The following is a 55,778-nucleotide window of genomic DNA, read 5'->3' as shown; positions in this document are numbered from 1 at the left end:
CAAGCATAAAGGTCCCGAACTTGAGGGTATCGGCGAGTCGCTCCAGCGTCAGGGCGAACAGGTCCGCCAGGCAAGGCAGGCTGAAATGCGCTTCCATGGTCGCCGACGCGTTCCAGTAGCCGGTCATGATCCAGACGTCATGGCGCGAAGAGCAGCGCGTCAGGCTGTACGAGGTGCAACCGGAGAGGTTCTGCAAGGTTTCAACCAATGCGTTCAGTCGAGCCTGCAGGGCTGTTGAACAACTGTCTCTTGCGTGGATTTCAACGGTGCTGATGGCAACGAGGTGCATGGGGGTTACCTAGGTCAAGGTGGATCGGCCCGTGTGTATCCAGACCCGCGGGAACTGTGTGGCATCGACCCGCATGTCCGTACTCCTGGGTACTCAATAGGATCACCCACACGATACCCAGCCCTCGACTGGACGTCATTGCACAATATGGTCACACTATTTTTCAAAACGGCCAAATGTTCCTTCAGACCCGAGGTTCAATTTCCTTGATGCAACGTTCATCCGACGATCTGGCGGGCTCACGGGATGTCGATAACATTCCCCGTCCCGTTTATGCCCTGAATGCTTCCCTGGTCTCCGAAGACTGGGAGCATGCCAAGCACCAGCACCGCAAGGCACAACTGCTGTATTCGGTACGCGGCATCCTCAATTGCGAGGTCGAGGACGGGGTCTGGATCGTGCCGCCGCAATGTGCGGTGTGGATCCCGGGCAGCATGCTGCATGTGGCTCGCAGTTCTGGCGAAACGGAGTGCTACTGCCTGTTTATCGAGCCTGAGGCCGTCGCCAATCTACCTCGATTCTGTTGCACCCTTGCGGTCTCGCCGCTATTGCGGGAACTGATCCTGCGGGCGGTGAGCCTGCCACATCTGTATGACGAGCAGGGGCGCGATGCCCGTCTGGTCGCGACGTTGCTCGACGAGTTATGCGAGGCTCCGGTGGAAGACCTGCACTTGCCCATGCCGCGAGACCGGCGGCTACGGCAACTGGCGCAGCGGCTGCTGGACGAGCCTTCGGCCAAGGTGCCGATGAGCGAATGGGCTACGCGTATCGGCATGAGCGAGCGGAGCATGAGCCGGCTGTTGTTGCAGGAAACCGGCGTGAGTTTCGGTCGCTGGCGCCGACAGTTGCATATCATCCTGTCACTGCGACGCCTGACCCGGGGTGACAGTGTGCAGGCGGTTGCCCTGGACCTGGGCTACGAAAGTTCCAGCGGGTTTGTCACCATGTTCCGCAAGGCGGTCGGCAAACCCCCGGCGCGCTATCTGCTGGAGCGCGTGGTCAACACCACGCGGGAGGGCGGCTTTGCCAATGTGCCCGGTGGTATTGTGCTGGCTGCGGATCAATGAAAAAGGCTCCGTATCTTTCGATACGGAGCCTTTTTCCATCTACGTCGGCAATCCTCGATCAAGCCTGCGGAATAGGCTGGAAGGGCGACTCCTTATCCGTACGCTCCTTGCTGCCCCAGGCCGCGACACCGACCTTGATGGCATAGAACAGGATGCTGAAGACCACGAACAGGAACAGTGCCGTCAGCGTGGCGTTGGTGTAGGCGTTGAAGATCACGTGCTGCATCTGGGTGATGTCCTTGGCCGGGGCGATCACCTGGCCGGCGTCCAGCGCGACGCTGTATTTCTTCGCCAGGGCGAGGAAGCCAATGGCCGGGTTGGCGTCGAACAGCTTGATAAAGCCGGCGCTGGTGGTGCAGATCAGCAACCAGGCGGCAGGCAGCAAGGTCACCCAGATATAGCGCTGGCGTTTCATCTTGATCAGCACCACGGTGCCGAGCATCAGCGCGATACCGGCCAGCATCTGGTTGGAGATGCCGAACAGCGGCCACAGGGTGTTGATGCCGCCCAACGGGTCGATCACGCCTTGATACAGCAAGTAACCCCACATGGCCACACAACCGGCGGTGGCGATCAGGTTGGCGGTCCAGGACTCGGTACGCTTGAGCGCCGGGACAAAGGAGCCGAGCAGGTCCTGCAGCATGAAACGTCCGGCACGGGTACCGGCATCCACCGCCGTAAGGATAAACAGTGCTTCGAACAGAATCGCGAAGTGGTACCAGAACGCCATGGTGTTTTCACCCGGCAGCACATGGTGGAGGATCTGCGCGATACCGACCGCCAGGGTCGGTGCACCGCCGGCACGGGCCAGCACGGTGGTTTCGCCGATGTCCTTGGCCACGGCCAGCAGGGCGTCTGGAGTAATCGCGAAGCCCCAGCTGCTGACGGTCTGCGCCACGCTCACTGCATCAGCGCCCACCACGGCCGCCGGGCTGTTCATGGCGAAGTAGACGCCCGGATCGATGACCGAGGCGGCGACCATCGCCATGATTGCGACGAAGGACTCCATCAGCATGCCGCCGTAACCGATGTAGCGGGCATGGCCTTCGCTGGCCAGCAGCTTGGGCGTGGTCCCGGAGGCGATCAGCGCGTGGAAACCGGACACCGCACCGCAGGCGATGGTGATGAACAGGAACGGGAACAGGCCGCCTTTCCAGACCGGGCCGGTGCCGTCGACAAACTGGGTCAGCGCCGGCATTTTCAGCACGGGCATGGTGATCAGGATACCGATGGCCAAGGCCATGATGGTACCGATCTTGAGGAAGGTCGACAGGTAGTCGCGGGGTGCCAGGATCAGCCACACCGGCAGTACCGCGGCGACAAAGCCGTAGCCGATCAGCATCCAGGTGATCTGGATCCCGGTAAAGGTGAAGGCTTTGGCCCAGACCGGGTCGGCGGCGATCTGCCCGCCGAGCCAGATCGAGCCGAGCAGCAGGAGCACGCCGACAACCGAGATTTCACCGATGCGGCCCGGGCGGATGTAGCGCATGTAGATGCCCATGAACATCGCGATCGGGATGGTCGCCATCACCGTGAAGATGCCCCATGGGCTCTCGGCCAGGGCCTTGACCACGATCAGCGCCAGCACCGCGAGGATGATGATCATGATCAGGAAGCAGCCGAACAGGGCGATGGTCCCCGGCACGCGGCCCATTTCCTCACGGACCATATCGCCCAGGGAGCGACCGTTGCGGCGGGTGGACATGAACAGGACCATGAAGTCCTGCACGGCACCGGCCAGCACCACGCCGGCGATCAGCCAGAGCGTACCGGGCAGGTAGCCCATCTGTGCCGCCAATACCGGACCGACCAACGGCCCCGCGCCGGCAATGGCGGCGAAGTGGTGACCGAAAAGAATGTGTTTGTTGGTCGGCACATAGTCCAGGCCATCATTGTTGAGGACGGCGGGGGTGGCGCGACTGGGGTCGAGCTGCATCACCTTGTTGGCGATAAACAGACTGTAGTAGCGGTATGCGACGAGGTAGATGGCGACTGCGGCGACTACGATCCAGAGGGCGTTGATGGCTTCGCCGCGGCGCAGGGCCACGACACTCAGCGCAAACGCTCCCAGGACAGCCACGGCAAACCAGACAAGGTGTTTAGCCAGACGGTTCATTGCGTGTCTCCTGCCAACAGTCGGTAGACTGCGGCGGTAATTTTTATAATTGTGTCCGCGGTGCGGAGCTGGCCCAATATCCGTGGATGCGGTCAACAAAAGTATCCGCACGACTACGTACGCAGCCTCTACGTAGTTCTACTGAGAGTCCCTGGAATTCGTCATGCAGCTCAAGCATAAAATCGTTGCCCTGGGGATCCTGCCCCTGGTCCTGGCTATCGCGGTCATCTGCGCGCTAGTGATCTCCCTGAACCGCCAACTGGGCGATCAGCAGGCGCAGCTGATCGAAGACAGCATTCTGGCGAGCAAGCGTGCGGAGCTGAAAAACTACGTCGCCATGGCGCAAAGCCTGATCGCGCCGCTCTATGACGACGGCAAGGGTGACGCCCATGCCCAGCAGCAGGTGCTGGAAGAACTGCGCAAACTGAGCTTCGGGATCAATGGCTACTTTTTCGTCTACGACCGCCAGGGCCGCAGCCTGATGCACTCGCGACAGTCGGAGCTGGTGGGCCAGTACCTCTGGGATATGAAGGACCCCCACGGCCTGCCGGTGATCCAGGCATTGCTGAAAAGTGCCGAATCCGGGGAGGGCTTTCAACGCTACGCCTGGAACAAGCCCTCGACAGGGCAGGTGACCGACAAGCTCGCCTATGTGGTGATGCTGGATAATTGGGGCTGGATGCTCGGGACCGGCATTTACCTTGAGGACGTCGAGCGCGCCACCCTGCAGGCCCGTGACGAGGTGGCCCAGGGCATCCGCAAGACCATGCTGGCGATTGCCGCGGTCGCCCTGGTGGCGGTGCTGTTGGTCTTCGCCAGCGGCATGACCCTGAACGTCAGCGAGCATCGCCTGGCGGACAAGAAGCTTCAGCGTTTGACCCAGCGCATCGTCAGTTTGCAGGAGGAAGAGCGTTCGCGGGTTTCCCGTGAGCTGCACGACGGTATCAGCCAGGTCCTGGTGTCCATCAAGTTTCAGTTCGAGCTGGCCAGTCATGTGCTGGAGAAAGGGCAGGACCGGGGCCTGGGGATCTTGCGAGAGGCCGTCGAGCGCCTGGGGGAGGCGATTGGCGAGGTGCGCAGTCTTTCCCATGACCTGCGCTCGTCCTTGCTCGATACCCTGGGCCTGGCGGCGGCGATCGGTCAGCTCGCCGCCGAGTTCGAGCAGCGCAGCGGGTTGCTGGTGACCTACGACAACAATGAATTCGATTGCCAACTGGCCGATGGGCTGCCGGTCTCGTTGTTTCGTATCGTGCAGGAAGGCCTGACCAATATCGAACGCCATGCCCAGGCGCACAACGTTTCGATTACCCTGCACGGGTCCGCCGAGTCCATCAGGCTGACGGTGATCGACGACGGTATCGGTTTTAACGTCGCCCAGGTCGAGCGGCGTCACGCGGGCATCGGCTTGCGTAATATCCGTGAACGGGTCGAGCATTTTGGCGGGCGCCTGGAGCTGGCGTCGACGCCGGGAAGAAGTGTGCTGGATGTGCTGCTGCCGCTTAAAATGCCCGCTACAAAGTACTGACAGCCCATAACAAGAGCGAACGCCCCTGATGAGCCTGGTTTACCCAATTCGCGTCGCCCTGGTCGACGATCACTCCCTGGTCCGGGATGGGATCAAGGCCTTGCTGGCGATCATGCCCGCCCTGGAAGTGGTGGGCGAAGCCGAGAGTGGCGCCGAGGCGCTTGAGATGGTCAAGCGCTGCCAGCCGGACCTGCTGCTGGTGGATATCGGCCTGAAGGACATGAACGGACTCGAGCTGACCCGGGTGTTGAGCAAAACCTACCCGTTGTTGAGGATCCTGGTCCTGAGCATGTACGACAACACGGAGTATGTCAGTGAGTCCGTGCGTTCCGGGGCCAGTGGTTATGTGCTGAAGAATTCCCCTTCACGGGAAATCATTGCCGCCATTGAAGCCATCGCCAGCGGCGGGACCTTCTACAGTGCCGCCATCGCCCAGCGGTTGATCGCCGACAAGCCCGCCGATAACGAGCTGACACCGCGCGAGAGCCAGGTGCTGCGCAAGATGGTCGAGGGCATGAACAACAAGGAAATGGCCCGAGAACTGGATATCAGCGTGCGCACGGTGGAAACCCATCGTTTGAGCATCCGCCGCAAGCTCAACATCGACAAGCCCGCGGCCCTGGTCAAATATGCGATTGACCATGGGATCATTTCGCACTGAGGCGGGTCTGGACTGCGTGACGGTCTTCCAGGCCAGCCATTGCGCGGCACGTTCCGCTCGCATTTGAAACGTTTGTGTCCATTGGAGCGACAGAGCATCGCTTTTTGGCCGGCTTATCTTTGCGCAAGGCATCGGCATAGTGGCGCCCTATGAGTCGACAGCACAGTGGCTGTTGATAGAGCGAAGGAAAGAGGACGCCACCATGTCTGATAACACTCGATTGAAGTCCTTTCGAATTGAGATTCCCCAGGCCGAACTTGATGATCTGGCGCGTCGCCTGGCGGGCACGCGTTGGCCGGAGCGAGAAACGGTAGCCGACTCGTCCCAGGGGGCACAATTGAGCCGGGTGCAGGCGCTGGTCGAGTACTGGCGCACCGAGTACGACTGGCGCCGTCTGGAGTCGCGTCTGAACGGCTACCCGCAGTTCAAAACCGAAATCGACGGCTTGGGTATTCACTTCCTGCACATCAAATCGCCCCATGCCAACGCTCTGCCGTTGATCATGACCCATGGCTGGCCGGGTTCGATTGTCGAGTTCCTGGAGAGTATCGAGCCACTGGTCAATCCGACGGCCCACGGCGGGGAAGCGAAAGATGCTTTCCATGTGGTGTTGCCATCGATTCCGGGATACGGCTTTAGCGACAAACCTACCGGCAAAGGCTGGAATCGCACGCGCATCGGTCATGCCTGGCATGAACTGATGAATCGCCTTGGTTATTCTCGCTATGTAGCCCAGGGCGGCGATTGGGGGAGTGTGGTGACGACTGAAATGGGCCGCCTGAAGTTTGAGGGGCTGGCGGCCATTCACGTCAACCTGCCTTTTGTCGTCCCCCAGGATCTGCCGGCGCGGTTGAGCGCCCAAGAGCAAGCCGCCCTTGACCAGTGCGTGCTGTTTGCTTCGGACGGCATCGCCTATCACGACCTGCAGACGACGCGTCCGCAAACCATCGGGTTTTCACTGGCTGACTCACCAGTGGGGCAGGCCGCCTGGATCTACGAAAAGCTCGCGTCCTGGAGCGACAGTGACGGTCAGGCCGAGAGCGTTTTCTCCAACGATCAGATGCTGGACAACATCATGTTGTATTGGCTGACCAACAGTGGCGCCTCGTCCGCGCGCATGTACGCCGAGCACCCGGGCCTCAACTTCGGCGCGGTCCCGCTGGAATTGCCCGTCGCGGTCTCGGTATTCCCGGGTGAAATCTACACGCCGCCCAAGGCGTGGGCGGAGCAGGCGTACAGCAACCTGATCTATTGGAACAAGGTGTCGAAAGGCGGTCATTTCGCGGCGTTCGAGCAGCCGGCACTGTTCGTCTCTGAAGTTCGCGCGGCGTTCTCCAGCCTTCGCTGATTGCCGAGCAGGTCCTGTTCAGCCACCCACCCAGGAGAGTTGATAATGCCCATTGCAGCGATCAATACCATCGAAATAGAAACCGTTCCCGGACGGGCGGGTGAGGTCGGCACGAAACTTTCTCATATCGTGCATGCACTGCTTAACAGTTCGGGGTGCATGGGCTATGGGGTCGCTGATAATCATGCGGTTGAAAACGCCTGGATTGTCAGTGGTTACTGGCATTCAGAAGTTCAAATGCTGGCGCATTTCAATCAGCCTGAGTTGATGAGTTTCATGGAGTTATTGAACAGTGGCCTGATCAGTCGAATCCACTTCAACAGCTTTGTCCTGGGACGATCTGAAGTTGAATGTCATGTCGGTGAATGAAGTGCCGTTCAGTGGCCTTGATTTGAACCTGATGCTGGTATTTGCCCTGGTTTTTCGCGAACGCAGTGTCAGTCGGGCCGCCCATTGTCTGCGGGTGACTCAGCCGGCCGTCAGCGGTTCATTGGTCCGTTTACGCCAGTATTTCGGTGATCCGCTGTTCGTGCGGGGAGGCCAGAGCATGCGCCCCACGGCCAAGGCTCAGGAAATTGCCGGCCTGCTGTTCCCGGCCATGGCGCAGATCGAACGGCTGCTGAGCCAGCACAAGGGGCTGAAGATCTGAGTGTCGAGTGCTGTCGCCAGCTTGCCAGGTGTGAAACCGGCGATTGTCTCTCTGATGGCGACTAACAGTATCACTCCGCGTTATTTATCCGGGTAGGGCATTCCTTCATTATTCAACTATCGGCAGCGAAGACTCAGAGGTTGACGGAGCATGCTGCTAAGTAACACTCACCGCAATAGATAGTGTCTCGGCATAACCCAAATTACGGGTGCGGGACGCTGTGTGCCCGAAATAAGTGTTTTCCGGTTTTTAAAGTGTTGCAGGAGAGCGAAATCATTTTTCAATCACTGCTTCCCACATCATTTAACAAGTAGGAGATAAAGAAATGATCGCCCATCATAAACGACTTTCCGTCGCGTTGAGTGCGCTCTTAGTGGTCGGCACTGCCGGGATCGCCGTGAAGTATGGCGGTCATTTTTCCCCCATCGGCGCAGCACAGGCGGCCGAGGTTGCCCAAGCGCCCAAAGCCGAAGTGGATGTCGCCACCGTGGTCTTCAAACCCGTCAGCGAATGGCAGAGCTATTCCGGCCGTCTCGAAGCCGTGGGCAAGGTGGACATTCGCCCGCTGGTGTCCGGCACCCTGGTTGCCGTGCATTTCAAGGACGGTGCCCTGGTCAGGAAGGGAGATCCCTTGTTCACCATCGATCCACGGACTTACCTGGCGGAAGTGGATCGTGCGGCAGGCCAACTGGCGGCTGCCGAGTCCCGGGCGCTTTACACCGCCACCGATGCCGGCCGCGCGGCACGACTGATGGATCAGAACGCCATTTCCAAGCGCGACTTCGATGAGAAGCAAAATGCCTCCCGTGAAGCCATCGCCAACGTCAAGATGGCCAAAGCGGCGCTGGATGCGGCCAGGGTCAACCTGTCCTACACCGAAATCAGCGCGCCCATCAGCGGTCGCGTCTCACGTGCGGAACTGACCGTCGGCAACGTCGTTTCGGCCGGTGCCGCCGCGCCGCTGCTGACCCGCCTGGTGTCGGTATCGCCCATCTATGCCTCGTTCGATGTCGATGAGCAAACCTACCTGCGCTACCTGAATCAGTCCTCGACCCAGTCCGCCCCGGTGTCCCTTGGCCTGGCCAATGAAGACAGCTTTTCGCGCCTGGGGGTCGTCGATTCCATCGATAACCAACTGGACACCCAGTCCGGAACCATCCGTGTACGTGCCCGTTTCGACAATGCCAACGGGGCGTTGCTGCCAGGCCTGTATGCACGCCTCAAGGTCGGCGGCGGCAAGCCGTCCGAGGTCGTGCTGGTGGACGACTCGGCGATCGGCACGGACCAGGCGAAGAAATTCGTGCTGCTGGTGGGGGCGGGCGACAAGGTCGAGTACCGCGAAGTCACCCTGGGCAACCTGCATGAAGGCTTGCGCATCATCACCTCCGGTTTGAAAGCCGGTGATCGCGTGGTCGTCAGCGGTGTGCAGCGTGTGCGTCCGAACGACAGTGTCCACGCCAACAGCGTTGACATGGCGAATATCAGCCGTGCTGCGAAGCCTGCGGCTTAACGCGAGAACATCCTCATGAATATCTCCAAATTCTTTATCGACCGGCCGATTTTTGCCGGCGTGCTCTCGGTGCTGGTCGTGCTGGCGGGGCTGATTGCCCTGACCAAGCTGCCCACCGCCGAATACCCGGAAGTGGTGCCGCCCTCGGTCGTGGTGCGCGCCGAGTACCCGGGCGCCAACCCGAAAGTCATCGCTGAAACCGTGGCATCGCCGATTGAGGAGCAGATCAACGGCGTCGAAGACATGCTGTACATGCAGTCGCTGGCCAACAGTGACGGCAAGCTGACCACCACCGTGACCTTCAAGCTCGGCACCGACCCGGACAAGGCCCAGCAGTTCGTGCAGAACCGCGTGGCCCAGGCCCTGCCGCGCCTGCCCCCGGATGTGCAGCGCCTGGGTGTGACAACGATCAAATCGTCGCCGACCCTGACCATGGGCGTGAGCATTACCTCGCCCAACCAGCGCTACGACCTGACCTACCTGCGCAACTACGCCCTGATCAACGTCAAGGATCGCCTGGCGCGGATTCCGGGGGTGGGTGAAGTGGTGATGTGGGGCGCCGGTGACTACTCGATGCGGATCTGGCTCGACCCACAGAAAGTGGCGCGCCTGAACCTGACGGCCACCGATGTGGTCAATGCCATCCGCGAGCAGAACGTGCAGGTGGCGGCCGGTATCGTCGGCGGTGCGCCGATGCTGACCAATGTGCCGATGCAACTGAGCGTCAACGCCCAGGGTCGTTTGAAAACCGAGCAGGAATTTCGCGACATCATCCTCAAGGCCGGCGGCGGGGCGGTGACCCATCTGTCCGATGTGGCGCGCGTCGAGCTGGCGGCTTCCGAGTACACCCTGCGGGCGATGCTGGACAACAAACCGGCCGTGCAGATGATCATCTTCCAGCAGCCCAACGCCAACTCGCTGCAGATTTCCGATGACGTGCGCAAGGTCATGGAGGAGATCAAGCAGGACATGCCGGACGGTGTCGACTACGGCATCAAGTACGACCCGACCCAGTTCGTGCGCGACAGTATCCATGCGGTGATCCAGACCCTGCTCGAAGCCATCGCCCTGGTGGTGCTGGTGGTGATCGTGTTCCTGCAAACCTGGCGTGCCTCGCTGATTCCGTTGCTGGCGGTGCCGGTGTCGATCATCGGCACCTTTGCGTTGCTGCTGGGCTTTGGCTACACCATCAACGCCTTGTCGCTGTTCGGCATGGTGTTGGCCATCGGCATCGTAGTGGACGACGCCATCGTCGTGGTGGAGAACGTCGAGCGCAACATTGCCGACGGTCTCTCGCCGCGGGATGCGACCTATAAAGCCATGCAGGAAGTCAGCGGGCCGATCATTGCCATCGCCCTGACGCTGGTCGCGGTATTCGTGCCGTTGGCGTTCATGTCCGGGCTGACCGGGCAGTTCTACCAGCAGTTCGCGATGACCATCGCCATCTCCACCGTGATCTCGGCGTTCAACTCGCTGACCCTGTCGCCCGCGCTGTCGGCCATTCTGCTCAAGGGGCACGACGCACCGAAAGACCGGTTGACGCGGGTCATGGACGCGCTGTTCGGGCGCTTCTTCACGCTTTTCAACCGGCTCTTCAACCGTGGCTCGCAAAGCTATGGCCACGGCGTGCGCCGGGTGATCAACCGCAAGCTGGTGATGCTGCTGATCTACGGCATCCTGCTGGGCGGCGCAGTGTGGATGGGGCAGATCGTGCCCGGCGGTTTCGTTCCCGCACAAGACAAGGACTATGTGGTCGCTATTGCGCAACTGCCTAGCGGCGCCACCCTTGACCGTACCGAGAAAGTCGTTCGTGAAATGGGTGATATTGCCCTCGCTATTCCAGGGATCAAGAACCTGCCGCAGTTCCCGGGGTTGTCGGTCAGCCTGGCCAACTCCCCCAGCAGCGCGCTGGTGTTCCCTGTGCTTGAACCGTCCAAGTACCGCTCCAAGGAACAATCCGCCTCGGCCATCGTGGCGCAGTTGAATGCGAAGTATGCCGGGATCAAGGGCGCAGCGATTGCCGTGTTCCCACCACCGCCAGTGGCGGGCCTGGGAACGGTCGGCGGCTTCAAACTGATGGTCGAAGACCGTGGCGCGCTGGGTTATGAGGCGCTGAACAAGGCAACCCAGGATTTCCTCGCCGCTGCTGCGAAAGCCCCTGAGTTGGGCCCGGCGTTCTCGATGTTCCAGATCAACATGCCGCAACTGAACGTTGAGCTGGATCGAGTCAAAGCCAAGCAACTGGGCGTGTCGGTGACGGATGTATTCGACACCCTGCAGATCTACCTGGGTTCGATGTACGTCAATGACTTCAACGCCTTCGGTCGCGTGTACCAGGTGCGGGCCCAGGCGGATGCACCGTTTCGTGCCACTGCTGAAAACATCGGTTTGCTGAAAGCCCGCAACGCCGCCGGGGAAATGGTACCGCTGTCGTCCCTGATCAAGGTCACCACCACTTACGGCCCGGAAATGGTCGTGCGCTACAACGGCTACACCGCGGCGGACATCAACGGCGGCCCGGCGCCGGGTTATTCGTCCGGCCAGGCCCAGGCGGCGGTCGATCGCATTGCCAAGGAAGTGTTTCCGCGCGGCATCAAGTACGAGTGGACGGACCTGACCTATCAACAGGTCCTGACGGGCAACGCGGCGATGTGGGTGTTCCCCATCAGCGTGCTGCTGGTGTTCCTGGTGCTGGCTGCCCTCTACGAAAGCCTGACCTTGCCGCTGGCAATCATCCTGATCGTGCCGATGAGCATTCTCTCTGCCTTGCTCGGCGTGTGGCTGACCCATGGCGACAACAACATCTTCACCCAGATCGGCTTGATGGTGCTGGTGGGACTGTCGGCGAAGAACGCGATCCTGATTGTCGAGTTCGCCCGGGAACTGGAGATGCAGGGGCGCACCATCGTCCAGGCGGCGGTGGAAGCCAGTCGGTTGCGGCTGCGTCCGATCCTGATGACCTCCATCGCTTTCATCATGGGCGTGGTGCCGCTGGTGTTTTCCTCCGGCGCGGGTTCCGAGATGCGCCAGGCCATGGGCGTCGCGGTGTTCTTCGGCATGCTCGGGGTGACCTTGTTCGGCCTGATGCTGACGCCGGTGTTCTACGTGCTGTTGCGCAAGCTGTCGGGGGTGGAGCACCTGGTGGACAAGCACGGCAAGCACCCGCACCTGGGCGCTGAGCTCGGCGGCCATGAAGCTGCGGAGCACCCTATTCCTTCCACACAGTCTTCGGTTCGCGCGCCTGAAATCGCGTAACAGAAGTAAGGAGAACGACATGAAAGTATTGACCTTGAATCGCATGTTTTTCGGGACGGTGTGGTTGGCAACCCTGCTGGCGACTGCCGGTTGCTCATTGGCCCCGAGCTACCTCAAACCACAGGTATCGATGCCGCCGGCGTACAAGGAGGAAAAGACCCAGCCGCTTTTAAAGCCTGCTGAGGCGGGCAGCTGGAAAACCGCCGAGCCGTCGGAGTCCATCCCACGGGGCGAGTGGTGGCGGGTGTTCAACGACACCGCGCTGAATCAGCTCGAAAGCCAGGCCCACGACGCCAACCAGAACCTGGTGGCGGCGGCGGCCCGGCTGAAGGAGGCGCGGGCGCTGAACCAATCGGCCCGTTCCGCGCTGTTCCCGACCCTGGACGCGGGCTTCGGCCCGACCCGGGAGAAAGTCTCGCCCGCCTCGCAGTTCCAGTCGGACAGCGGCCAGGGCGCGAGCCAGACGATGTGGCGGGCCCAGGCCGGGGTGTCTTACGAAGTCGACATGTTCGGTCGGGTGTCCTCGACGGTGGATGCCGCCGACGCCCAAACCCAGCGCAGTGAAGCCTTGTTCCATTCGGTGTTGCTGGCGTTGCAGGCGGATGTCGCGCAGAACTATTTCGCCTTGCGTGAACTGGACGCGGAAGTCGAGGTGTACAACCGGGCGATCGAGTTGCGCGAGCAGGCCTTGAAATTGCTCCAGCAGCGCTACGCAACGGGTGACATCGCCGATCTGGATGTTGCCCGGGCCGAGTCCGAACTGGCGACGGCACGTTCCGATGCCATGACCGTGCAGCGCCTTCGCGCGACCTCGGAGCACAGTCTCGCGGTATTGCTGGGCAAGACGCCGGCGGAGTTCTCCATGGCCGCCAATCCCCTGCAAGCGGTGAACCTGCGGGTGCCCGCCGGCCTACCGTCATCGCTGCTGGAACGGCGCCCGGACATCACCGCGGCCGAGCGTTCCATGGCAGCCGCCAATGCACGGATCGGTGTGGCGAAGGCGGCGTTTTTCCCGTCGCTGACCCTGACCGGTTCGGCGGGTTTCGAGTCGGGTTCGTTGAGCAATCTCTTCAAGTGGAGCAGCCGTACGTTTCTGTTGGGGCCTCTGGCCGGAACCGCGCTGAACCTGCCGATCTTCGATGGCGGCCTGCGCAAGGGCAATCTGGCCAATGCCCGGGCGGTCTACGAAGAAGAGGTCGCCAACTACCGGCAACAGGTGCTGGTGGCCTTCCGCGAAGTGGAAGACAACCTCTCCGACCTGAGGCTGCTGGAGGACCAGACCCGCACTCAATCGCAAGCGGTGGACGCGTCCCAGCGCGCGGCCAAACTGGCCAGGGCTCGGTACACCGAGGGTGATGCCAGCTATTTCGCGGTCATCGATGCCGAGCGTGTGGCCTTGCAATCACGCCGGGCGGCGGTGCAGCTGGAAGGCGTTCAGGCGGCCGCAACGGTCAACCTGATTCGCGCCCTGGGCGGCGGTTGGGGCGATGCCGTACCGACCAAGGTGGGCGTGGCGGTTTCGCAAAATTGATTTTGGCGGGCAGCGCGATGTTCAAAGGCTGCCCGCGCAACTTTCCATCCTTCTAACGGTGAAATCATGACCTCGATTGACCACGACACCCAGTCGCGGGACAAACTGCTGATTCTGGCGGCGATTTGTCTTTCCGCCTTGGTGCTGCCCCTGAGTTTTACCGGCGGGGCGGTTGCCACGCCCGCGATTGGCCGGGATCTGGGCGGCAGCCCGGTGGCCCTGACCTGGATCACCAACGCGTTCATGCTGTCCTTCGGCAGTTTGCTGATGGCGGCCGGCGCATTGGCCGATGTCTATGGGCGCAAGCGCCTGTTCACCCTTGGCATGCTGCTGTTCACCGCCGCTTCCGTGGCGCAGAGCCTGGCACCCTCGGTGTTCTGGCTGGATGTCCTGCGCGCCGTCCAAGGCGTTGCCGGTGCGGCGGCGCTGGCCAGTGGTTCGGCCGCATTGGCGCAGGAGTTCGAGGGGCATGCCCGTACCCGGGCGTTCAGCATGCTGGGAACGACCTTCGGTATCGGCCTGGCGTTTGGCCCTCTGGTGGCGGGTGTACTGATTGACGCCTTCAGCTGGCGGGCGATCTTTGTCTTTACCGCCCTGATTGGTGTGATCGCCATGGTCTTTGGCCTTCCGCGCATGCGTGAAACCCGCGACCCGGACGCCACGGGGCTGGACTGGCCCGGCACGATCACCTTCAGCGCGATGCTGGCCCTGTTCACTTTTGGCGTGATCCAGGCGCCGGACAGCGGCTGGGGCAGCCCGTTGGTGGTCTGCCTGCTGGCGGCTTCGGCAGTCTTGCTGATGGCGTTCGTGATGATCGAAATGCGCGTCAAGCGCCCGATGCTTGACCTGACCTTGTTCCGGTTCCCACGGTTCGTCGGCGTGCAGATGCTGCCGATCGGTACCTGCTACTGCTATATCGTCCTGGTGGTCATGCTGCCGTTGCGCTTTATCGGTGTCGAAGGCCTGAGTGAAATCGACGCCGGCCTGTTGTTGCTGGCGCTGTCCGCGCCGATGCTCGTCGTGCCCATGCTGGCCGCCTCGCTGACCCGTTTTCTCTCGGCGGGGATCCTCTCGGGCGTGGGCTTTCTGATTGCTGCCGTGGGCTTGCACTGGTTGAGTTTGTACAACGTCGGCGAGCCGAAATTCGGCCTCGTGGGCCCGATGCTGTTGATCGGTATCGGTGCCGGCTTGCCATGGGGCTTGATGGATGGCCTGTCGGTCAGCGTCGTGCCGAAAGAGCGCGCCGGCATGGCCGCCGGGATTTTCAACACCGTGCGGGTGGCGGGTGAGGGCATTGCCCTGGCCAGCGTTGCCGCGATGCTTGCCTCCTTGCTGCACAGCCACTTGTCCGACGCCGTCCAGGTGGTTGCCGGTAGTGCCGATGCGGCGCTGATCGCCGAAACCGCGCATCGGGTCACCACGGGCGATATGGCCCATGCGATCAACACGATACCGGGCCTGGCCAACGAGCGCCTGGTGGCGGGTTATGCGGCCGCGTTCCAGTACCTGTTGCACATCCTGACCCTGATCACCCTGGCCTCCGCCGCGGTGGTGCTGGGCCTGTTGAGTAAAAACCTCACGGTGTCCGAGGAAGGGGTCAGCGACGCGTTTTGATTGTCGCCCAATGATCTACAGAGCATCGCTTTGCCGGTTGTTTATCAAAAAAACTTGAAAGCACACACTTTATCCATCGCGCCCAACCTGGGTACGACTCACCGAACTGACTTCAGGTATCGCTATCATGAACAAACTCTATATCGCCAATCAGACCTGTTCCCAAACCGTCCAGATCATTGCCAATGAACTGGGCCTGACTCCGGAGTTGATCCATTTCGACGTGTTCGGCAAGAGCACTTCCAATGGCGATGACTTCAATGAAATCAATCCATTGGGTTATGTACCGGTTCTGCTTCTCGGCAATGCTCAGAACGATCAACTGTCTGAAACCGTCATTATCTCTTCCTACCTGGCCGACCAGTTTCCGGAATCGCAACTTGCACCGCCATCCGGCACTCTGGAACGAGCCAAGTTTGATCAACTGTTGAACTTCCTGGCGACCGAAATCGCCCAGAAACACATCCCCCTGATGCGCAAGCTGATGACCGAGGAAGGGATCAAATGGAGCCACGCCAAGTTGGTCAGCGCCTACGGTGTGCTTGATGCGCGTCTGGCCGATGGCCGTGCCTATCTCACTGGCGATACCTTCACCGTTGCCGACGCCTATGTGTTCGGTACCTGGTGGCATGAGCGTTCCGGCGCGCCGATTACTCATCTGAAAAACCTGATGGCCTACAAGGCCCGTATCGATTCGCGGGCTTCTGTACAAAAAGCACTGAAAGACGAAGCCGAAATCGTGGCGCTTCACGAAGAGCGCAAGTCGGCCTGAGGTTGATGTCGTTGCGCAGGAAAGGCCGCTTTGCGGCCTTTCCTATTGGCAACTTTCTGCCGGAGGAGATGGTCTAGCGCAGGCGGTCCGCCAGGTAGTTCAGCACGGCGCGGATTTTCGCCGGCATCCGGTGGCCCAGGGGAATCAGCGCGTGAACCGGCGGGCCGGGTGCATCCACCACCGGCAACACACGCACCAGCCTGCCGCAATCCACGTAGGGTTGGGCGACCTTGTCGAAGAGTTGGGCAATGCCGAGTCCGACAACGGCCGCGTCGATCACCGCCTGGCCATCCGAGACCACCAGCACCGGAGTGGGGGAGAACTCGCGGATCTGGCCATTTTCAGCCAGTGACCAGGGCCGTAACCGACCGGTGAACCCACGAAAGATAATCGCTTCATGGTTGACCAGATCAGCCGCGGACTCTATCGGTGCGTGGCGCGCGAGGTAATCGGGGGCGGCGTACAGGGCGAGTGTGGTGTTGCATAAGCGGCGCACGGTCATCTCGCTGTCCTGGGGCAGTTCGCCGGCCCTGACCACGATGTCCCAGCCTTCGCCCACGGCATCGGACATGCGATCGGTCATGGACAGCTCCAGTGTCACCTGCGGATAGCGCTGACGAAGCTCGGAAATGGTCGGCAGGAACAGTTGGCGAAAGCCCGAGGGGATATCCAGCCTCACGCGGCCAATGGGTTCTTCCTTGCGGGCCGCCAACGCCTGCGCGGCATCGCGAAGCCCATCGAGGGCGGCGATGGCCGCCTCCAGATAGGTTTCACCGTCTTCGGTCAGGCGTACGGCACGGGTAGTGCGCTGGAACAACTTGGTGCCGAGCCTCGCCTCCAGGCGCTGGACGGCCTTGCCGACATTGGATTTGCTGGTCGAGAGGTTCTCGGCGGCGCGGGTAAAACTGCCGGTCTGTGCGACGCCGACAAAGGCGGCAATGTCCGGAAATGAAGCATCGATGCGTTCCATTATTGTCTCTCGTTGAGCGCCTCAGCCTGTCAGTGGGTTTCGGCAGGCGAACTATAGACGTTATTTTCCGAGTGATTGACGCCTTTGGGGCGACACATTGTCTCTCGAAGAGAGGCAATGGCATAAGCCAGCACGTTTGATTATTGGACAGAAAAAGCCCTCCCGGTCGATGCTCGGGAATCTTCTTTGACGATGGAGTTCTTCATGAGTGCACGACGTCAACTCAAACTGGGCGCCTTTATGCGTCCGGTCAGCATCCACACCGGCGCCTGGCGTTACCCTGGCGCTTATCCCGATGCCAACTTCAATTTCGCCCACCTCAAGCGTTTCGCCCAAAGCCTGGAGCGTGCCCGGTTCGATGCGTTTTTCATGGCCGATCACCTGGCCTTGCTGAACATGCCCATCGAGGCCTTGAAGCGCAGTCATACCGCCACTTCATTCGAACCCTTCACATTGTTGTCCGCCCTCAGCCAGGCCACCGAACATATCGGCCTGGTGGCGACCGCATCGACCACCTATGACGAGCCGTTTCATATCGCCCGTCGGTTCGCTTCCCTCGATCATTTGAGCAACGGTCGCGCCGGCTGGAATATCGTCACCACCGCCAACCCCGATGCGGCCCTGAACTTTGGCCTGGAGCAGGCCTTTTCCCATGATGAGCGTTACGCCCGGGCACGGGAGTTCTACGATGTGGTGACCGGGTTGTGGGACAGTTGGGCGGATGACGCCTTTGTGCGCGATGCCGACAGCGGCGTGTACTTCGATCCGGACAAATTGCACACCCTGGACCACAAAGGCCGTTATCTGAGCGTGCGCGGCCCCTTGCATATCGCCCGTCCCGTGCAGGGGTGGCCGGTGATTGTCCAGGCCGGCTCATCCGAGCCGGGACGCCAGTTGGCGGCTGAAACGGCCGAGGTGATTTTTGTCGCGCCCGGCACCCTGGAGGAGGGCCGGGCGTTTTATGCCGACATCAAGCGCCGCATGCAGCTGATCGGTCGCAACCCGGAACACCTGAAGATTCTTCCCGGGGCCTTTGTGGTGGTGGGCGATACGCAAGAGGAGGCCCGGCGAATCCGCGCGCACCTCGACAGCCTGGTGCATGAGCAGAGTGCGATGGCCTCGCTGTCGGTGGCCCTGGGGGTCGACGCCACGAAGTTTGATCCGGACGGGTTTCTCCCGCCAATCCCCGAAACCAATGGCAGCCAGAGTTCCCGTGAGCGGGTGCTGGCCCTGGCTGATCGCGAGCAACTGACGGTCCGTCAACTGGCCCAGCGCCTGGGCGGTTATGCTGGGTTGTCGTTCGTGGGGACGGCCCGGAGCATTGCCGATGAGATGCAGCAGTGGCTGGAGACCGAAGGCAGTGACGGCTTCAACATCATGTTTTCCTGGTTGCCGGGCGGACTGGATGATTTTGTCGACAAGGTGGTTCCCGAGTTGCAGGCACGGAGCATTTTCCGGCGTGAATATGAGGGGACGACCCTGCGGGAAAATCTCGGATTACCACGCCCGGAGAATCGATTCTTTTCCTAGGTGCCGGGTGGCAGGCTGGTCACGGTCATCGACTGGCGGTTACTGATAGTATGTCGCCATGACGATGGAGATTGGTTATGCCCTATGAGCTGGATAATCGCTTGGTGATTGGCGTGGCATCGAGCGCTGTGTTTGACCTCAGTGCTTCGGATGCGGTCTTCAAGAGTCAGGGGGAGGAGGAGTATCGGAAATTCCAGGAGCGCAAGCTGGACGAGCCGTTGCCCAAGGGTATCGCCTTTCCTTTTATCAAGCGCCTGCTCTCTCTGAATGATTTGAGCGCCGATCCGGAAGATCCCCTGGTGGAAGTGGTGCTGTTGTCCAAGAACGATCCGGACACGGGGCTGCGGGTGATGAGAACCATCGATCACTATGGGCTGGGGATGACGCGGGCGATCTTCATGCAGGGCAAGTCGCCTTACGAGTACATCCCGGCCTTGAATATTGCGCTCTTTCTTTCGGCCGACAAGACCGATGTGGATGCCGCCATCAAGGCCGGGTATCCGGCGGGTCAGGTGATGGACTCGAAATCCGATGATGACGAGGACGACGATACCCTCAGGATCGCCTTCGACTTTGATGGCGTCCTCGCGGGGGATGAGTCCGAGTCGGTGATGCAGGCGTCCGGGTTGGTGGGTTTTCACGCCCATGAAGTGAAGAATGTCGCGCAGCCCCACAATCCGGGACCTCTCAAGGAGTTCTTTGTGCGTATTGCGAAGATCCAGTCGGAGGAAGAGAAATACAAGGCGCAGAACGCCGAGTACAAGAACCGTCTGCGGGTTTCCATCGTGACCGCCCGTAGTGCGCCGTCCCACGAACGGGCGCTGAATACGCTGAAGAGTTGGGGCGTCATGGCCAACGACGCTTTTTTCCTCGGCGGCATCGAGAAAGGTCGGGTGCTGGCGGTGCTGAAACCGCACATCTTCTTCGACGACCAGTCGGGGCACCTGAAGTCGGCCAGCGCGGTCGTGCCTTCCGTGCATATTCCGTTCGGTGTGACGAATCAGCCGAAAAGCTGACTCATCCTGGTCATCTGCCGGAAAATGCTAGCGGGTGCGATTCGGCTTGCGATCTTCAGTACGTTGCTGAGACCTGGGCGGATTTCGGGCTTTCCGGCCTCTATCCCTTTGATTGCAAGTCGTACCAGAAGCGCCACCTCCATGCCTTTTGTACCCTTCATTTCCTGAGCAAACTCGTCTCGGTATAACGGGGTTTCAGTGCCCGGCGGAGCAACCTCGACAACCGAGACGCTGGACTGCTTCAGTTGCGCCCGTAAGCATCGGGTATACGCATGGAGTGCGGATTTTGCTGCGCTATAGATAGGCGCGGCGGGGAAGGGAACAAACGCGAGACCGGAGGATATATTGACGATCATGCTCTCCGGCTGTTTGAGTAACAGCGGAAGAAACTGCTGGATCATCCATATCGGGCCATTCAGGTTGATGTCTATTTCCTGGGTCAGGTTGACGAGCTCGAACTCGTTCTTCAGCCGGATATTACGCATCACACCTGCATTGTTGATCAGTATGTCGAGATTGGCGAATTGTTCGCTGACGTTCAGAAATAATGAGCGAATACTCTCCGGGTCACTCACGTCGCTTTGAAAAGTGTGTATGCCAGGCAGTAACGCTTGGACTGAGTTGAGCTTCTCCCTATCGCGCCCGGTAATAATTACGGTATTCCCTAGCGCCATCAATTGACGGGCCAGTTCGAGTCCGATCCCACTGCTTGCGCCCGTAATCAGGACAACACGGTTATTCATTTTCATCAGGTTAGCCCTCGTTTTTTGATACGAGCGGCCAGCATGGGCGATACACTATCCAAATGAAAGAAGGCACCCAAACGTTAGATACTTACCCGGCGGAGAGTGTAAAAGATGAGGGACATTCCGAACTTTACCGAGGAGCAGATTGCGGCGGCGCGGTTCTATTCCAGCTTGACTCCCCCGGTAGACATAGATCCGCGTATTTCATCGTTGGTGACGGACCTTATCGGTCGTGTCGCGGACAAATGGACGATGTTGATCCTTGAGGCCTTGATTGATAAAAAACCTTTGCGCTTCACTCGTTTGAGCGAGCGGGTAGAGGGCATCAGCCAGAAAATGCTGACTCAGACCTTGCGCGCGATGGAGCGTGATGGATTGGTGCAACGTACGGTGTACGCCGTGGTTCCTCCGAAAGTCGAGTACACCCTCACTTCTTTAGGCGTGACCTTGAGCGCGGCGTTTTGTGGCGTTTGGGTTTGGGCCGCCAATAACCTGGATGAGATCGAGAAGTCGCGTCGAGATTTCGATGAGAATAAAAAATAAAGCCGCCCATTGTCGGGAGGCTATATCTTGCAGGTCGGCAAGTCCGCAGCCAGCGTCGTCGTCAAGGCTTCTGCCGTATAGGCCGCCGGCTCGCGAAAGCCGGCAAAACCATCACGGATCGACCTGGCCCATCAATTCAGCCACCGACTCCTGCCGTTTGGCATAACGCTGCGCCAGCACCGCACAGACCATCAGCTGAATCTGATGGAACAGCATCAGCGGCAGGATCAATACGCCGATGGTGCTGCCGGCGAACAGCACCTGGGCCATCGGCACGCCGGTGGCCAGGCTTTTCTTCGAGCCGCAGAAGAGGATGGTGATGCGGTCTTCCTGGTCGAAGCCAAAGGCCTTGCCCAGCACGGTAGACGCCAGCAGCACCAGCCCGAGTATCACGCCGCAGACCACCACCAGACCGGCCAGGTCCCAGAGCGGGATCTGATGCCAGATGCCTTCGTTCACCGCTTCGCTGAAGGCGCTGTAGACCACCAGCAGGATCGAGCCCTGGTCAACGAACTTCAGCCAGGCCTTGTTACGTCCCACCCAGGCACCGATCCAGCGTCGGGCGATCTGCCCGGCAATGAACGGCAGCAGCAGTTGCACGCTGATCTTCAGGATCGCATCGAGGGTCGAGCCACCGCTGCCGTGTACATCCAGCAGCAAGGTCACCAGCAAGGGCGTGAGGAAGATGCCGAACAGGCTCGACGCCGCCGCGCTGCAAATCGCCGCCGGCACATTGCCCCGGGCCAGGGAGGTGAAGGCAATCGCCGACTGCACCGTGGCCGGTAGGGCGCAGAGGTAGAGCATGCCCATATACAGCTTGTCGCCGATCAGCGGCGACAGCAGCGGCTTGAGCGCGACGCCCAGCAGTGGGAACAGGACAAAGGTCAGGCTGAACACCAGCAGGTGCAGGCGCCAGTGGCCGGCACCGGCGATGATCGATTCGCGCGACAGTTTGGCGCCATGCAGGAAGAACAGCAGGGCAATGGCGATATTGGTCAACCAGCTGAAACCGACGGCGACCTGGCCACTGGCGGGCAGGAAGCTGGCGATAAGCACCACGCTGACCAGGGTCAGGGTGAAATTGTCGGGCAGGAAACGAGGGCGGGTCATCAGGCGGGTCATCCAGAAGCCAGAAACAGTAGAGGGACTTTAGCCTGTCTACGGATTGCCGACTAACGCCAATAAGTCCATGAATGTCGCCTAACGGACATAACGTCGCGCCCGGCCGTCCGTCTCCCTTGATCAGATACGGCCGGCAGTGACGCCACCATCGACGGGCAATACCGTGCCGGTAATCCACGACGCCTGTTCCGAAGCCATGAACAGGATGGCCTCGGCCACATCGCCAGGCTGACCGTTGCGACCCAGCGGGTGGAAGGCGTTGAAGGTCGGCAACACGGCCTTGACTTGTTCGCTGTCCATGAAGGTGTTGTACACCGGCGTTTCGACCACGGCGGGGGCGACGGTGTTGATGCGGATATTCGACGACGCCAGCTCGATGGCCAGGTTGCGGGTCAGGGCATGGACGCCGGCATTGGCTGCCGAGTAGGCCGCCGACGGCGTCGCGCCAATGGCTTGCAGGGCCCACAGGGAACCGGTCTGCACGATGGCGCCGCCGCCGCGTTGCTGCATGGCTTTGGCGGCCGCCTGGGCCATGAAGAATTTGCCCTTGAGGATGATATCGACGAAGCCGTCGTATTCCTGCTCGTCCAGCTCGAGGAAAGGTTTGGGGTTAAACACACCCGCGTTATTGATCAGAATATCCACGCCGCCGAACTCGGCGCTGGCCAGCTCGACCAGGGCCTGGGCCGTGGCGGGCTTGGCGATATCGGCCGCGAGGAAACGTACCTGCTTGCCGGTGGGGTCGATCTGCACGGCGGCTTTTTCCAGTTTCGCCGCGTCACGGCCGCTGATCACCACGCTGGCGCCTTCGGCCACCAGGCGTTGCGCCACTTCCTTGCCGATGCCTGAACCGCCGCCGGTGACGATGGCGACCTTGGAAGAAAATCTTTTCATGTTTTTGCCCTGTGCTGGGTGGATGAAATAACCTGAACCGTTCTACGCTTGGGTCTTAATTGCTGTAGTGCTTCGGCTTGGGTGCTATTCTTCGCCTTGCCAGCAGGGCTAACAAATCAGAAGTTTTTTTCATTTATTAAAGAAAATCTTTAGCAGATGACCACGCCAACCTATCTCAACGCGCTTCGCGCATTCGAAGCGGCTGCCCGGCACCAGAGCTTTTCGGCCGCGGCCGCAGAGCTTCATGTCACCTCCGCGGCCGTGGGCCAGCAGGTGCGCACGCTGGAGGCGTGGCTGGGGATTGCCCTGTTCAATCGTGCTTCGAGTGGTTCGACGCGGCTGGTGCTGACCGATGTCGCGCGCAAGGCGCTGCCGGATATTCGTGACGGCTTTGAGCGCCTGAGCGTTGGGCTGGCGCGCTTGAAGGAGGGGGGGCTCAGCACCGGGCTGACCGTAACGGTGAGCCCGGCGTTTGCCGCCAAGTGGCTGTTGCCACGGATCGAGCGTTTCCAACTGGCCTATCCGCAGACCGATGTGCTGTTGGACACCAATCTCAGGCCCGTGGATTTCATTGCCGAAGGCATGGATATCGGCGTGCGTTATGGTGCGGGACGTTGGCCGGGATTGACCGCGATCAAATTGATGGACGAGGAAATGTACCCGGTGTGCGCGCCCAGCTATCCATTGCTCAAGGCCGGGCGATTACCGGGCAAGCACCTGGCCGAGGCCACGCTGATCCATGATTTGTCGATGGCCAGCGATCCGGCCTACCCGACATGGCGGACCTGGCTCGATGCCTCAGGATACGGCGAGATCAACGCGGAACACGGACTGCGCATCAACAATTCGGCGGCCGTGCTGCAAGCGGCCATTGATGGCCAGGGCCTGGCCCTGGGGCGCAGCGTGATGTTACGCGATGACCTGGCGGCGGGGCGGTTGATCCGCCCCTTTGGCGAAGCCAGTCATCCATTGGTGTTTGCCTACTACATCGTCTATCGACCCGAGATGGAGGGGTTGGCAAAGATCCAGGCGTTCCGTGACTGGCTGCTTGAGCAGGCGTCCCCCAGCGTTGGAGGCTGAGTTCCTCTCTTTCCTTGAAGAAAATATTACCCGTGCCTATTTCAGGTAACAGGCCCCGATCCAGTCCTGAGGGTTTGGTGACAGTTGCCGGGCCAGGGGCAAGTAACGGGCATCCAGTTGCGCGGCGAGCCAGTAGAGTTTGTTGCTGCTTTTCGGCTCCCAGGTGCCGCTGTACCCGGTCTCTCCGACGTTGGCACGGTCGCGGTCAAACTTCACGCGGGTATGCACGAACTCCTGATGGCTGCGTTGACCGTTGGCATAGGGCACCAGCCAATCGAGCGAACGGACCAGGGAAGAACCGGTGGGGGCGGTGTAAGTCAGCCAGTTGCCACCGTAGGGCTTGGCCGCCAGGGCCGCCTGAACCAGCGGCTCCAGGTCATAGACGACGTAGTGCAGTGCATCGCGCTCCCTGAAGTCGAACACCGAACCATCCGGCAGGAGATTGTCCGCCACCTGTTGCTGGAACAGCTGGAAGGCCTGTTCGAGCATGGCGTGATCAGCCAGTGCGGCGGCGGCCATTGTCACCAGCTTGACGCGATGGCTCTGCCAGTTGTTGATCTCCTTACCGCCCTTCGAACCGTGGAACTGCCGGATTTGCGCGATGTAGCCGTTTCCGAGTTTGCGCAGGAAAGCCTGGCTGGCGGCCCGCGTTTGCGGGCTGAGTGCGTTGGCGGTGAGGGTATAGGTATCGATCAGTTGATCGAGATTGGTCTCGTCAATCGGGTTGAAGTCCGGCTGATAGGTGCGGGTCCAGGCGGCAAGCCCCTCGTCGACCTGTTGCAGATAGCGCGGATCGGCGCCCAGGCGCCAGGCCAGGGCGGCTTGGCGCAATACTGGCCAATCCTTTTCCGCCGCGATGCTCTGCTCGCGAATGCCCTGGTTCGGCAGGGTACCTTCCGTATGCAGATGGGGCAGGGCGTGGATGCCATCGCCGAGATGTCCTTGTGCGGTAGCCAGCAGATGTTTGGTGGACGGGCTGGTGGCGACGGGTTGGCAGAGGCTCATGATTTGAGGTGAGGTGGTGGCACTCGAGAGCGTGCTGACCAGTGCTGCGACGATACCGAAGGCCCATGCTGCAGTGCCGGGAAAAACTCGTGACATGCTCTATCTCAACGCTTGATAAGTGAAACCAGTGCGGCTGGCAAGTGTTGGAAAAACTAGCACAGCGTGGTTTCTTTCTTGATGAAACCGGCGAGCGGTAACCGCCACGAAGGGGACGACAACGGCCATGGTGCTCAACACTTCGGCGGCTTGCAGCAAGTAGACCCGGTCAAAGCCGCCGTCAGCGTGAGGGCCGGCTGAATTCCGGAATTTTTTGAGCCGAATGCTGGTTACCCACTACTAGAGCCAGTATCGCCAGGCCCTGGATTCCGGCCGCCAGCCCCAGCAGCAGGAGTTCGCCATGGGACCCGCCGACCAGTGATTTAACGGCGCCAAAGAGCGCCGGCGCAAAGGCATAGCAGCCTTGGGCGGTAGCGACGATCAGCGTCACCACGCGCTGTGTTTGCTGGCGCGGGAATTCCGCTTGGGCAATCAGCGGCGGCAAGGAGGTGGCGTTGCCGATCCCCGCGCCAAACAGGATGACCCCCAGCCACAGCAGATCGGGGAAGCTGCCTAATCCGGTCATGACCAGGCAGCCGAGCAACTGGCAGCCATAGCTCAGGCAGGCAACGGTGCGCCGGTTGGCATTGGGTGGCATCAGCCAACCGACCAGAAACCGGCCGGCGATGGCGCTTGCCGTTGCCAGGCCCATTGCCAGGCCGGCCTTTGCCTCTGTGACGTGATCGACCAACAGCAGGAACAAGTGGGTAATCAGCCCGATCTGGGCGAACAATCCCAGGGACATGGCGGCCGCCAATGTCACGAATCGACGATTGCACCATAGCGAGGTTGCCTTGCTACCCGGGGAGACGGTCGGCTGCTCAGGTGGCTGATCCGCCCCATCGGCATATTGCCCGAGGTCTTCAGGCCGAACCTTGAAGACCTTGATCGACAGCACGGCAATCGTCGTTATCGACACCAGGCCAACCCCTAGCGCGGCCTGGGTGAAGCCGATCCGGTCGATCAGGAACACCCACGCGGATGAAAAGATCACCCCGCCGATACTGGCGCCGTTGCAGGCCATTGCCAGGGCCGCCGGACGCTTGGCCACAAACCATGGGGCGATCAGCGCGTTGACGGCGGCGGCGCCCATGGTCACCCAGCCCAATCCACTGAGCAGTGCGGCCAGGAACAATTGGTAGGGTTGATCGGCTACCGACCATCCATAAACGCCGATGCCGAGCAGGATCGATCCGAGCACAGTGGTGCGGGGCAGGCCCAGGCGCTTGTACAAGACGGGCAGGTTCACCACCACCAGGGTGCCCGCGAGAAAGTGCAGGGTGACGGCGGCCGAGCACAAGGGCAGCGACCAGCCGGTTCGCTGAATCACCGCGTAGAGAAAGATCGGCGGACCGTAGAAGCCGATCCCCCAGCCGAACACCGCCATCACAAAGGTCGCCGCCACGACCTTTCGGCCAAAAAAATTCGATTGCTGCATGGGTGAATCCCTTCAAGTGGTTTGGCATCAGTATGATGATGAAAAAACCGCGATACTTCGCAAAGGAGTGAACTATGGATGTCGAAGCGGCTGATCTTTCCCTGGCGGCGGTGGCCGGTGCGATTGCTGATCCGGCCCGCTCGCGAATGCTTTGCAGCCTGCTGGATGGGCACGCGCGCACGGCCACGGAATTGGCCGCCGTGGCCGATATCGGCGCGTCCACCGCCAGCGGCCATTTTTTACGTTTGCGTGAGCAGGGGCTGGTGGAGATGCTGGTCCAGGGTCGGCATCGCTATTACCGATTGGCCAATCCCCAGGTGGCGCATGCGCTGGAGGCCTTGTTATCGCTGACTGATCGCCGCATGACGCCGTTTCAGCCCAGCACGCCTTCGGCCTTGAAGCAGGCCAGGACCTGTTATGACCATATCGCCGGGGAAGTCGCGGTCAAACTGCATGACGCCTTGTTGCAGGCGAGCTGGATCGAAGAGCAGGGCAAGGACTATGTCCTCACGGAAACGGGCGCCGCGTCGTTGGTGCGTCTGGGCATCGATATCGAGGCCGTGTCGCGCCAACGCCGACGCCTGGCCTATCCCTGCATGGACTGGAGCGAGCGCTCACCGCATATCGGCGGTGCGTTGGGCGCAGCCCTTCTGGACCTGCTGCTCAAGCGCGGCTGGGTGAACCGCCATCTCGACTCCAGGGCCCTGAATCTGACGCCGAAAGGCGCGAAGAGCCTGGCAACCGCGTTTGGCCTACAGGCTCGTTAAAGGCGTCACTGCGCCGTTTCCGCGCCTGCCGCGTCGCGCTCACTGACCAGCGCCAGCAGCGTCAGGCGATTCTGTGACAGCATCACGTTGCGCACGGTTTCCATGCGTTGCTGGTCGATGGTGTCCCAGCCCAGCGCCCGCAGGACGGGCGCGCGCTTCACGCGAAACACGATGCTCTGGCTGTTGAGGGCCATCGTCCGGATGATCGTGGCTTCGTCATCGGCGGGCCGTCCGGTCAGGCGCCCGACGATGCTGCGGGTGACGTGGGACAACCGCTGATTGAGGCCTTGCTCCATCAGCTTGGCGGCCGATGGCGGACCCAGGCCGGCTTGCTCGCAGGCCATGAAGCGACGCCAGTCGGCGGATTCCGGCGTCTCGAGAATGAACGACAGGAAGACGCCAAGAATATCCAGGTAACGCTCGATCAATGTCCGGTCATCGGCGTGGGGATCTTCCAGCGCCGCTTCGGCGGCCGAGACCTCGTCGGTCAGCTGTGCCCAGAGCTGCGCGAGGATGTGCTCGACGCAGGCCAGGTAAACCCCTTCCTTGTTGTCGAAATAGTATTGCAGCGCCGGCGCATTGACCCCGGCAGCGGTTGCGATCTGGCGCGTCGAGGCGCTTTCGAAACCATGGGTGGCGAACTGGTCCACGGCGGCTTCGATAATCCGCAGGCGCGTTTCTTCCCCGCGCTGGTAGCCGCCTTCATTTGCTGGTCGATGTCGTGCCATGGGTAAGCCTGGAAAAAGAATGCCCGGACAAATTATATCACTTGACATAAATTCGCCATCGCCGCATTTTTTACCAACTGGAATATTTTGGAGTGCGGCATGTCCGTCGATCAGCCTATCGGTCAACACGGTCGCCTTGAGCCCGTGGCTGACAGCAATCTTTCCGAGCGTCGCAACAAGCCGCCACGAGCCTTGATCGGGGTCGGCGTTGTCGCGCTGCTGGCGCTGACCGGCTGGGGCGCGCACTGGTGGTTCAGCGGGTGTTTTATTGAAAGCACCGATGACGCTTACCTGCAGGCCGACAGCATGACCGTGGCGCCCAAGGTCGGTGGGTATGTCGCGCAAGTGCTGGTCAGTGACAACGAAACCGTGAGTATCGGCCAGCCGCTGGTGCGCCTGGACCCGCGCAAGTATCAGGCGGCGCTCGACGAAGCCCAGGCCACCGTGATCTCGCACCAGGCCGATGTGGCCCGGGCCGAAGCCGAGTTGGTGGAGCAGGGGGCCAGCATTGCCCAGGTTCGCGCCCAACTGGACGGCGCCAACGCCGACTTGCGACACGCCCAGACCCAGGTCAAACGTTACGCGCCACTGGCCCGTTCCGGTGCCGAGACGGAAGAACATCTGGCCGACCTCAACAATCAACTGGCCCAGGCCAGCACCGGCCTGACCGCGCATCAAGCCTCGTTGCGCGCGGCCGAAACCCGCATCGGCACACTCAAGGCACAATTGCAGCAGGCCCAGGCGCAACTGGCGGTGGCCCAGGCCAGTGCCCGGCAGTCGCAGCTGGACCTGGACGACACCACGGTGATCAGCACGCTGGCCGGCCGGGTGGCCGACCGCAGTGTGCGGGTCGGTCAGTTCACCCAGCCCGGTACACGCCTGCTGACCGTGGTGCCGGTGCAGGCGCTGTACCTGACGGCCAACTTCAAGGAAACCCAGATTCACCATATGCAACCTGGCCAGGCAGTCACGGTGCACGTTGACGCGTTGGGCAGTGAAGATCTGAGCGGGCATATCGACAGCCTCTCGCCCGGCACCGGTTCGCAGTTCGCGCTGTTGCCGGCGCAGAACGCCACCGGCAACTTCACCAAGATCGTCCAACGGGTCCCCGTGCGTATCCAGCTGGATGTGCCGGAGTCGGCGCGCGCGGTGCTGATGCCGGGCCTGTCGGTGACCGTCGACGTGGACACCCGCCACCATGGCTAACGCCGCGACGGTCGCCACCACACAGGGCGCGCCGCGGGAGGACAATGCCTCGGTGACCGACTGGATCGCGGTCGCGGCCGGTTCCCTCGGTGCCTTGCTGGCCACGCTGGACATCTCCATCACCAACTCGGCCTTGCCGCAGATCCAGGGGCAGATCGGCGCCTCGGGCACGGAAGGCACCTGGATCGCCACCGGCTACCTGATGTCGGAGATCGTCATGATCCCGCTGGCGGCCTGGCTGACCCGGGTCTTCGGCTTGCGCCGGTTCCTGATGGGCACGGCAATGGCCTTCACGCTGTTTTCGTTTTTCTGCGGCATGTCCAGCAGCCTCACGGGCATGATCCTGGCGCGCGTCGGCCAGGGCTTTGCCGGTGGCGCGATGATCCCCACGGCACAGACCATCATCGGCACCCGCTTGCCCCGGCACCAGATGGCAATCGGCATGTCGATGTTCGGCCTGACCGTTCTGCTCGGGCCCTTGATGGGGCCGGTACTGGGCGGCTGGTTGACCGAGAACGCCAGTTGGCGCTGGTGCTTTTTTCTCAACCTGCCCATCAGCCTGGCACTGATCGCCTTGCTCTGGACCGGCATCCGCCCGGAAAAAGCCGACCTTCAACAGTTCATCAAGGCGGACTGGACCGGCATCCTTGGCCTGGCCCTGGGTTTGAGCTCGCTGACGGTGATCCTGGAAGAGGGCCAGCGTGAACACTGGTTCGAGTCCTCGCTGATTGTCGGTCTGAGCCTGCTGATGTTGCTGGGTTTTATCCTGATCGCCATCGGTCAATTCACGGCCCGCCAGCCCATCATCAAGCTCAGCCTGATGCGTAACCCGCGCTACGCCAGCGTGATCCTGATCGTGTCGACGGTGGGGGCGGCCATCTATGGGATTTCCTACCTGCTGCCGCAGTTTCTCAACAGCATTGCCGGTTACAACGCCCAGCAATCCGGGGCAATCATGCTGCTCTCCGGCGTACCGGCGTTCATGATGATGCCGATCCTGCCGCGGCTGATGCAGCGCTATGACAGCCGCTGGCTGGTGGGCACCGGACTGGTGCTGTTCGTGATCAGTTGCATGATGAGCCTGAACCTGACGGTCGATAGTGTCGGCCATGATTTCGACGCCTCGCAGCTGGTGCGCGGGTTCGCCCAGATCCTGGCGATGATGCCGCTCAACCAGATCACCATGGCGGCTGTCCTGCCCCACGAAAAAGGCGAGGCGGCAGGGCTCTACAACATGTCGCGCAATATCGGCGGCTCCATCGGGCTGGCCCTGACCGGGGTGCTGATCGATCGGCGCAGCAGCTATCACGACGCTATGATTCGCGAATCGCTGACGGCCAACAGCACCTTGGGCCAGGACCATATGGCGGCGCAGACGGCGTCCTTCATGAGCCAGGGCGGTGACCAGGCCCTGGCGCAATTGCAGACGGTCGGCCAGTTGAGTCGCGACATCGCCTTGCAGGCGTCGGTCATGACCTTCACCGATTGTTTCTACCTGCTGGGTATTGCCTTGGCCCTGTGTATTCCCCTGGCCCTCTTACTCAAGAAACCGACCCTTGCGCTGAGCCCTGCACGATGATCGATAGAACCCTGATTTCGGCCCTGATCGTGGGCCTGCTCGCCGGTTGCACCGTCGGCCCCGATTACCACGGCGCGCCCGCGGTTGCCGAGAAAACCGTGGCCGCGGGACGTTTCGCCCACGCGGACCCGGTTGCCGTCAGCACCCCGGCGGTTGCCCACTGGTGGCGTGAGCTGGGGGATGCACAACTCGACAGCCTGGTGGAAACCGCCCTCAACGACAGCTCGGATATTCGCGTGGCCCAGGCGCGCTTGCGCCAGGCGCGGGCCGGGCTGCACGGCCGGCAGGCCGCCGAGCTGCCCAAGATGAGTGCCAATGCCACGGCGATTCGTATGCGCTCTCCCGACCTTTCCAGCCTGACGGGGCAGCAGAGCAGTGGTGGTCGCGGGCCGCTGTCGCTGTATCTGGCGGACTTCGATGCCAGCTGGGAAGTCGATCTGTTTGGCGGTACACGTCGCGCCATCGAGGCGGCTTCTGCCAGCGCCGATGCCTCGGCCGAGAGCCTGGCCGATGCCCAGGTGCAACTGGCTGCCGAAGTCGTGCAGGCCTATGTCGGTTTGCGTGACCAACAAACCCGCCTGGCCCTGGTCGATGCCTCGGCGGGCCTGGAAGCCCAGGTGGTCGATCTGACCCGGCAACGCCGCAGCCGTGGCGTGGCTTCGCAATTACAGTTGGAACAAGTCACCACCCAATGGCAGACCACCCGTGCGCAGCGCCTGCCGTTGCAGGCGCAGATTATCGAGTCGCTGGATCAACTGGCGGTGCTCTGTGATCTGGAGCCGGGCGAACTGGACGGCCGGCTCGGTCAACCGGGTGCGTTGCCGAGCGTCCCCGCCAGTGTGCCGATCGCCGACCCGGCGGCGCTGATCAAATCCCGCCCGGACATTCGTGCCGCCGAACGTCAACTGGCCTCCAGCACCGCGCAGGTCGGCGAGAAAAAGGCCGACTGGTTTCCCAAATTGTCCCTGACGGGTGACCTCAGCTTCAGTGCCGCGGCGCCTTCGCATCTGGTGCGTACGGACAACGCCACCTGGTTGCTGGTCCCGCGCCTGACCTGGAACGCCCTGGACTTCGGTCGTGTAGCAGCCGATGTCGACAGCGCCGAAGGCGGCGTCGACGAAGCCCGGGCCCATTACCGTGGCGTGGTCCTCGGCGCGTTGCGCGACGCGGATACCGCCCTGGCGCGCTACGGCCACCAGCGTGAAAACGTGGTCCTGCTCCGTGATATCGAAGCCTCATCGGCCCGCGCGGCGAGCTTGACCCGAGAACGCTACGACGCCGGTACCGCCAGCACCCTGGACTGGCTGAATGCCGAGCGCACGCGCTTTGATGCCGAGCAGAATCGAGTGAGCGGGGACAGTGAATTGCTGAAGAATTTTGCTTCGTTGCACAAGGCCTTGGGGTTGGGCTGGCAGGGCTGAGTCAAGCTGCAGTGCTGGCAGCGTGCCGCCGATGGAGCCCATCAGGCCAGGGCGCTGGACAGATTGTTGGAAATGACCGTCCGGTTTCGGCCATTGGATTTTGCGACGTACAGGGCTTTGTCAGCGATATCGATCAACTGCTCGGGGGTGTCGGCCTTTGATCCGGACAAGGCACTGATGCCAATGCTGATGGTGACGACCTTGGCCGGTGATTCACAGTGTTGAATGGCACTGCGCTCCACGTCTGTTCGGATTTTCTCGGCGATGATAAAAGCGCCGACATAATCGGTACCAGGGAGGACGATGGCAAATTCCTCTCCGCCATACCTGGCCGCAAGATCATGTTCCCGAGTGATATTTTTCTTGATCAGGGTGCTCACGGATTTCAGGCATTCATCGCCTTGTACGTGGCCGTAATGGTCGTTGTACTTCTTGAACAGATCGATATCGATCAGGATGAGGGCGAGGTCATCGGGTTTGCGCTTGGCTTTACTTATTTCCGAGTCGATAAACAGGTCGAACTTGCGGCGATTCGAGAGCCCGGTCAAGCCATCTTCGAGTGCCAGTTGGCCGAGCGCCTTGTTCGCCTCGATGTAGGCTCTTTCGGAAAATTGCAGTTCTTTTTGTGCTTGAATCTGCTGGCTCATGATTTTTATCAGGCGATAGCCCAGCAGGCCGAGAATAAGCAGCAATATGGACGATATGATAAAACTGGCAAGGGACTCTCGACGCCAGTCCGTCAATATTTCATCTCTTTCAAAAGCCGCGATGACCACAAGCGGATAGCCATCGACGCGGTGAAAACTGATGATGCGGACGACATTGTCAATAAATGACCTTATTGTTGCGGTGCCCGAGGCGACACCCGGCGTCAATAAGGCGAATACCTCCCCGCTTGAAATGTCCGTACCCACCTCAGTGTCGTGAAAGGGGTGACGCACGATGATCTGCCCTGCCGAGGAGGTGAGATTGATGATGCCATTCTTGCCCATGTCGATGCTGTCGTAGAGGCTGAGGAAGTATTTAAGATAGACAGTGGCTATTGCCACGCCTGCAAAGCTGCCGTCAGGATGATCGATCCTGCGCGATAGGGTGATGACCCATTCGTTTGTCAGGCGGCTGCGGATCGGAGGGCCCAGGAATGGAGTGGAACCGGCATGGTCGCGATGGTAGATGAAATAGTCGCGGTCCGAGTTGTTCAAGTTGGATTGGTTTCTATCGTTTGAGTTTAATAACCAACGTCCTTGTTCGTCGTAAATGGAAAAGCCATAGATTTGTGGTAGGCGTTTTTGTTGAGCTTTTAATATGATCTCCAGATTTTTCAGCTCCTCCGGCCCAGTGCCTTCAACGTTGATCCGTTCCTGAACACCGAGTATCGCGGTATCGGCTTGGGTGAGGGTGGCGGCTATGCTGGACGACAAGGCCTTCGAGAGGTTTGACATCTCGATCTCTTTTTCATGCAGGTGATACCCCAGGGAGTTGGAGATTCCCCAGAGGCTGATGCCGATCAATGAGATACAGACCGCCGCCACAAAGAGAATCACATGACTGATCTTGAGCTTGGTATCCGCCCACTTGGCGCTGAAAGCTGAAGTTGTTTTTGTGAGCATGAACAACACATCCATGTGGTTGAAATGGCTTTGTGTAGTTTAGGTTTATTTTATTAAAGTGAAATCATCTTTTTGGGTGTTTTTGTTGTGTTGGTTAATCTTTTTGAGTGTGATGCAAGGGCGTTTTGTCTTGCCGAGAAGTGTAGCGGACAGGCGCTGATATCACAGCGCGAGGGCTCGATCCTGAATGACTTGCTTCATCACGAGAGTTGAGCTGAGACGCTGCACATTGGGCAGCACGGACAGTCGCTCATCGCGCTGGTATTGCTGGTTGAATAGCGCCTTGCTTGAATCCTTATGCCTGATGCCGCTGCGCATACTGCTGCGCCAGCGTTATAAAGTCCTGTGATTCGGGGAACGCCTCGAAACCATGCACGGCCCCGGTGGTGACCCAAGGCAGCTTTTCACGAGTCCAGGTTTCAATGAACGGAGCGAATTGTCGTGGGTTATCCAGCAGACTGGAGCGGACACCGACGATCGCTTCGTTGTCCGCTGGGCGGGTAAACAACCAGCTCAGGCAATGAGGGCAGAAGTAGTGTCGCGTTGTCCCGTGCAAGCCGCCGATCACCGGCTCGCCTTGGGTGATCACGAACTGCTCGTTCGGCACTAGCGCACTGAGGGAGAACGCACTGGCCGACATTTTCTGGCAGCCGGTGCAATGGCAGGCCGTGGTGATGATCGGTGGGGCGCGCAGTTCAAAAACGACCTGGCCACAGCGACAACTGCCGTAGGCGAATACTGGGTGACTCATCACTACCTCCTTTCCTCTTGACGATTTAGCGAACGCTACTGGCGTCTGGCCCTGTGGCCAGGTGGGCAGCCCGTTCGGCAGGATCAGCCTGGGTGTAGCTCGTGGCGCGACAGCGGCATTGGCCAGTGAGTGGCATGGGTAAAACTCCTTCAAGGGTAGAGGTGGCGGACGAAGCGGGGTGTCCGTGGGATATGCTTGACCAGCATGAGGCCGCGCCTCACGAAAGAAAATTAGCCAAAATTGCCCAGCGGCTCACAGGAAATGTATGAACGCGCCTCAGCTACAGTGGGAAACCCAGCGTGCCTTTCTGGCGGTATTGCGCACCGGCAGTCTATCGGGGGCGGCCCGTTTGCTGGGCATCGCGCAGGCCACCGCGCGTAGGCGGATCGAGGCGTTGGAGCAGAGCGTGGGCGTCAGCCTGTTTATCCGCTCACCAGCGGGTCTGCTGCCGACGGAGATGGCCAAGGACCTGATCAGCCATGTCGAAGCCATGGCCATGGCGGCTAACGCGTTCAATCGAGCGGCGTCGGCGGATGCGCAATTGCCGGGGGGCACGGTGCGCCTGACCAGCAGCAAACTGCTCGGGGTCGAGGTATTGCCGCCCATGTTGCGCACGCTACGCCAGACCTACCCGCAGCTGGCTGTCGAGCTCAGTGTGTCGAACCGTCTGCAGGCGCTGGCCCGGCAGGAGGCCGATGTGGCGGTGCGTATCCGTCGGCCGACCGAAGCGGCGGTGGTCACGCGCAAGGTCGGTGATCTGCAAGTCGGCCTGTATGCCACCCCTGAACTCCTGGCGGAGCAGGGCGCGCCGGATACCGTTGCGCAGTTGGATGACTATCCGCTGATCGGGCCTGACCGCAATCTGGTGGAACTGCAGTTTCTGCGTGAGCGCGGCTTCGACTGCACGGCGCAGCGCACGCTGATTCGTACCGATGATCACCTCGCACAACTGGCGGCGTTGCGCGCGGGGTTGGGGATCGGCGTCTGTTCCAGCCAACTGGCCCGACGTCACGGACTGATACGCGTACTGCCCGGACAGGTGGAATTTTCCGTGGATGTCTGGATCGCCATGCACCAGGACATGCGACGGGTTCAGCGTATTGCCTTGGTGTTCGATGCGCTGGGAGCATCGCTGACGCAGTTTCTGGGGACTGACTAAGTCCCCGGGTTGCCTGATCAAGCGTGCTTCACCGTCTGCTTTCTGCTCGCGAAATTGGCCAGCAAGTCGAGACTGGAGCAGAACACAAAGTAGACCAGCGCCACGAACAGGAAGATCTCCGTAGGGTGGACCATCACCCGGTTGCTGACCTGGGTCGCCACGAAGGACAGTTCGCCGACACCGATCACATAGGCCAGGGAGGTGTCCTTGATCAGCGAGATCCACTGGTTGAGGAACGACGGCAGCATGATCGGCAAGGCTTGTGGCAGGATGATCAGGCGCATGACCTGGACGGGTCGCATGCCCAGCGCGCGGGCCGCTGCCCATTGGCCGTCCGGCAGGCTCTGGATACCGGCATGGACCGAGTACGCCAGGTAGGCGCCGCCGATCAGCGACAGGGCGCAGACCACGGTGAACAGCGCCGGGATATCCACGTGGAAGATGATCGGCAGCAGGAAGTAGCTCCAGAAGATCAACATCAGTACCGGGATCGCCCGCAGGAAACCCAGCACCGCGATCAATATTCCCCGTGGCCAGCCCTTCAGGCCGCTCAAGGCTATGCCCAGCACCAGGCCCAGGAGGGCGGCGGATACTCCGGACAGTACGCTCAGCACCAGGGTCAGGGCCGCGCCGCCCAAGGGACCGTCGGGGTAGGCGCCGATCAGGAAGTACTCGAGGTTGTCACTGATAACGGAAAGGTCCATGTCATGCGGCTCCCTGGCGATAACGTTTGGTCTGGCGGATCCATTGGCCGGCCGCTTCGAGCAGCGCAATGCTGAAGATGTAGAGCAGGGTGGCGAAGCCGAAGGCCTGGAAGGTCTTGAAGGTTTCGGTCTCCACCTGGCGTGAGGCGTAGGACAGCTCGGCGAGGCCGATGGCCATGGTCAGCGAGGAGTTCTTCAACGCATTCATGTATTGCCCCAGCAGCGGCCCGAGGGCGGTGCGCAAGGCTTGGGGCAGGACGATATAACGCCACACCTGTGCCGGCCGAAAGCCCATGGCCACGCCGGCCTCGCGTTGCTGCGGGCGCACCGAGGCGACGCCGGCGCGAAATTCTTCGGCGATAAAGGCCGAGGTATACAGCGTCAGCCCCCAGAAACCGGCGATGAATTCAAAGGACGGCCAGCTGATTTCAATGCCGGCCACGCTCACTTCATGGGGCGTGTTCAGCCAGCTCACCAGTCCTTCGGGCAGCAGGGCACTGAGGCCGAAATACCAGAAGAACAATTGCACCAGCAGCGGCGTGTTACGAAACAACGCCAGGTAGGCCCGTGCCGGCCAGGACGCCAGGCGCGAGCTGCCCAGGCGCGCGAGGCAGACCAGGAAGCCGAGCCCGGTGGCCACCAGGCAGACCACGGCGGACAGGGCCAGGGTGAGGAGAAAGCCATCGAACAGCCATTTCAGGTAATGCGGGCCCAGCAATTCACCAAACATCAATCACGGTGTCCATCCAGAATACAAAGAGCCCGCGCGGAAAACCGCGCGGGCTGTGGGTGTACGACGGGGAGGGCGATCAGCTCTTGTCGCCGATCTTGTACAGGCGGGCCAGCGGTGTCTTGGTGTCCGGGCCGAACCAGGTGTCGTAGATCTTCTGCGCCTGGCCTTTGCTTTCCAGCTCGACCAGCGTCTGGTTGACCAGGTCGGTCAGGGCGGTCTCGCCCTTGGGCAGGCCGACGCCGATCAGGTCATTGGAAATGGTGAAGGGCGGCACTTCGTACTTGTCCTTGTCCGGGACGTTGGCCAGCAGGCCGATCAGCTTCGGACCGTCCTGGGTAATGGCCTGGACATTGCCGTTGCGCAAGGCGGTGAAGGCGAACGGGGTGTCGTCATAGGCGATGACTTTGGCGCCGGGGAATTTCTCGCGCAGCACGCCTTCGTTGACCGTGCCCTTGTCCACGCCGACACGCCATTTGTTCAGGTCCTCCTGGGACTTGAGGGTGCCTTTCTTGACGATGAACTGCTGGCCGGAACTGAAGTAGGGAATGCTGAAATTGACCTGCTCGGCGCGCTCCGGGGTGATGGTGAAGTTGGCCAGGACCAGGTCGACCTTGTTGGCGACCAGCAGCGGCACGCGGTTGGCCGGGTTGGTCGGTTGCAGTTGCAGCTTGACGCCCAGCTTGTCGGCGATGGCCTTGGCGTAGTCCACGTCCAGGCCTTCGATCTGTTTGCTCTTGGCATCGATAAAGCCGAAAGGCGGGTTGCTGTCGAACGAGGCGACGCGCAGAACGCCGGATTTCTTGATGTCCTCCAGGCGGTCGGCATGGGCCAATCCCGAGAGGACGGCGAGGGTGAGGGCAGTGAGGGCAGTTAATTTCTTCATGGTGATCTCAACACTTGGTGGATGATTCTGGTACCGAGTCTTGCAGTCCATGGATAAACAATAAAAGAATATAAAAGAATTTGTTGATGCTTTTATGGAATAAGTCGGTTTTCCGGGGACCTCGTGTAAACCGCGGGCTAGAGCGTTGCCGATCACTGGCTCGGACGAATGCTTCTACACTGAAAGCATCAGGTTTATCCCGTCGAGGGCAATATGAAAATCTCACTTCGCTTGGCGTTTTTCAGCGTGACGGCGACGCTGGGCTATCTCGGGCTGGCGGTGTGGGGATTCGGTGGCTGGTCGGCCTTTGCTGCCCAACCCGCATTGCTCGCGATCGCCGTGGTGACCCTGTTGTTGGCGGGCTCGGCGCTGTTTACCGAAGCTAACCTCAGCTCCGGCGTGCGCGAGGATCGCGGCAATCGCTGGGTGATTCCGGTCATCGGCGCCCTCGGCTTGCTGCTGGTGGGGTTGGTGCCCTGGACGGCTCGCCTGGGCTGGTGGACCTTTGGCGGTGAGGGCGTGCGTTGGCTCGGCGTGCTGCTGTTTACCGTTGGCGGTGTGCTGCGGATGTGGCCGGTGTTTGTGCTGGGCAAGCGCTTCAGCGGGCTGGTGGCGATTCAGCCGGGGCATCGGCTGGTGACCACCGGGCTCTATCGGGTTTTGCGCAACCCGAGCTACCTCGGGCTGCTGGTCAACTCGCTGGGCTGGGCACTGGCTTTTCGCTCCGGTGTCGGGGTGTTGCTGACGGCGTTGACGCTGATCCCGCTGATTGCGCGCATGCACTCGGAGGAGGCCTTGCTCAAGGCCGAATTTGGCGAAGAGTACGAGGCTTATCGTGCGCGCACCTGGCGCCTGCTGCCCTGGGTTTATTGAGCCGTTGCGTCACGCGTTCTGATTGCCCGAGCGGGTAAACGAATAGCGGTCGATATCCTGCCGGAGCTGCCAACCCTGGCTTTGCCAATAACGGGCCGCGTCCTCATTGGTCTTGAACACGTCGAGATGACACTTGAGGATGCCGTGGGTTTCCAGGATCGACAGGCAGCGTTCGACCAGTGCATTGGCGATGCCCTGGCGCCGATAACGGGGCAGCACGAGCAAGTGCTGCAAGTAGCCCCGACGACCGTCATGCCCGGACATGATGCAACCGCCGAGTTCGCCGTCGACTTCAGCCACGAAGCTCATCCCCGGGTTTCGCTCCAGGTAGCGGGCGGTCGACTCACGGGAGTCGGCGTCACGCAGGGAAATGCCGGGTGTATTGCGCATAAGGTCGATGACCGCCTGGTAATCGTCCATCGTCATGACACGGATATTGATCATGGGGCTGAGCCTGGCTGTGTGGATTGTCCGGCCTGGCAGCCTATCAGAAGCCACTCAAGCGTTGGCATGCCGATCCGCCAAGGCACCTTGCTGGCGGATGCCTGTTCTGTTTTTATGACTCGACCGGTCGCGCGGAGACTGGTTTCGCCAACCCTGTTCCGGAGAAGTGTTGATGTTCCTGATCCTTGCCCTGATCGTCCTCCTCGTCGTATGGGGATGGTGGACCTATCCACGTGTAGGAGGTCTGCTGTTTGACCTGATCACGAGTCTGGAAGCACGGCTCTCCCGGGTGAAGGAAGTCCCGGTGGCGATTGAGCGGATGACCTTGTCGACCTTCCAGGGCGGGACTCAAAGCAACACGCCGCCGCTGTTGCTGATCCACGGTTTCAGTGCCGACAAGAACCTCTGGCTGCGCTTTGCGCGATCCTTCGTTGCTGACCACCGGGTGATCATTCCCGACCTGGCCGGGCACGGCAAAAGTGGTTTCGAAACGGGGGGCGACTACAGTATCGCGACCCAGGCGCAACGCATGGTCGAACTGCTGGACGCCAGCGGGATCGACAAGGTGCATGTGGTCGGCAGCTCCATGGGCGCTTACGTCGGCACCTGGCTGGCGGCGCATTTTCCGGAGCGGGTGTTGTCCCTGGCGTTGATGGGACCGGTGGGGGTCAACCTGCCGCAACCCAATGAAGTGGAAGAGTTGGTCAAGCAAGGCAGGAACCCTTTTCTGATCCACTCGCGGGCGGAGTTCGATCGGTTTTTCTCCATGACCATGGCCTCGCCCCCCTGGATACCTGGCGTGTTGCTGGCGGCGGAGTCGCAGACCTATATCGATCGGCGTCCTGAACTGGCGGAAATCTTCGACGACTTCCATGACAGCCCGCGCATGGAGCCCTGGCTGAACAATATCCGTGTCCCGACCCTGCTGCTGTGGGGGCGTGAAGACCGCATGGTCCCCCTGGCCAGTGCAAAAACCTGGATCGCCGGCATCCCCCATGCGCGCCTGGAGTGCTGGGACGGCGTGGGCCATCTGCCGATGGTCGAGCGCCCGGAGCAGACGGCGGCGCAGTATCGTGAGTTTCTGACTGCGCAATAAGCGATGGACGCGCCACCGCTCTTTTCGCCAAGAGCGACGCCAGGGGTCAGGCTCGGGAGGAGGGCGCACGAACCTTGCCGAAGTGCACGGACAGGTAAGTCCCGATCGCCAGGGCTCCGACCATCAGTGCGATGAACTCCGAATTTAAGCCGACAGTCACGGGCTGTCTCGACAGCAGGGCAAGGCCCACCAGCAGATTGAAGGCACCCCAGAGAAAATTCACCAAGGGTGACGAGGGGCCTTTTCCTCGTGGTTTTGCAAAGGGTGTGGGAAAGACTTGACCGCACAATCCGGCAGCGATGTGCGGAAGGGCATTGCAAAGAAAAACACCGGCAAAAAACGCTGTGATGGACATGGATCACCTTCAGGCTGGGCATGGATAAAGGTTGCTGGTTTCAGCTATCGGTAGCGCGGCTTGTCGGGGCGACGCGCCGGGAGATGAAGGCCGCGATTGCCGGTCCGGCCAGCAGCACCACGCCGAAGCGCGCCATCTGCATGGTCATGACGAAGGGCACGTCGACGTGGCTGGAAGCGGCGATGATCGCGACGGAATCCGCGCCGCCCGGGCTGGTTGCCAGGTAAGCGGTGAGCGGGTCGATGCCGGCGGCAAAGACGAACACCAGGGCCAGGCAGCCACAGATCGCGATCAGCGCCAGGGTGCTGGCGAGGATCGCCGGAAAGGCTTTCAGGGCGTACCTCACCAGTGGTCGGGTGAAGGGCAGGCCGATCCGCCAGCCAATAACCGCATAACCGAGTGCCAGCAACCAATGGGGGATCTCGATGCTGATCAAGCCCTGATGCGTGAGGAAGATCCCGCCGATCATCGGCACCAGCAGGGAGGCCACCGGTATTTTTGCCAGACGTGCGACCAGCGGGCCGGCGACCACAAGGGCCAGGGTCTGGGCCAGCGGTAGCCAGTCAATGCTCGGAAACCAGATGACCGAATGCACCTCATGCACCACGCCGGCACCGGTGAAGTGGGTAATCAGCGTGGCGATGACCGCCACCAGAATCACGCGGGTGTACTGCATGCAGGCGACGAGTTGCGCGTCGGCCCCGGCGTTCTCGGCCATCAGGATCATCACCGTGGCGGCGCCCGGGCTCAGCCCCCAGATAACGGTGGTTCCCGGCAATACCCGCAGGAGGGTCAGTCCCCAGCCCAGCAAACCGGCGGCGACGACGACACCGATCACGCCCAGTACAAACAGCGGCCAACTGCCGATGGCGGCACCGGCAAGCGATTGCACCAGGGTTCTGGCAATCATGCAGCCCAGAATGCCCTGGGCGAAGGCGGAGGCCAGCCCTGGAATCCGCACCCGGGTGTTGACGAAGGTGATGGCGGTGATGACGGCGCCCAGCATGGGGCCGAGCAGCAAGGCAGCTGGAATGCCGACCCAGGTCAGGGCCAGGGCGAACAGGGCTGACAATCCCAGGAGCACGCTCCACTGTCCTATCGAGGCGAGCTTGCCGGTTCTGGAAATGGCGAGATGAGCATCTGCGTTGGACATGGAAACCCCTTGATGAAACCGGACTGGAGGTTGGGCGTTGCTTCGGGTCGGTGCGATGCTAGAATGAGAGGATATCCTCTAGTAAAAATAGTGAAGGACATCCTCTCATATGTCAACAAAACCTATCGCCAAGGGTCAGGAGCCCAAACGTGCCAAAGGGCATATTCGTGTGGCGGCCATTCTGGAAGCTGGGGTCGAGCTGTTTACGGAAAAGGGTTTTGATGCGACGACAATGACGGAGATCGCTGCGCGCTCGGGGACGGCGATTGCCTCGCTCTACCGGTTTTTTCCGACCAAGGAGTCCGTGGCTGAGGCGCTGTTGATGAACTACGTCGAGCACGCCTTTGAATCTCTCGCTGAGCTGGGCGCGCAAGCCCGCACCATGACAGCGTCGGAACTGGCTTCTGCGTTTATCGACTTCAGTCTCGCGCTGCAGTCTGAGCGTCAGTTCGCCATCAACCTGGTGGATGTCGCGGGGGCCAGCGAAAGCCGGCGGCAACAGTTTCGCAAGGCCATGGTGGAAGGTATCGAGGTGGCATTGCGTGAGGTGATTCCGTCCCTGGCCCCGGCCAAATCGAAGGCCGTGGCCATGACGCTGCTGAACGTGTTCAAGGGCGTGGGACGGATCAGCGGGGAGGCGCCCGCCATGCAACAGGTGCTGCTGGTGGAGGCCAAGGATATGGTTCGGCTTTATCTTTCGGCGCTGGAGGCCTAGGTCTATATCGCCTGGTCGGCAGGACCTTACTGGACGTGCTCGCCGTACCAGTATTGGGCAGTCACCCCGCCGTCCATGAGGAAGTCACTACCGGTAATGAAAGTGCCTTCCGGCCCCATCAGCAGGGCACCGAGCGCACCGACTTCATCGGGCGTGCCGCCGCGCTTTGCCGCGCAGGAGTCGATCATGCGCCGATAGCCTTCACCCCGCGGCCCCGACAGTTCATCCCGGGCCAGAGGGGTAAAGATAATGCCCGGGCTGATGGTGTTGACTCGCGCCCCGCGTTTGCCCCAGCGCACTGCTTCGGCCATGACCCGCAGAGAGTTGCCGCGTTTGGAGATCTGGTAGGCGTTCAGTGGGTCGGTCACCTGATCGGGTTGCAGCATCGGCAGGGCCAGCAGTTCGTCGACCGGTGTCAGGGCCAGAGCCTTGTTCTGCTCAGGTGTCAGCGCGGGTAAACGGTGCCCGGATTGTGAGGCGATAACGATGGCCGAACCGCCCTTGGCGATCACATTGCCGAAGGCTTCCAGTACCAGCGCGGTGCCGTAAAGATCGACCCGCAGGATCGTCGCCGGAGACGCTTGAGAGGGCGAGACCCCGGCGGCGTGAATCACTCCGGTGATATCGCCGATGGCCGTGGCGGTCTGCACCAGCGCTTCAACCGATGCCCGTGAAGAAACATCGACGCTCGCCGTGGTGACCTCGAATCCGGCATCGCTGAGGACCTTGGCGGCCGCCGCTGCATTCTCCTCCCGCAAGTCTGCCAGCAGCACGTGCTTGCCCGCGCTGACCCGCCGCGCGATGGCTTGTCCGATGGAGCCGGCGCCAATTACCACTGTGACGTTTGTCATGTTCATTTCTCCGTTGGGGCGTCCGTTACGTCTACCTGAATGGCCGAGGCCGGTAGGCCCGGTTGTTGGGCCGGATCAATATACGGGGCGAGCAATGGATTGATTAGCCAACCAAACCTGTTTTGCCTTGTGAGGCAAATTCATCAATCAGCCTTGTTTGTCCCGGGTATCGAACACTTCCTTCAACACTGGCACCGCCGACATCGCTTTTGGCCAACCCACGTAGAACGCCAGGTGGGTCACTACTTCTGCCGCCTGCGTTTGAGCCAGGCCGTTGTCCATCGCCCGGTTCAGGTGGAAAGGCAGTTGTGCGGCCTGACCCTGGGCGATCAGTGCAGCCACGGTGATCAGGCTGCGGTCGCGGGGCGCCAGTTCCTCGCGTTTCCAGACTTCGCCGAAGAGTAACCGGGTGGTGTAGTTGTAGAGCTGGGGAGTGACTTCAAGCACTTCCGGCGAGGGTTTTGGATCGGGGCGGGGCAGGCCCTGGTCGGCGCCGACCAGGGTCGAGAAACACAAGGTGGCGAAGGCGCTGGCTAATATTTTCATTGAGTCGACTCCAGGGATGAAAGGCAATGCCGCGGTAGCAGCCGTATCCCATGTTAAGAGGCTCGGATAGATTCATTAAGGTCATCAACCGGCATGAAGTCATGAGTGCAGTTCATGAGTGCTCGAAAGGCCATGGCGCTATAATCCCGGCTATTCATGGCAGGAACTCATCAATGGCCCGGGAAAGTTACAACGATCTGCTGGCGTTTCTCGCCGTGACCCGCGAGCGCAGCTTTACCCGCGCCGCCGCCCAGCTGGGTGTTTCACAATCGGCCCTGAGCCACACCATCCGCGCCTTGGAGACACGCCTCGGCGTACGTCTGCTGACCCGCACCACGCGTAGTGTGGCGCCAACCGAGGCGGGCGAGCAGCTGTACAACAACCTGGCTCCGCGCTTTGAGGAGATCGATGCCGGGTTGGCCGAGGTCACCGAATTACGCGACAGCCCGCGCGGCACCATCCGTATCACCGCCACCGATTACGCGGCCAACAGCGTGCTATGGCCGAGGTTGGCGCCGTTCATGTCGCAGTATCCCGATATCAAGATTGAAATCATGACCGACTACGGGTTGACCGATATCGTCGCCGAGCGCTACGACATTGGCGTACGCCTGGGCGATCAGGTGGCCCAGGACATGATCGCGGTACGCGTCGCGCCGGATCTGCGGATGGTTATCGTTGCTGCACCGTCCTACCTGCAAGTTCACTCGGCGCCGCGCAAGCCCGAAGATCTGGCCGTGCACAATTGCATTAACCTGCGCCTGCCTACCCACGGCGGTTGTTATCCCTGGGAACTGAAAAAGGGCAAGACCGAACTGCAGGTGCGTGTAGAGGGACAACTGACCTTCAACAGTTCCTATCAGATGCTCGAAGCGGCCCTCAGCGGCTGCGGGCTGGCGTTCATTCCGCAGGACCTTGCCGCGCCCCATGTCGCCGCCGGGCGCTTGCAGTGGGTACTCGAAGACTGGTTTCCGACCTTTCCCGGGTTGCATATCTACTACCCCAGCCGTCGGCAGTCGTCCCGGGCGCTGGCCTTGGTGATCGCGGCCCTGCGTTATTCCGAAGACTCATGAGTCTGGCTCATGATCGAATGCGTTTTTTTGGTCTTAATCATCAATCGGCTTGTGACTAGGATGACGTCACGGCTTTGGGCACCTGCTCGGCCATCCTGTTTCAACGCTGATGGAAGGTGACTGATGAACTACCGCTATCTGGGCCGCAGCGCCTTGAAAGTTTCTCCCCTGTGCCTGGGCGCCATGATGTTTGGCGGTGAGACCGACGAGGCGACCTCCCGGCGCATCATCGACAAGGCCGGTGCCAGCGGTATCAACTTTATCGACAGCGCCGATGCCTATCATGCCGGCCGTTCAGAGGAAGTGGTGGGCCGTGCGATTGCCGAGCAGCGTGATCGTTGGGTGGTGGCCACCAAGTTTGGCTATCCGTCGTCCGCGACCGCCGGCCCGAACGAACAGGGCCAGTCGCGCAAGTGGATCATGCAAAGCGTCGAAGCCAGCCTCAAGCGCCTGGGCACGGATTATATCGACATCCTGTATTTTCACCGTGCCTTGACTGACGCACCGATGGAGGAGGGGATTCGTGCGGTCGGCGATCTGATTCGCCAAGGCAAGATCCGTTATTACGGTGTGTCCAATTTCCACGGTTGGCGCATTGCCGAAATGGTCCGTATCGCCGACCAACTGGGCATCGAGCGGCCGGTGGTCAGCCAGCCGCTGTACAACATCGTCAACCGCATGGCGGAAGTCGAGCAACTGCCGGTGGCGGGTAATTATGGGTTGGGTGTCGTGCCCTACAGTCCATTGGCGCGTGGCGTGTTGAGCGGCAAATATGCACCGGATGCACCACCTCCCGCGGACACCCGCGCCGGGCGTGGCGACAAGCGTATCCAGCAGACCGAATGGCGTCCTGAGTCCTTGGCAATTGCCCAGACCATTGCCCGTCATGCGGCGGAGCGTGGGACCACTTCCATTGCCTTTGCGATCGCCTGGGTGTTGAGAAACTCGCTGATCAGCGCTGCTATCGCGGGGCCGCGTACCGAGGCGCATTGGGATAGCTACATGGAGGCACTTGGGTTGGAACTGGGACCTGATGACGAGAAATTGGTTGATGGTCTTGTTGTGCCTGGGCATGCGTCGACCCATGGCTTTACTGATCCGGGGTATCCGGTGGAGGGGCGCAGGGTGCTTTGAATGACCGGGTAATACCTTGTCGATTCTTGGAGAAAGTAGCGTGATTGCCCGATATCCTGTCGGGCCCACTTCACACAAGCGAATCACGCTATGCCCAGGTTGTCTTTCGTCATCCGCGTGTTGTTCGCATGTTGTCTGCTGGTTGCCACCGCCAACCACCTGCGAGCGGACTTTCAGCACGGATTCTTCTGGGACTACGGGTATGGGGAAAGTGCGCACTGGGCCAGCCGTGTGTTCTGGGGCGCGTTGACCTTCCTTGATCCGTTGGCCGCGCTGCTGCTATTCATCAAGCCCAGGGCCGGCATTGCCCTGACCGCCGCGATTATCGTGGCTGACGTTGCCCATAACACTTACTACGTTGCGCTGAATCAGCAGTGGCTGGCGTCTTTCTATCTGTCTCAGGTGGCCTTTCTTGTCGCGGTTATGCTGCTTTCGCCTAGGGTCTGGCAGGCGACGCCAAGCCGTCTGCGCCTCGATTCGTAAGTCCTATCAAACTGAATGATTGCTGAACGACCTTCGGATGGAGGCGAATCAAGCCAAATGCCGCACATGTAGGCCATGTTGTGTCTGATATTGTCTAGCCATTACTTATGCTTAAGCGTTGGGTCAAATAAATTCAGCAAGGGATAATGCGATTTGATCAGGTACAGCTCGTTGAATGGAGCAGGGCGCTACGCCTTGTTCTGCATGGTTCTATGCATACTCAGCTTGCCCTTTCAGCTATTTCCGTCCCATTCGGATTTTGGTCTTCAAGGAAAGACAGTCAAGTTGTTCAATGGGACGCTCAACCATGTAGCCTATCATCGGGGCCCCGGTGTGGACCTCGTGACAAAGAACCTGGAAACTGGGAGCTATCAGGTGTTTTCAGTCGTCAGACTGAGCAATTTCAGCAATAGATCCGGCCTGCTCAAGGGGCAGCCCATTGAGCTGAGCCATCTTGCAGGCAACGTGTTGACATGCCGGATCAATGGCATCGAGTTCTGTGCCGCGCGTTGTTGGGATGCAGCCAGCTGCATCAAAATGCAACGCTTGGTTAGCGACAAAACCGGCCAATTTTTCTCGTGGTTCTTATTTTCGTTCGCTGCGTTCTTTGCTGTGTGGTCCTTCGCAGAGCATCTGTACCATAAGCGCTTGAGCAGAGTGCGAACGTGATTCAAAGGAGGGGGCCTTGCGCCACCCTCCAATTCGACACTACTTGTAGTGCTGCTCAAACATCGCCACCTGCTCCGGCTTGATCAGCTGGAACGGCACCCACACATCCGGTTCAACCGCTTCGCCCTTGATCATCTTGATCGCCGACTGGACCGCCACGGTCGCCTGGGCCTTGGGGTCCTGGAAGACCGAGGCTATCAGCATCCCGCGCTTGATGGCCGCGAGGCCGTCAGGCAGGCCGTCGATGCCGACAATCGCAATCTCACCCTTGGCCTTGCCGGCCTGCTGCAAGGCCATGGCGGCGCCAATGGCCATCTCGTCGTTGTTGGCCACAATGGCGTCGAAGTGGGTGCCCGCCAACAGCCAGTTGCTGGTCAGGTCCATCCCTTTGTTGCGCTGCCACTCGGCACTTTGCTGCTCGACAATCTTGATCCCGGGATAGTCCTTGAGCACCTGTTTCACACCCTCGGTTCGGTCATGGGTGGCATTCTGCGCGAGGTCGCCCATGATGATCGCCAGGCTGCCTTTGCCCCCCAGCTTCTCGGCCAGATAACGCATCTGCAGTTGCCCGGCCTCGATATCATTCGACGCCACGGTGACCACACCCTTGGGCAGGGTACGTTCGTCCGGGTGGCGGTTGACGTAGACCAACGGGGTCTTCGCCTCGACGGCAGCGCGGGTCATATTGGCGGTGGCGGAGGTGTCCACCGGCAGGACGATCACCGCATCAACCTTCTGGCCGAGAAAGCCCTCGACCTGGTTGAGCTGACGCACCACATCGCCCTGGGCATCCTCGAACTGGATCTGCACGCCCTCCTGTTTGGCGGCGGCTTCCAGGCCATTGCGCACATAGGTCATGAAGTTGTCGTCAACCCGGGCAATGCTGACGCCGATGCGATAACCGGCGCTGGCCCATTGGCTGAAGAGCAGTAACAGCGTGGCAAAAAGCAGTGTGTAGCGACGCATGATGGTTTTCCTTTTGTTGTTATGAGTTGAAATTCATCAAGATCAAACATGAAGACCTCCGGCGCACTGCAAGTTGAATCCGCCGGAAGTACCGGTCCTCAATCAAGCGTGAACGCCTGCCGAAAGCGCTCAAGTGCCGTTTCGCTGTCGCCGCTGGCCCAACCCTCGAGCCCGACCACGCCGGTATATCCCATGCCGAACAAGGCCCTGGCAATAGCCGGATAATGAATCTCGCCGGTGCCGGGCTCCTTGCGTCCGGGGGCATCGGCGACCTGGATTTCGCCGATGGCGGGGCCGGCGCGCTGGATCAGTTCGATCAGGTTCCCTTCGCCGATCTGCGCGTGGTAAAGGTCAAGGTTCATCTTCAGATGCGGGCTCCCCACAGCCTCGATCAGCGCCAGGGTGTCATCGGCGCGGGCGAACGGGGTACCGGGGTGGTCGACCTCGGTGTTGAGGTTTTCCAGCAGGAACACCCGGCCGGCGTCTTCACCCAGGCGGGCGATTTTTTCCAGGGTCTTGCAGGCGCTCAACCACATGCGGCCGGTGGTGCAGGCCACCGGTTTGACCGGCAGGCCCTTGTCGCCCAACCCCGTGCCATGCAGGTTGAGGCTCGGGCAGTTCAGTTGCGCGGCAACGGCCAGGGATTCCCGGGCGCTGTCGAGCAACTGGCGGATCTCTTCGGGGTCGGTCAGGTTGCCCGAGATATAGCCGGTCATGGAGGTGAAGTCGGCACCGGTGGCGACCAGGGCGGCGATGTCCTTTTTTGTCCAGTCCCAGATTTCGGCGCTGAAGCCCAGTGCATGAATGCGTTTGACGCGCTCGGTAAACGGCAGGTCGAGGAAAACCATTTCGGCGCTGATCGCCAGCTTGAAGGGTGAAAAGCTCATCAATGGGCTCCTTGCACACGTACGGTTTTACCTTGCTGGAAGGACTCGATACAGGCGCGGGCAATGGCCAGTGCCGCCCGGGCATCTTCGCCGCTGGCCAGGGGTTTTTCCCCGGAACGTACACAGCCGACAAAGTGATTGAGCTCGGCAATGTAGGCATCACGCAGCAGGTCGGTGTCCAGGCGCAGCGTGTCGGCCTGGATACCGCCGGCCAGATAGCGCACCAGGTCCGAGTCATTGACGTTGCCCATGGTCAGCATGCCGGCGCTGCCGAAGACTTCCCCGCGCACATCGTAGCCATACACCGCCTGGAAGTTGGCCTCGGCCGTGGCGATGGCGCCGTTGTCGAAGCGGATCGTCACCACGGCGGTGTCCAGCAGGCCCTTGTCCTTGTACTCCGGGGCGATCAGGGCATCGGCCATGGCATGCACCTCGACGGCTTCAGCGCCCGGGTTGAGGTAGCGCAGGGTGTCGAAGTCATGGATCAGGGTTTCGAGAAAGATCACCCACTGCGGTGAGGCGGCCGGGTTGTTCAGCGCCGGGTCGCGGGTCAGCGAGCGCAGCAGTTGCGGCGTGCCGATACGGCCGGCGACCACATCCAGGTGGGCGGTGCGAAAGCTTCTGGCAAAGCGCCGGTTGAAGCCGACCTGCAGCGTGACGCGGGCATCGGCGGCGGCGGCGATGGCGCGGTCGGCTTCATCCAGGGTGATGGCCATGGGTTTTTCGCAGAACACGCCTTTGCCGGCGCGGGCGGCGCTGATCACCAGTTCGGCATGGCTACGGGCCGGGGCGGCAATCAGGACGGCGTCGATCTCGGGGTCATCGAGCAGTTGCTGTGGATCGGTATAGACCCGTGCCACGCCCAGCTCCGCCGCCAGGCGGGCGGCCTGGCCGGGCACCGGGTCGGCGATAGCACTCAGGCAGGCACCGGGAATGTGCCGGGCGGCGGTCTGGGCATGAAAGCTGCCCATGCGACCGGCGCCGATAAGTCCCAGGCGGATGATCTTGGATGTGCTCATGAAAAATGACTCCGTCTTATTGTTGTTCATAGGGCTTGGCAGCAGGCAATGCCGTGGCTGGTACAAGGCATGGGAGCAAAGGCTGTGCCAATATTTAACTACTTGATATTTAACGGATTTATCTATGGGTGTTTGAAGTGATTGTTCAATCGGATGACATGTCTATACTGACATGTCAAAAATATGAACATTTAGGCGGATGTCGATGACGGTGAACCCACAACTGATGGCCTTCAGTGCGCAGGATCTCGACTATCTGACCGCCTTGGGTCCCGCATCCTTGAGCGAGGGGCCGATTGCCGCCCTGGAGCAGGCTTGGTTGGCTTGCCGGCAAGGGCATCAGGATCGACCGGAAGGGGTCAGGCAGGTGATCTGGGACTCCTGGCGGCGCAGTGTCAGTGCCGGTCTCGATCCCGAGGACGGCGAGTATCGTCTGGTGGCTCCGCAGGCTCTGACCGCAACGCTGTCGGCCAATCGCGCGTTGATCACCGCCGCCGCGGAAGTCATGCGCGGGTTGCTGGCCTACAACCCCAGGGGTCATATCAACCTGACGGACGCCGAAGGAACGACCCTGTATTTCTGCGGCCTGGACCTCACACCCGTGGGCAGCCGATTGCTGGAGTCGGTCCAGGGCACCAACTGCACGGGCTTGGCACTGGCCGAAGACCGCCTGATGTACGTGCTGGCCGAGGAAAATTTCGGCACTGGCCTGCGTCGACGGCGCATGCACTGTGCCGCCGCACCGATCCGCGATGCCCAGGGCCGGACACTGGCCATGCTGACCCTGACCGCGGAGCCGGGCTGGTTCCATTTCCATACTTTGGGTACCGTGCAGGCGGCGGCCGAAGCCGTGTCGCGGCAGATGGCCTTGCAGACCCTGCTGGATGAACAACAAGCCGTCCTTGAGGTGCTCAACGAAGGGCTGGTGGTGCTTGATGAGCGCGGCTGCATCAAGGCGCTCAACCGTTATGCCCGGCAACTGTTTCGCGTCGGCCGGGACCTGCTGGGCAGTCCGTTCGAGCGCCTGGGGCAGAGCGAGCTGACCGCCGAAATGTTATTGCGCAGCGGCGAGGGACTGCGGGATCTGGACTGCACCTTCGAGCTGCCTGACCGCAGCCACCTGGCGTGCCTGGTGTCGGTGTGCTCACTGGAGCAGGGCGGACGGATTGTTTCGCTGCGGGAGAACCGCCGTATCCGAGAAATTACCCGACGCATTATCGGCACCCAGGCCAGTTACACCTTCGAAACCATCCAGGGCAGTTCGCGGGCCATCCAGGACGCCTTGCACCTGGGCCGGATCGCCAGTCGCAGTGATTCCACCACCTTGATCCTGGGGGAGAGCGGCACCGGCAAGGAACTGTTCGCCCAGGCGATCCATAACGCCAGCGAGCGTTGCAGCGGTCCGTTTGTCGCGGTCAATTGCGGCGCCATTCCCCGCGACCTGGTGCAGAGCGAACTCTTTGGTCATGTCGAGGGCGCCTTTACCGGCTCGGCCCGTGGCGGTTCGGCCGGGAAGTTCGAACTGGCCGATGGGGGTACCATCTTCCTCGACGAAATCGGCGATATGTCCTTCGAAGCCCAGGTCAGCTTGCTGCGGGTTTTGCAGGAGGGCGAGGTGACGCGGGTAGGGGCGAAAAAATCCCAGCGGGTCGATGTGCGCATTATCGCCGCCACCCACCGCAACCTGAGCCAGGCCGTGGCCGATGGGGCTTTTCGCGAAGACCTTTACTACCGCCTCAATGTCCTCAACCTGACGGTCCCGCCGCTGCGGATGCGCCGCGAGGATATTCCCTTGCTGGCGCGATATTTTCTCGGTCGCTGTGCCCAGTCGCTACGCAAGTCGGTGTTGGACCTGTCCCCCGAGGCCCTGGAGATACTGTTGGCCTACCACTGGCCGGGAAATGTCCGCGAGCTGGAGAACACCATCGAGCGCGCGACCAACCTGGCGATGACCGAGTTGATCCAGCCGGGCGACCTGCCGCTTGAAATCAAGCAGCGGCTCCAGCCGCCGGTACCGGGCCGTGTTCCTGAGCCCCGGGCGGCGTTGGACCTGGGCACCCATGAGATGAACGCGATCATCGCGGCCCTCAAGGACACCCGAGGCAATGTCCGCGTCGCCGCCAGGCAACTGAACGTCTCCCGTGGCGGGCTGTACAACAAGATGCAGCGCTTCGGACTGAACGCCGACGCGTTTCGTGATGCGGCAAGCGGTTGAGCTGCTGGCTCGATCCGCTTGCCTTGGAAGTGACGCCGTAATGCCCTTGGCCACGTCGGGCATCGAGGGTGCGGTTCCAGTCGTCCGTCTTGCCGACGCCGGCGACCCATTTATCCTTTCAACCGGGTCCTCCCCCAGAGCAACCCCAACACCGCCGCCAGGGACGACGCAGCGAGCACGCTCAGTTTGGCCGCCGAGAGTAGTCTCGGGTCGGTAAACGCCAGCGACGAAATGAAAATCGACATGGTAAATCCGATACCCGCCAGCAGGCCGACCAGGGCGACACCACTCCAGGTCACGCCTTCAGGCAGCCTGCAGATGTTCAGCTTGACCAGAACCACGCTGGCCAGCATGACCCCCAGGGGCTTGCCCAGTACCAGCGCCAGTATCACGCCCATGAACACATGCAGGGACAGCCCATCGTCCAGATTGACCCCCTGCAGGCTGACGCCCGCGTTGGCCAGCGCGAAGAGCGGCATGACGCCGAACGCTACCCACGGATGCAACCCGGCCTGAACGCGCTGGACCGGCGGCAACATTTCCCGCTGGGCCTGCCGGAGTTGCTTCAGGGGTTTGGCTACGGTCTGTGGGCTATCGCCCGAAGCGGAAAATCGATCCATCAGCTCCTGGAACGTCCGCCCGATAGTCTCCAGCGGCTGTTCCTTGGCGGGCCGGGAGCTGACCGGGGTCATCAGGCCGAGCATCACGCCTGCCAGGGTCGGGTGCACGCCGGTCTTCAACAGCCCGAACCAGACAATAGCCCCCGGCAGCAGGTACGCATAGGCCTTGCCGATGCCCATCCGCTGAAACACCAGCACCAGCAACAGGCCGCCGGCCGCGATCACCAGTCCCAGGTAATCCAGGCTGGCGGCATAGAAGAGGGCAATGATCAGGATGGCGACGATGTCATCGATAATTGCCAGGGCCAGCAACAGGACGCGCACGCCGCTTGGAATCGATTTGCCCAACAGGGCAAGGACACCCACGGCAAAGGCAATGTCCGTGGCGGTGGGTACGGCCCAGCCATTGGCTGCCGGGGTACCGTGGTTGAGCAGGGTGTAGATGATCGCCGGCATCAGCACGCCGCCCAAGGCGGCACCCAGGGGCAGGGTGGCCAGCTTCAGGTTGGCCAGTGCCCCGTCCTTGATCTCCTGGCGGATTTCAGCCCCTACCACCAGGAAGAAGATGGTCATCAGTCCATCGTTGACCAGAAAGTGCAGTGAGCGCGAGACCGTGAAGTCGCCCAGGCCCACGGTGAGCGGGGTGTTCCAGAAATGTTCGTAGGAGTCGGCGACGGGGCTGTTGGCCCAGATAAGGGCCGCAATCGCGGCCAGCAGAAGCACGATGCCGCTGACGGCTTCGATATGCGAGAAGCGCTCCAGGGCCGACAAGGCGCGTTCGGTCAGAGCCTGCGGGCGAGGGATGGAAGGCGAGGCTGGGTGTCTTTCAGGCACAGCAATTCTCCGTTGGCGGCCCGACCAACGTTTATGCTTTAACCTGCGCTGTGCCGTATGCAGCAGCGCACCCAGCGCGATGATAAGAACCTGATGGGCGAGATGCAAATCCCCTGTGCCACGCGACTCGATGGAGGCCTGCTGGCTCGTCGCGACCCAGCCCTGGGTTATGGGGTTTCTTTTTTAGAGGCGCTGCCATCGTCCGAAGACTGAAGAAACCCCCGGGCCATCTGCTGGTACAGCTCGGGGCTCATCCGTGAACTGACCGCCTTGGCAATCAGCGCAACGGCCATGAGGCTGATCACCATCCCATGGCTGTCGATCATCTCCATCACAATGATCGCGGAAGTGATGGGGGACTGTGTCACGGCGGCTAGGAAACCCACCATGCACAGGGCAATCATCGGCTGCGCGGCCAGGCCGAAAAAGTCTGCGGCATTGGCCCCCACGGCGGCGCCGACGGCCAGGGACGGGGCAAAAATGCCGCCGGGAATACCGGAAAAATAAGTCACGAGGGTGGCGAGGAAACGCGTGACAGGCGCGTGCCAAGGCAGGCCGGTATCGGACGCAATGATATGGGTGGTGATGCTGTAACCGCTGCCAAATGACATACCGCCGCTGAACCAACCGAGGATCGCCACCAGCAGCCCGCAGACGCCTGCGAACCAGACCGGGTGCGTGCGGCGCCACTCCCAGATGATGAAATGACGATGGCGCTGGGGCCACAGCAGCATGCGGCTGAACAAACCACCCAGCAGCCCGCAGCCGACACCCGTTGCCAGCGCCGCCAGGGCGATGTCGAGTGTGATCTCCTGAACGTTGAAGTGACCGAAATAGTTGTAGTTGCCCTGCAAGGCGATGGCGACCATGCCCGACAGGATGATGGTGCTGAGCAGCACGCCACTGGTTCTGGTTTCCAGCTTGCGTCCCAGCTCCTCCACGGCAAACGCGACGCCGGCGAGGGGCGTATTGAACGCGGCGGCGATGCCCGCCGCGCCGCCGGCGAGGATCAGGTCTTCGCTACGGATAATGCGTGCATTGGGCAGGTAGCGATGAAAGAAATGCATGATCGAAGCGGCGACCTGGACCGAGGGGCCTTCGCGTCCCGCGGAAAAGCCGCCGGTCAGCGCCAATGTGCCAAGGCCTATCTTGGCGAAGGCGATACGCAACGACACCAAGTGGTTGACCGGCGCGCCCTTGTGGGCCAGGCGGGTGGCGGCGATCACCTGGGGAATGCCACTGCCCTGGGCTCCAACAAAAAAGCGCGTGGTCATCCACACCACCAGCATGCCAACCAGTGGCGTGTAGAGAAAGGGCAGCCAGGGGCGTTCAGCGGTGTGCAGGGCAAATTGTGTCAGCGCAAGGTCCGCCAGCCGGGCGAACAGCACCACCAGTAATCCGGCGAGGGTCGCGGCAGCCCAGAGGGTCACGCGAGTGCGCCAGCGCAGGGAGGCAAAACGACGACGTAGCAGCAATAACGGTTTGATCACCCGGCAGGATTCCAGTTGAGGTTCAGGACGGCGCAAG

52 protein-coding genes and 1 pseudogene (1 of these 53 cut by a window edge) are annotated in these 55,778 nt (G+C 61.1%); 27 read left to right on the top strand and 26 right to left on the bottom strand.

Annotated features, from left to right (window positions below; translation table 11 throughout):
- Positions 1-289: the 5' portion of an antibiotic biosynthesis monooxygenase gene (locus tag HX830_RS05225; protein ID WP_152740882.1), read on the bottom strand. It extends 86 nt beyond the left edge of the window; only the first 289 of its 375 coding nucleotides appear in the window; its start codon is at positions 287-289; the stop codon falls past the left edge of the window.
- A gap of 209 nt (positions 290-498) precedes the next feature.
- Between HX830_RS05225 and HX830_RS05220 the strand changes: the two genes are divergently transcribed.
- Complete coding sequence (locus HX830_RS05220) at positions 499-1,356, top strand: AraC family transcriptional regulator (RefSeq protein WP_152740883.1); 858 nt, start codon at positions 499-501, stop codon at positions 1,354-1,356.
- A 58-nt stretch (positions 1,357-1,414) separates the two neighbouring features.
- Here HX830_RS05220 and HX830_RS05215 read toward each other — a convergent pair whose 3' ends face one another.
- Positions 1,415-3,472 carry a carbon starvation CstA family protein gene (locus tag HX830_RS05215; protein WP_177099188.1) on the bottom strand — a complete coding sequence of 686 codons (2,058 nt, stop codon included), beginning with the start codon at positions 3,470-3,472 and terminating at the stop codon, positions 1,415-1,417.
- Between the two features lie 163 nt (positions 3,473-3,635).
- Here HX830_RS05215 and HX830_RS05210 point away from each other — a divergent pair, with 163 nt between their 5' ends.
- The 10 genes from HX830_RS05210 to HX830_RS05165 all read left to right on the top strand — a co-directional run bounded on the left by HX830_RS05210 (position 3,636) and on the right by HX830_RS05165 (position 16,337).
- Positions 3,636-4,997: a cache domain-containing protein gene (locus tag HX830_RS05210; protein ID WP_103499786.1), complete on the top strand. Its 1,362-nt coding sequence runs from the start codon at positions 3,636-3,638 to the stop codon at positions 4,995-4,997.
- Positions 4,998-5,025: 28 nt separating this feature from the next.
- A complete protein-coding gene (locus HX830_RS05205; protein ID WP_177099187.1) occupies positions 5,026-5,658 on the top strand; it encodes a response regulator in 633 nt (210 codons plus the stop codon).
- Between the two features lie 202 nt (positions 5,659-5,860).
- Positions 5,861-7,006, top strand: a complete 1,146-nt coding sequence (locus HX830_RS05200) for an epoxide hydrolase family protein (RefSeq protein ID WP_177099186.1) — start codon at positions 5,861-5,863, stop codon at positions 7,004-7,006.
- A gap of 45 nt (positions 7,007-7,051) precedes the next feature.
- Positions 7,052-7,375 carry an antibiotic biosynthesis monooxygenase gene (locus tag HX830_RS05195; protein WP_177099185.1) on the top strand — a complete coding sequence of 108 codons (324 nt, stop codon included), beginning with the start codon at positions 7,052-7,054 and terminating at the stop codon, positions 7,373-7,375.
- Positions 7,362-7,655 carry a LysR family transcriptional regulator gene (locus HX830_RS05190; RefSeq protein ID WP_177099184.1) on the top strand — a complete coding sequence of 98 codons (294 nt, stop codon included), beginning with the start codon at positions 7,362-7,364 and terminating at the stop codon, positions 7,653-7,655. The genes HX830_RS05195 and HX830_RS05190 overlap by 14 nt, the downstream gene beginning before the upstream one ends.
- A gap of 325 nt (positions 7,656-7,980) precedes the next feature.
- Positions 7,981-9,165 carry an efflux RND transporter periplasmic adaptor subunit gene (locus HX830_RS05185; protein ID WP_177099183.1) on the top strand — a complete coding sequence of 395 codons (1,185 nt, stop codon included), beginning with the start codon at positions 7,981-7,983 and terminating at the stop codon, positions 9,163-9,165.
- 15 nt (positions 9,166-9,180) lie between these two features.
- Positions 9,181-12,420 (top strand): efflux RND transporter permease subunit, encoded by a 3,240-nt coding sequence (locus HX830_RS05180; RefSeq protein ID WP_256350397.1) that lies wholly within the window; start codon positions 9,181-9,183, stop codon positions 12,418-12,420.
- Positions 12,421-12,439: 19 nt separating this feature from the next.
- On the top strand, positions 12,440-13,951 hold the full coding sequence (locus HX830_RS05175) for an efflux transporter outer membrane subunit (protein ID WP_177099182.1): 1,512 nt from the start codon (positions 12,440-12,442) through the stop codon (positions 13,949-13,951).
- Between the two features lie 66 nt (positions 13,952-14,017).
- Positions 14,018-15,565: an MFS transporter gene (locus tag HX830_RS05170; protein WP_177099181.1), complete on the top strand. Its 1,548-nt coding sequence runs from the start codon at positions 14,018-14,020 to the stop codon at positions 15,563-15,565.
- A 127-nt stretch (positions 15,566-15,692) separates the two neighbouring features.
- On the top strand, positions 15,693-16,337 hold the full coding sequence (locus HX830_RS05165) for a glutathione S-transferase family protein (RefSeq protein ID WP_177099180.1): 645 nt from the start codon (positions 15,693-15,695) through the stop codon (positions 16,335-16,337).
- A gap of 73 nt (positions 16,338-16,410) precedes the next feature.
- On the opposite strand, the gene HX830_RS05160 is transcribed toward HX830_RS05165, so the two are convergent.
- Positions 16,411-17,307, bottom strand: a complete 897-nt coding sequence (locus tag HX830_RS05160; RefSeq protein ID WP_177099179.1) for a LysR family transcriptional regulator — start codon at positions 17,305-17,307, stop codon at positions 16,411-16,413.
- 204 nt (positions 17,308-17,511) lie between these two features.
- On the opposite strand from HX830_RS05160, the gene HX830_RS05155 reads away from it, so the two are divergent.
- Positions 17,512-18,837 (top strand): LLM class flavin-dependent oxidoreductase, encoded by a 1,326-nt coding sequence (locus HX830_RS05155; protein ID WP_177099178.1) that lies wholly within the window; start codon positions 17,512-17,514, stop codon positions 18,835-18,837.
- Between the two features lie 77 nt (positions 18,838-18,914).
- On the top strand, positions 18,915-19,853 hold the full coding sequence (locus HX830_RS05150) for a 5'-nucleotidase (protein ID WP_177099177.1): 939 nt from the start codon (positions 18,915-18,917) through the stop codon (positions 19,851-19,853).
- Here the strand turns inward: HX830_RS05150 and HX830_RS05145 are convergent.
- Positions 19,838-20,602 carry an SDR family oxidoreductase gene (locus HX830_RS05145; RefSeq protein WP_177099176.1) on the bottom strand — a complete coding sequence of 255 codons (765 nt, stop codon included), beginning with the start codon at positions 20,600-20,602 and terminating at the stop codon, positions 19,838-19,840. The two genes, HX830_RS05150 and HX830_RS05145, sit on opposite strands and share 16 nt — an antisense overlap.
- A gap of 108 nt (positions 20,603-20,710) precedes the next feature.
- On the opposite strand from HX830_RS05145, the gene HX830_RS05140 reads away from it, so the two are divergent.
- On the top strand, positions 20,711-21,142 hold the full coding sequence (locus HX830_RS05140; protein ID WP_103499782.1) for a winged helix-turn-helix transcriptional regulator: 432 nt from the start codon (positions 20,711-20,713) through the stop codon (positions 21,140-21,142).
- Between the two features lie 111 nt (positions 21,143-21,253).
- Here the strand turns inward: HX830_RS05140 and HX830_RS05135 are convergent, their stop codons facing one another.
- Both HX830_RS05135 and HX830_RS05130 read right to left on the bottom strand, forming a co-directional pair.
- The gene (locus HX830_RS05135; RefSeq protein WP_177099175.1) at positions 21,254-22,252 is read right to left on the bottom strand and encodes a bile acid:sodium symporter family protein; all 999 of its coding nucleotides are present in this window, start codon (positions 22,250-22,252) and stop codon (positions 21,254-21,256) included.
- Positions 22,253-22,384: 132 nt separating this feature from the next.
- Positions 22,385-23,158, bottom strand: coding sequence for an SDR family NAD(P)-dependent oxidoreductase (locus HX830_RS05130; protein ID WP_152739606.1), 774 nt, complete (start codon positions 23,156-23,158; stop codon positions 22,385-22,387).
- A gap of 156 nt (positions 23,159-23,314) precedes the next feature.
- Between HX830_RS05130 and gcvA the strand changes: the two genes are divergently transcribed.
- Positions 23,315-24,238, top strand: coding sequence for a transcriptional regulator GcvA (gene gcvA / locus HX830_RS05125; protein ID WP_177099174.1), 924 nt, complete (start codon positions 23,315-23,317; stop codon positions 24,236-24,238).
- Positions 24,239-24,274: 36 nt separating this feature from the next.
- On the opposite strand, the gene HX830_RS05120 is transcribed toward gcvA, so the two are convergent.
- Together HX830_RS05120 and HX830_RS05115 are read right to left on the bottom strand one after the other, a co-directional pair.
- Positions 24,275-25,339 carry an alginate lyase family protein gene (locus HX830_RS05120; protein ID WP_177099173.1) on the bottom strand — a complete coding sequence of 355 codons (1,065 nt, stop codon included), beginning with the start codon at positions 25,337-25,339 and terminating at the stop codon, positions 24,275-24,277.
- A gap of 181 nt (positions 25,340-25,520) precedes the next feature.
- Positions 25,521-26,777, bottom strand: a complete 1,257-nt coding sequence (locus HX830_RS05115; RefSeq protein WP_177099172.1) for an MFS transporter — start codon at positions 26,775-26,777, stop codon at positions 25,521-25,523.
- A gap of 74 nt (positions 26,778-26,851) precedes the next feature.
- Here HX830_RS05115 and HX830_RS05110 point away from each other — a divergent pair, with 74 nt between their 5' ends.
- The gene (locus tag HX830_RS05110) at positions 26,852-27,544 is read left to right on the top strand and encodes an ArsR/SmtB family transcription factor (RefSeq protein ID WP_152739610.1); all 693 of its coding nucleotides are present in this window, start codon (positions 26,852-26,854) and stop codon (positions 27,542-27,544) included.
- 5 nt (positions 27,545-27,549) lie between these two features.
- Here the strand turns inward: HX830_RS05110 and HX830_RS05105 are convergent, their stop codons facing one another.
- On the bottom strand, positions 27,550-28,272 hold the full coding sequence (locus HX830_RS05105; RefSeq protein WP_177099171.1) for a CerR family C-terminal domain-containing protein: 723 nt from the start codon (positions 28,270-28,272) through the stop codon (positions 27,550-27,552).
- Positions 28,273-28,371: 99 nt separating this feature from the next.
- On the opposite strand from HX830_RS05105, the gene HX830_RS05100 reads away from it, so the two are divergent.
- The 3 genes from HX830_RS05100 to HX830_RS05090 are packed head-to-tail and all read left to right on the top strand — an operon-like array spanning position 28,372 to position 32,478.
- The gene (locus HX830_RS05100) at positions 28,372-29,478 is read left to right on the top strand and encodes an HlyD family secretion protein (RefSeq protein ID WP_177099170.1); all 1,107 of its coding nucleotides are present in this window, start codon (positions 28,372-28,374) and stop codon (positions 29,476-29,478) included.
- Positions 29,471-31,057: a DHA2 family efflux MFS transporter permease subunit gene (locus HX830_RS05095; RefSeq protein WP_177099169.1), complete on the top strand. Its 1,587-nt coding sequence runs from the start codon at positions 29,471-29,473 to the stop codon at positions 31,055-31,057. Before HX830_RS05100 ends, HX830_RS05095 begins: the two co-directional genes overlap by 8 nt.
- Positions 31,054-32,478 (top strand): efflux transporter outer membrane subunit, encoded by a 1,425-nt coding sequence (locus HX830_RS05090; RefSeq protein WP_177099168.1) that lies wholly within the window; start codon positions 31,054-31,056, stop codon positions 32,476-32,478. The genes HX830_RS05095 and HX830_RS05090 overlap by 4 nt, the downstream gene beginning before the upstream one ends.
- Positions 32,479-32,519: 41 nt before the next feature.
- On the opposite strand, the gene HX830_RS05085 is transcribed toward HX830_RS05090, so the two are convergent.
- From HX830_RS05085 to HX830_RS05075, 3 genes and pseudogenes are all read right to left on the bottom strand, one after another.
- Positions 32,520-34,088, bottom strand: coding sequence for a sensor domain-containing diguanylate cyclase (locus HX830_RS05085; RefSeq protein WP_177099167.1), 1,569 nt, complete (start codon positions 34,086-34,088; stop codon positions 32,520-32,522).
- A 162-nt stretch (positions 34,089-34,250) separates the two neighbouring features.
- Positions 34,251-34,343, bottom strand: a pseudogene (locus HX830_RS05080) (AsnC family transcriptional regulator); the annotation flags it as partial.
- 40 nt (positions 34,344-34,383) lie between these two features.
- A complete protein-coding gene (locus HX830_RS05075) occupies positions 34,384-34,839 on the bottom strand; it encodes a GFA family protein (RefSeq protein ID WP_177099166.1) in 456 nt (151 codons plus the stop codon).
- Positions 34,840-35,104: 265 nt separating this feature from the next.
- Here HX830_RS05075 and HX830_RS05070 point away from each other — a divergent pair, with 265 nt between their 5' ends.
- Positions 35,105-35,998, top strand: a complete 894-nt coding sequence (locus HX830_RS05070; RefSeq protein ID WP_152739617.1) for a LysR family transcriptional regulator — start codon at positions 35,105-35,107, stop codon at positions 35,996-35,998.
- Positions 35,999-36,015: 17 nt separating this feature from the next.
- Here the strand turns inward: HX830_RS05070 and HX830_RS05065 are convergent, their stop codons facing one another.
- The 3 genes from HX830_RS05065 to HX830_RS05055 all read right to left on the bottom strand — a co-directional run bounded on the left by HX830_RS05065 (position 36,016) and on the right by HX830_RS05055 (position 38,318).
- A complete protein-coding gene (locus HX830_RS05065; protein WP_177099165.1) occupies positions 36,016-36,702 on the bottom strand; it encodes an amino acid ABC transporter permease in 687 nt (228 codons plus the stop codon).
- 1 nt (position 36,703) lies between these two features.
- Positions 36,704-37,432, bottom strand: a complete 729-nt coding sequence (locus HX830_RS05060) for an amino acid ABC transporter permease (RefSeq protein ID WP_152739619.1) — start codon at positions 37,430-37,432, stop codon at positions 36,704-36,706.
- Positions 37,433-37,511: 79 nt separating this feature from the next.
- Positions 37,512-38,318: an ABC transporter substrate-binding protein gene (locus tag HX830_RS05055; protein WP_152739620.1), complete on the bottom strand. Its 807-nt coding sequence runs from the start codon at positions 38,316-38,318 to the stop codon at positions 37,512-37,514.
- 213 nt (positions 38,319-38,531) lie between these two features.
- On the opposite strand from HX830_RS05055, the gene HX830_RS05050 reads away from it, so the two are divergent.
- On the top strand, positions 38,532-39,191 hold the full coding sequence (locus HX830_RS05050; RefSeq protein WP_177099164.1) for a methyltransferase family protein: 660 nt from the start codon (positions 38,532-38,534) through the stop codon (positions 39,189-39,191).
- A gap of 9 nt (positions 39,192-39,200) precedes the next feature.
- On the opposite strand, the gene HX830_RS05045 is transcribed toward HX830_RS05050, so the two are convergent.
- Positions 39,201-39,635 (bottom strand): GNAT family N-acetyltransferase, encoded by a 435-nt coding sequence (locus tag HX830_RS05045; RefSeq protein WP_103496187.1) that lies wholly within the window; start codon positions 39,633-39,635, stop codon positions 39,201-39,203.
- 172 nt (positions 39,636-39,807) lie between these two features.
- Here HX830_RS05045 and HX830_RS05040 point away from each other — a divergent pair, with 172 nt between their 5' ends.
- Positions 39,808-40,731: an alpha/beta fold hydrolase gene (locus HX830_RS05040; RefSeq protein ID WP_152739622.1), complete on the top strand. Its 924-nt coding sequence runs from the start codon at positions 39,808-39,810 to the stop codon at positions 40,729-40,731.
- A gap of 46 nt (positions 40,732-40,777) precedes the next feature.
- Here HX830_RS05040 and HX830_RS05035 read toward each other — a convergent pair whose 3' ends face one another.
- Both HX830_RS05035 and HX830_RS05030 read right to left on the bottom strand, forming a co-directional pair.
- Positions 40,778-41,086 carry a hypothetical protein gene (locus tag HX830_RS05035; protein WP_103496189.1) on the bottom strand — a complete coding sequence of 103 codons (309 nt, stop codon included), beginning with the start codon at positions 41,084-41,086 and terminating at the stop codon, positions 40,778-40,780.
- A gap of 40 nt (positions 41,087-41,126) precedes the next feature.
- Positions 41,127-42,239, bottom strand: a complete 1,113-nt coding sequence (locus HX830_RS05030) for an AbrB family transcriptional regulator (RefSeq protein ID WP_177099163.1) — start codon at positions 42,237-42,239, stop codon at positions 41,127-41,129.
- A 109-nt stretch (positions 42,240-42,348) separates the two neighbouring features.
- Between HX830_RS05030 and HX830_RS05025 the strand changes: the two genes are divergently transcribed.
- Positions 42,349-42,954: a TetR/AcrR family transcriptional regulator gene (locus HX830_RS05025; RefSeq protein ID WP_177099162.1), complete on the top strand. Its 606-nt coding sequence runs from the start codon at positions 42,349-42,351 to the stop codon at positions 42,952-42,954.
- Between the two features lie 26 nt (positions 42,955-42,980).
- Here HX830_RS05025 and HX830_RS05020 read toward each other — a convergent pair whose 3' ends face one another.
- Positions 42,981-43,805: an SDR family oxidoreductase gene (locus tag HX830_RS05020; RefSeq protein WP_177099161.1), complete on the bottom strand. Its 825-nt coding sequence runs from the start codon at positions 43,803-43,805 to the stop codon at positions 42,981-42,983.
- A gap of 147 nt (positions 43,806-43,952) precedes the next feature.
- The gene (locus tag HX830_RS05015; protein ID WP_177099160.1) at positions 43,953-44,351 is read right to left on the bottom strand and encodes a carboxymuconolactone decarboxylase family protein; all 399 of its coding nucleotides are present in this window, start codon (positions 44,349-44,351) and stop codon (positions 43,953-43,955) included.
- Between the two features lie 173 nt (positions 44,352-44,524).
- Here HX830_RS05015 and HX830_RS05010 point away from each other — a divergent pair, with 173 nt between their 5' ends.
- The 3 genes from HX830_RS05010 (at position 44,525) to HX830_RS05000 (ending at position 47,041) form a co-directional block, all read left to right on the top strand.
- Positions 44,525-45,424: a LysR family transcriptional regulator gene (locus HX830_RS05010; protein WP_177099159.1), complete on the top strand. Its 900-nt coding sequence runs from the start codon at positions 44,525-44,527 to the stop codon at positions 45,422-45,424.
- A gap of 123 nt (positions 45,425-45,547) precedes the next feature.
- Positions 45,548-46,558: an aldo/keto reductase gene (locus HX830_RS05005; protein WP_177099158.1), complete on the top strand. Its 1,011-nt coding sequence runs from the start codon at positions 45,548-45,550 to the stop codon at positions 46,556-46,558.
- Positions 46,559-46,648: 90 nt separating this feature from the next.
- Positions 46,649-47,041 carry a hypothetical protein gene (locus tag HX830_RS05000; protein ID WP_177099157.1) on the top strand — a complete coding sequence of 131 codons (393 nt, stop codon included), beginning with the start codon at positions 46,649-46,651 and terminating at the stop codon, positions 47,039-47,041.
- Positions 47,042-47,422: 381 nt separating this feature from the next.
- Here HX830_RS05000 and HX830_RS04995 read toward each other — a convergent pair whose 3' ends face one another.
- From HX830_RS04995 to HX830_RS04980, 4 genes are all read right to left on the bottom strand, one after another.
- Entirely contained in the window at positions 47,423-47,611 is a 189-nt protein-coding gene (locus tag HX830_RS04995; RefSeq protein WP_177099156.1) for a hypothetical protein, read from the bottom strand.
- Between the two features lie 138 nt (positions 47,612-47,749).
- Positions 47,750-48,676 carry a sugar ABC transporter substrate-binding protein gene (locus HX830_RS04990; protein WP_177099155.1) on the bottom strand — a complete coding sequence of 309 codons (927 nt, stop codon included), beginning with the start codon at positions 48,674-48,676 and terminating at the stop codon, positions 47,750-47,752.
- A 98-nt stretch (positions 48,677-48,774) separates the two neighbouring features.
- Complete coding sequence (locus HX830_RS04985) at positions 48,775-49,563, bottom strand: TIM barrel protein (RefSeq protein ID WP_103496196.1); 789 nt, start codon at positions 49,561-49,563, stop codon at positions 48,775-48,777.
- A complete protein-coding gene (locus tag HX830_RS04980; protein ID WP_177099154.1) occupies positions 49,563-50,582 on the bottom strand; it encodes a Gfo/Idh/MocA family oxidoreductase in 1,020 nt (339 codons plus the stop codon). The genes HX830_RS04985 and HX830_RS04980 overlap by 1 nt, the downstream gene beginning before the upstream one ends.
- Before the next feature lie 199 nt (positions 50,583-50,781).
- On the opposite strand from HX830_RS04980, the gene HX830_RS04975 reads away from it, so the two are divergent.
- A complete protein-coding gene (locus HX830_RS04975; protein WP_177099153.1) occupies positions 50,782-52,797 on the top strand; it encodes a sigma-54 interaction domain-containing protein in 2,016 nt (671 codons plus the stop codon).
- Positions 52,798-52,907: 110 nt separating this feature from the next.
- Here HX830_RS04975 and nhaA read toward each other — a convergent pair whose 3' ends face one another.
- Positions 52,908-54,251 (bottom strand): Na+/H+ antiporter NhaA, encoded by a 1,344-nt coding sequence (gene nhaA / locus HX830_RS04970; RefSeq protein ID WP_177099152.1) that lies wholly within the window; start codon positions 54,249-54,251, stop codon positions 52,908-52,910.
- A 167-nt stretch (positions 54,252-54,418) separates the two neighbouring features.
- A complete protein-coding gene (locus HX830_RS04965; RefSeq protein ID WP_177099151.1) occupies positions 54,419-55,741 on the bottom strand; it encodes a chloride channel protein in 1,323 nt (440 codons plus the stop codon).
- Between the last annotated feature and the right edge of the window lie 37 nt (positions 55,742-55,778).

Origin of the sequence: Pseudomonas gingeri (genome assembly GCF_013385425.1) — a bacterium.
Classification (GTDB): Bacteria; Pseudomonadota; Gammaproteobacteria; order Pseudomonadales; family Pseudomonadaceae; genus Aquipseudomonas; species Aquipseudomonas gingeri_D.
This window is presented reverse-complemented; position numbering and strand designations above follow the sequence as displayed.

What these genes read in the sequence shown, in the direction of transcription:
- HX830_RS05000 (WP_177099157.1), top strand. Translation starts at nt 46,649, where the DNA reads ATGCCCAGGTTGTCTTTCGTCATCCGCGTGTTGTTCGCATGTTGTCTG.
- gcvA (WP_177099174.1), top strand. Translation starts at nt 23,315, where the DNA reads ATGACCACGCCAACCTATCTCAACGCGCTTCGCGCATTCGAAGCGGCT.
- HX830_RS05195 (WP_177099185.1), top strand. Translation starts at nt 7,052, where the DNA reads ATGCCCATTGCAGCGATCAATACCATCGAAATAGAAACCGTTCCCGGA.
- HX830_RS05205 (WP_177099187.1), top strand. Translation starts at nt 5,026, where the DNA reads ATGAGCCTGGTTTACCCAATTCGCGTCGCCCTGGTCGACGATCACTCC.
- HX830_RS04980 (WP_177099154.1), bottom strand. Translation starts at nt 50,582, where the DNA reads ATGAGCACATCCAAGATCATCCGCCTGGGACTTATCGGCGCCGGTCGC.
- HX830_RS05100 (WP_177099170.1), top strand. Translation starts at nt 28,372, where the DNA reads ATGTCCGTCGATCAGCCTATCGGTCAACACGGTCGCCTTGAGCCCGTG.
- HX830_RS05155 (WP_177099178.1), top strand. Translation starts at nt 17,512, where the DNA reads ATGAGTGCACGACGTCAACTCAAACTGGGCGCCTTTATGCGTCCGGTC.
- HX830_RS05180 (WP_256350397.1), top strand. Translation starts at nt 9,181, where the DNA reads ATGAATATCTCCAAATTCTTTATCGACCGGCCGATTTTTGCCGGCGTG.
- HX830_RS05185 (WP_177099183.1), top strand. Translation starts at nt 7,981, where the DNA reads ATGATCGCCCATCATAAACGACTTTCCGTCGCGTTGAGTGCGCTCTTA.
- HX830_RS05150 (WP_177099177.1), top strand. Translation starts at nt 18,915, where the DNA reads ATGCCCTATGAGCTGGATAATCGCTTGGTGATTGGCGTGGCATCGAGC.
- HX830_RS05140 (WP_103499782.1), top strand. Translation starts at nt 20,711, where the DNA reads ATGAGGGACATTCCGAACTTTACCGAGGAGCAGATTGCGGCGGCGCGG.
- HX830_RS05115 (WP_177099172.1), bottom strand. Translation starts at nt 26,777, where the DNA reads ATGCAGCAATCGAATTTTTTTGGCCGAAAGGTCGTGGCGGCGACCTTT.
- HX830_RS05135 (WP_177099175.1), bottom strand. Translation starts at nt 22,252, where the DNA reads ATGACCCGCCCTCGTTTCCTGCCCGACAATTTCACCCTGACCCTGGTC.
- HX830_RS05010 (WP_177099159.1), top strand. Translation starts at nt 44,525, where the DNA reads ATGGCCCGGGAAAGTTACAACGATCTGCTGGCGTTTCTCGCCGTGACC.
- HX830_RS05130 (WP_152739606.1), bottom strand. Translation starts at nt 23,158, where the DNA reads ATGAAAAGATTTTCTTCCAAGGTCGCCATCGTCACCGGCGGCGGTTCA.
- HX830_RS05060 (WP_152739619.1), bottom strand. Translation starts at nt 37,432, where the DNA reads ATGTTTGGTGAATTGCTGGGCCCGCATTACCTGAAATGGCTGTTCGAT.
- HX830_RS05045 (WP_103496187.1), bottom strand. Translation starts at nt 39,635, where the DNA reads ATGATCAATATCCGTGTCATGACGATGGACGATTACCAGGCGGTCATC.
- HX830_RS04985 (WP_103496196.1), bottom strand. Translation starts at nt 49,563, where the DNA reads ATGAGCTTTTCACCCTTCAAGCTGGCGATCAGCGCCGAAATGGTTTTC.
- HX830_RS05200 (WP_177099186.1), top strand. Translation starts at nt 5,861, where the DNA reads ATGTCTGATAACACTCGATTGAAGTCCTTTCGAATTGAGATTCCCCAG.
- HX830_RS05175 (WP_177099182.1), top strand. Translation starts at nt 12,440, where the DNA reads ATGAAAGTATTGACCTTGAATCGCATGTTTTTCGGGACGGTGTGGTTG.
- HX830_RS05020 (WP_177099161.1), bottom strand. Translation starts at nt 43,805, where the DNA reads ATGACAAACGTCACAGTGGTAATTGGCGCCGGCTCCATCGGACAAGCC.
- HX830_RS05055 (WP_152739620.1), bottom strand. Translation starts at nt 38,318, where the DNA reads ATGAAGAAATTAACTGCCCTCACTGCCCTCACCCTCGCCGTCCTCTCG.
- HX830_RS05160 (WP_177099179.1), bottom strand. Translation starts at nt 17,307, where the DNA reads ATGGAACGCATCGATGCTTCATTTCCGGACATTGCCGCCTTTGTCGGC.
- HX830_RS05095 (WP_177099169.1), top strand. Translation starts at nt 29,471, where the DNA reads ATGGCTAACGCCGCGACGGTCGCCACCACACAGGGCGCGCCGCGGGAG.
- HX830_RS05105 (WP_177099171.1), bottom strand. Translation starts at nt 28,272, where the DNA reads ATGGCACGACATCGACCAGCAAATGAAGGCGGCTACCAGCGCGGGGAA.
- HX830_RS05220 (WP_152740883.1), top strand. Translation starts at nt 499, where the DNA reads ATGCAACGTTCATCCGACGATCTGGCGGGCTCACGGGATGTCGATAAC.
- HX830_RS05210 (WP_103499786.1), top strand. Translation starts at nt 3,636, where the DNA reads ATGCAGCTCAAGCATAAAATCGTTGCCCTGGGGATCCTGCCCCTGGTC.
- HX830_RS05165 (WP_177099180.1), top strand. Translation starts at nt 15,693, where the DNA reads ATGAACAAACTCTATATCGCCAATCAGACCTGTTCCCAAACCGTCCAG.
- HX830_RS05005 (WP_177099158.1), top strand. Translation starts at nt 45,548, where the DNA reads ATGAACTACCGCTATCTGGGCCGCAGCGCCTTGAAAGTTTCTCCCCTG.
- HX830_RS05050 (WP_177099164.1), top strand. Translation starts at nt 38,532, where the DNA reads ATGAAAATCTCACTTCGCTTGGCGTTTTTCAGCGTGACGGCGACGCTG.
- HX830_RS05035 (WP_103496189.1), bottom strand. Translation starts at nt 41,086, where the DNA reads ATGTCCATCACAGCGTTTTTTGCCGGTGTTTTTCTTTGCAATGCCCTT.
- HX830_RS05145 (WP_177099176.1), bottom strand. Translation starts at nt 20,602, where the DNA reads ATGAAAATGAATAACCGTGTTGTCCTGATTACGGGCGCAAGCAGTGGG.
- HX830_RS05015 (WP_177099160.1), bottom strand. Translation starts at nt 44,351, where the DNA reads ATGAAAATATTAGCCAGCGCCTTCGCCACCTTGTGTTTCTCGACCCTG.
- HX830_RS05090 (WP_177099168.1), top strand. Translation starts at nt 31,054, where the DNA reads ATGATCGATAGAACCCTGATTTCGGCCCTGATCGTGGGCCTGCTCGCC.
- HX830_RS05025 (WP_177099162.1), top strand. Translation starts at nt 42,349, where the DNA reads ATGTCAACAAAACCTATCGCCAAGGGTCAGGAGCCCAAACGTGCCAAA.
- HX830_RS04975 (WP_177099153.1), top strand. Translation starts at nt 50,782, where the DNA reads ATGTCGATGACGGTGAACCCACAACTGATGGCCTTCAGTGCGCAGGAT.
- HX830_RS05085 (WP_177099167.1), bottom strand. Translation starts at nt 34,088, where the DNA reads ATGCTCACAAAAACAACTTCAGCTTTCAGCGCCAAGTGGGCGGATACC.
- HX830_RS05110 (WP_152739610.1), top strand. Translation starts at nt 26,852, where the DNA reads ATGGATGTCGAAGCGGCTGATCTTTCCCTGGCGGCGGTGGCCGGTGCG.
- HX830_RS05120 (WP_177099173.1), bottom strand. Translation starts at nt 25,339, where the DNA reads ATGTCACGAGTTTTTCCCGGCACTGCAGCATGGGCCTTCGGTATCGTC.
- HX830_RS05190 (WP_177099184.1), top strand. Translation starts at nt 7,362, where the DNA reads ATGTCGGTGAATGAAGTGCCGTTCAGTGGCCTTGATTTGAACCTGATG.
- HX830_RS05215 (WP_177099188.1), bottom strand. Translation starts at nt 3,472, where the DNA reads ATGAACCGTCTGGCTAAACACCTTGTCTGGTTTGCCGTGGCTGTCCTG.
- HX830_RS05170 (WP_177099181.1), top strand. Translation starts at nt 14,018, where the DNA reads ATGACCTCGATTGACCACGACACCCAGTCGCGGGACAAACTGCTGATT.
- HX830_RS05030 (WP_177099163.1), bottom strand. Translation starts at nt 42,239, where the DNA reads ATGTCCAACGCAGATGCTCATCTCGCCATTTCCAGAACCGGCAAGCTC.
- HX830_RS05070 (WP_152739617.1), top strand. Translation starts at nt 35,105, where the DNA reads ATGAACGCGCCTCAGCTACAGTGGGAAACCCAGCGTGCCTTTCTGGCG.
- HX830_RS05075 (WP_177099166.1), bottom strand. Translation starts at nt 34,839, where the DNA reads ATGAGTCACCCAGTATTCGCCTACGGCAGTTGTCGCTGTGGCCAGGTC.
- HX830_RS05040 (WP_152739622.1), top strand. Translation starts at nt 39,808, where the DNA reads ATGTTCCTGATCCTTGCCCTGATCGTCCTCCTCGTCGTATGGGGATGG.
- HX830_RS05065 (WP_177099165.1), bottom strand. Translation starts at nt 36,702, where the DNA reads ATGGACCTTTCCGTTATCAGTGACAACCTCGAGTACTTCCTGATCGGC.
- HX830_RS04990 (WP_177099155.1), bottom strand. Translation starts at nt 48,676, where the DNA reads ATGCGTCGCTACACACTGCTTTTTGCCACGCTGTTACTGCTCTTCAGC.